This window comes from Roseomonas mucosa ATCC BAA-692 (assembly GCF_000622225.1).
Classification (GTDB): Bacteria; Pseudomonadota; Alphaproteobacteria; order Acetobacterales; family Acetobacteraceae; genus Roseomonas; species Roseomonas mucosa.
Genome location: NZ_JHWD01000008.1, coordinates 1 through 57,671, shown reverse-complemented (window position 1 = coordinate 57,671; position 57,671 = coordinate 1). Strand labels below are relative to the sequence as shown.

47 protein-coding genes and 1 riboswitch (1 of these 48 running past the window's edge) are annotated in these 57,671 nt (G+C 68.2%); of the genes, 29 read left to right on the top strand and 18 right to left on the bottom strand.

Features of this window, described 5'->3' with window-relative positions; translation table 11 throughout:
• The 12 genes from BT98_RS0110165 to BT98_RS0110110 form a co-directional block, all read left to right on the top strand.
• Window positions 1–770, top strand: partial view of a M16 family metallopeptidase gene (locus tag BT98_RS0110165; protein ID WP_019460861.1) — the 3' portion only. It extends 550 nt beyond the left edge of the window; the window shows 770 of its 1,320 coding nt (coding positions 551–1,320); its start codon lies beyond the left edge, outside the window; its stop codon occupies window positions 768–770.
• 143 nt (window positions 771–913) lie between these two features.
• Window positions 914–2,554, top strand: a complete 1,641-nt coding sequence (gene pgi, locus BT98_RS0110160; protein WP_019460862.1) for a glucose-6-phosphate isomerase — start codon at window positions 914–916, stop codon at window positions 2,552–2,554.
• A 47-nt stretch (window positions 2,555–2,601) separates the two neighbouring features.
• Window positions 2,602–3,609 (top strand): Gfo/Idh/MocA family protein, encoded by a 1,008-nt coding sequence (locus BT98_RS0110155; protein WP_027297207.1) that lies wholly within the window; start codon window positions 2,602–2,604, stop codon window positions 3,607–3,609.
• 108 nt (window positions 3,610–3,717) lie between these two features.
• On the top strand, window positions 3,718–4,884 hold the full coding sequence (locus BT98_RS0110150; RefSeq protein ID WP_019460864.1) for an amidohydrolase/deacetylase family metallohydrolase: 1,167 nt from the start codon (window positions 3,718–3,720) through the stop codon (window positions 4,882–4,884).
• A gap of 301 nt (window positions 4,885–5,185) precedes the next feature.
• A complete protein-coding gene (gene zapE, locus BT98_RS0110145; RefSeq protein ID WP_026033136.1) occupies window positions 5,186–6,379 on the top strand; it encodes a cell division protein ZapE in 1,194 nt (397 codons plus the stop codon).
• 18 nt (window positions 6,380–6,397) lie between these two features.
• Window positions 6,398–6,946: a hypothetical protein gene (locus BT98_RS0110140; protein WP_126281893.1), complete on the top strand. Its 549-nt coding sequence runs from the start codon at window positions 6,398–6,400 to the stop codon at window positions 6,944–6,946.
• A gap of 317 nt (window positions 6,947–7,263) precedes the next feature.
• Window positions 7,264–8,217: a malate dehydrogenase gene (gene mdh, locus BT98_RS0110135; RefSeq protein WP_019460867.1), complete on the top strand. Its 954-nt coding sequence runs from the start codon at window positions 7,264–7,266 to the stop codon at window positions 8,215–8,217.
• 57 nt (window positions 8,218–8,274) lie between these two features.
• The gene (sucC, locus tag BT98_RS0110130; protein ID WP_019460868.1) at window positions 8,275–9,468 is read left to right on the top strand and encodes an ADP-forming succinate--CoA ligase subunit beta; all 1,194 of its coding nucleotides are present in this window, start codon (window positions 8,275–8,277) and stop codon (window positions 9,466–9,468) included.
• Between the two features lie 3 nt (window positions 9,469–9,471).
• Window positions 9,472–10,362, top strand: a complete 891-nt coding sequence (gene sucD, locus BT98_RS0110125; RefSeq protein WP_019460869.1) for a succinate--CoA ligase subunit alpha — start codon at window positions 9,472–9,474, stop codon at window positions 10,360–10,362.
• A gap of 237 nt (window positions 10,363–10,599) precedes the next feature.
• Window positions 10,600–13,482, top strand: a complete 2,883-nt coding sequence (locus BT98_RS0110120; RefSeq protein WP_019460870.1) for a 2-oxoglutarate dehydrogenase E1 component — start codon at window positions 10,600–10,602, stop codon at window positions 13,480–13,482.
• Between the two features lie 22 nt (window positions 13,483–13,504).
• A complete protein-coding gene (gene odhB, locus BT98_RS0110115) occupies window positions 13,505–14,752 on the top strand; it encodes a 2-oxoglutarate dehydrogenase complex dihydrolipoyllysine-residue succinyltransferase (protein WP_019460871.1) in 1,248 nt (415 codons plus the stop codon).
• Window positions 14,753–14,946: 194 nt separating this feature from the next.
• The gene (locus BT98_RS0110110; protein ID WP_037250408.1) at window positions 14,947–16,269 is read left to right on the top strand and encodes an LLM class flavin-dependent oxidoreductase; all 1,323 of its coding nucleotides are present in this window, start codon (window positions 14,947–14,949) and stop codon (window positions 16,267–16,269) included.
• 399 nt (window positions 16,270–16,668) lie between these two features.
• Here BT98_RS0110110 and BT98_RS0110105 read toward each other — a convergent pair whose 3' ends face one another.
• From BT98_RS0110105 to BT98_RS0110075, 7 genes are all read right to left on the bottom strand, one after another.
• Window positions 16,669–17,646 carry an ABC transporter ATP-binding protein gene (locus BT98_RS0110105; RefSeq protein WP_019460873.1) on the bottom strand — a complete coding sequence of 326 codons (978 nt, stop codon included), beginning with the start codon at window positions 17,644–17,646 and terminating at the stop codon, window positions 16,669–16,671.
• Complete coding sequence (locus BT98_RS0110100; protein ID WP_019460874.1) at window positions 17,643–18,677, bottom strand: ABC transporter ATP-binding protein; 1,035 nt, start codon at window positions 18,675–18,677, stop codon at window positions 17,643–17,645. The genes BT98_RS0110105 and BT98_RS0110100 overlap by 4 nt, the downstream gene beginning before the upstream one ends.
• Window positions 18,674–19,468 (bottom strand): ABC transporter permease, encoded by a 795-nt coding sequence (locus tag BT98_RS0110095; protein ID WP_019460875.1) that lies wholly within the window; start codon window positions 19,466–19,468, stop codon window positions 18,674–18,676. Before BT98_RS0110095 ends, BT98_RS0110100 begins: the two co-directional genes overlap by 4 nt.
• Window positions 19,465–20,409 (bottom strand): ABC transporter permease, encoded by a 945-nt coding sequence (locus tag BT98_RS0110090; protein WP_019460876.1) that lies wholly within the window; start codon window positions 20,407–20,409, stop codon window positions 19,465–19,467. Before BT98_RS0110090 ends, BT98_RS0110095 begins: the two co-directional genes overlap by 4 nt.
• A 7-nt stretch (window positions 20,410–20,416) precedes the next feature.
• A complete protein-coding gene (locus BT98_RS0110085) occupies window positions 20,417–22,051 on the bottom strand; it encodes an ABC transporter substrate-binding protein (RefSeq protein ID WP_019460877.1) in 1,635 nt (544 codons plus the stop codon).
• 145 nt (window positions 22,052–22,196) lie between these two features.
• The gene (locus tag BT98_RS0110080; protein ID WP_037250407.1) at window positions 22,197–23,504 is read right to left on the bottom strand and encodes an MFS family transporter; all 1,308 of its coding nucleotides are present in this window, start codon (window positions 23,502–23,504) and stop codon (window positions 22,197–22,199) included.
• A 180-nt stretch (window positions 23,505–23,684) separates the two neighbouring features.
• On the bottom strand, window positions 23,685–24,623 hold the full coding sequence (locus BT98_RS0110075) for a metal ABC transporter substrate-binding protein (protein WP_019460879.1): 939 nt from the start codon (window positions 24,621–24,623) through the stop codon (window positions 23,685–23,687).
• A 360-nt stretch (window positions 24,624–24,983) separates the two neighbouring features.
• On the opposite strand from BT98_RS0110075, the gene lpdA reads away from it, so the two are divergent.
• The 11 genes from lpdA (at window position 24,984) to BT98_RS27210 (ending at window position 38,199) form a co-directional block, all read left to right on the top strand.
• Window positions 24,984–26,375 (top strand): dihydrolipoyl dehydrogenase, encoded by a 1,392-nt coding sequence (lpdA, locus tag BT98_RS0110070; protein WP_019460880.1) that lies wholly within the window; start codon window positions 24,984–24,986, stop codon window positions 26,373–26,375.
• A 164-nt stretch (window positions 26,376–26,539) separates the two neighbouring features.
• Window positions 26,540–27,874, top strand: coding sequence for a DUF1800 domain-containing protein (locus BT98_RS0110065; RefSeq protein WP_019460881.1), 1,335 nt, complete (start codon window positions 26,540–26,542; stop codon window positions 27,872–27,874).
• Window positions 27,871–29,082: a DUF1501 domain-containing protein gene (locus tag BT98_RS0110060; protein WP_019460882.1), complete on the top strand. Its 1,212-nt coding sequence runs from the start codon at window positions 27,871–27,873 to the stop codon at window positions 29,080–29,082. The genes BT98_RS0110065 and BT98_RS0110060 overlap by 4 nt, the downstream gene beginning before the upstream one ends.
• Before the next feature lie 103 nt (window positions 29,083–29,185).
• Window positions 29,186–30,289, top strand: a complete 1,104-nt coding sequence (locus BT98_RS27225; protein ID WP_147292461.1) for a hypothetical protein — start codon at window positions 29,186–29,188, stop codon at window positions 30,287–30,289.
• Between the two features lie 124 nt (window positions 30,290–30,413).
• Complete coding sequence (locus BT98_RS0110055) at window positions 30,414–31,760, top strand: IS5 family transposase (protein WP_037250405.1); 1,347 nt, start codon at window positions 30,414–30,416, stop codon at window positions 31,758–31,760.
• A 103-nt stretch (window positions 31,761–31,863) separates the two neighbouring features.
• A complete protein-coding gene (locus tag BT98_RS27220) occupies window positions 31,864–32,106 on the top strand; it encodes a hypothetical protein (protein ID WP_147292487.1) in 243 nt (80 codons plus the stop codon).
• A 67-nt stretch (window positions 32,107–32,173) separates the two neighbouring features.
• Window positions 32,174–32,587: a helix-turn-helix domain-containing protein gene (locus tag BT98_RS26575; RefSeq protein WP_081798568.1), complete on the top strand. Its 414-nt coding sequence runs from the start codon at window positions 32,174–32,176 to the stop codon at window positions 32,585–32,587.
• Window positions 32,577–33,971 carry a phage terminase large subunit gene (locus BT98_RS0110050; RefSeq protein WP_081798567.1) on the top strand — a complete coding sequence of 465 codons (1,395 nt, stop codon included), beginning with the start codon at window positions 32,577–32,579 and terminating at the stop codon, window positions 33,969–33,971. Before BT98_RS26575 ends, BT98_RS0110050 begins: the two co-directional genes overlap by 11 nt.
• Before the next feature lie 1,207 nt (window positions 33,972–35,178).
• Entirely contained in the window at window positions 35,179–37,233 is a 2,055-nt protein-coding gene (locus tag BT98_RS26570; protein ID WP_081798566.1) for an AAA family ATPase, read from the top strand.
• Between the two features lie 7 nt (window positions 37,234–37,240).
• Window positions 37,241–37,528, top strand: coding sequence for a hypothetical protein (locus BT98_RS27215; RefSeq protein WP_147292486.1), 288 nt, complete (start codon window positions 37,241–37,243; stop codon window positions 37,526–37,528).
• Between the two features lie 17 nt (window positions 37,529–37,545).
• Window positions 37,546–38,199 carry a coiled-coil domain-containing protein gene (locus tag BT98_RS27210; RefSeq protein ID WP_147292485.1) on the top strand — a complete coding sequence of 218 codons (654 nt, stop codon included), beginning with the start codon at window positions 37,546–37,548 and terminating at the stop codon, window positions 38,197–38,199.
• Window positions 38,200–38,265: 66 nt separating this feature from the next.
• Here the strand turns inward: BT98_RS27210 and BT98_RS23950 are convergent, their stop codons facing one another.
• From BT98_RS23950 to BT98_RS0110025, 4 genes are all read right to left on the bottom strand, one after another.
• On the bottom strand, window positions 38,266–39,555 hold the full coding sequence (locus BT98_RS23950) for a tyrosine-type recombinase/integrase (protein ID WP_037250403.1): 1,290 nt from the start codon (window positions 39,553–39,555) through the stop codon (window positions 38,266–38,268).
• Window positions 39,556–39,995: 440 nt separating this feature from the next.
• Complete coding sequence (locus BT98_RS0110035) at window positions 39,996–41,159, bottom strand: 5-methyltetrahydropteroyltriglutamate--homocysteine S-methyltransferase (protein ID WP_019460136.1); 1,164 nt, start codon at window positions 41,157–41,159, stop codon at window positions 39,996–39,998.
• Between the two features lie 115 nt (window positions 41,160–41,274).
• A riboswitch (cobalamin riboswitch) is annotated at window positions 41,275–41,454 on the bottom strand.
• 129 nt (window positions 41,455–41,583) lie between these two features.
• Window positions 41,584–42,114: a carboxymuconolactone decarboxylase family protein gene (locus BT98_RS0110030; RefSeq protein ID WP_019460137.1), complete on the bottom strand. Its 531-nt coding sequence runs from the start codon at window positions 42,112–42,114 to the stop codon at window positions 41,584–41,586.
• A gap of 210 nt (window positions 42,115–42,324) precedes the next feature.
• Entirely contained in the window at window positions 42,325–42,879 is a 555-nt protein-coding gene (locus BT98_RS0110025) for a peroxiredoxin (protein ID WP_019460138.1), read from the bottom strand.
• A 172-nt stretch (window positions 42,880–43,051) separates the two neighbouring features.
• Here BT98_RS0110025 and BT98_RS0110020 point away from each other — a divergent pair, with 172 nt between their 5' ends.
• The gene (locus BT98_RS0110020; RefSeq protein ID WP_019460139.1) at window positions 43,052–44,020 is read left to right on the top strand and encodes a LysR substrate-binding domain-containing protein; all 969 of its coding nucleotides are present in this window, start codon (window positions 43,052–43,054) and stop codon (window positions 44,018–44,020) included.
• Here the strand turns inward: BT98_RS0110020 and BT98_RS0110015 are convergent.
• Together BT98_RS0110015 and BT98_RS23945 are read right to left on the bottom strand one after the other, a co-directional pair.
• Window positions 43,968–44,642 carry a class I SAM-dependent DNA methyltransferase gene (locus tag BT98_RS0110015; protein ID WP_115359352.1) on the bottom strand — a complete coding sequence of 225 codons (675 nt, stop codon included), beginning with the start codon at window positions 44,640–44,642 and terminating at the stop codon, window positions 43,968–43,970. The genes BT98_RS0110020 and BT98_RS0110015 overlap by 53 nt on opposite strands.
• Before the next feature lie 198 nt (window positions 44,643–44,840).
• The gene (locus BT98_RS23945) at window positions 44,841–45,560 is read right to left on the bottom strand and encodes a DUF1028 domain-containing protein (protein ID WP_019460141.1); all 720 of its coding nucleotides are present in this window, start codon (window positions 45,558–45,560) and stop codon (window positions 44,841–44,843) included.
• A gap of 369 nt (window positions 45,561–45,929) precedes the next feature.
• Between BT98_RS23945 and BT98_RS0110005 the strand changes: the two genes are divergently transcribed.
• From BT98_RS0110005 to BT98_RS0109995, 3 genes are all read left to right on the top strand, one after another.
• On the top strand, window positions 45,930–46,109 hold the full coding sequence (locus BT98_RS0110005; RefSeq protein ID WP_019460142.1) for a hypothetical protein: 180 nt from the start codon (window positions 45,930–45,932) through the stop codon (window positions 46,107–46,109).
• 199 nt (window positions 46,110–46,308) lie between these two features.
• On the top strand, window positions 46,309–47,823 hold the full coding sequence (locus BT98_RS23940) for a L,D-transpeptidase family protein (RefSeq protein WP_019460143.1): 1,515 nt from the start codon (window positions 46,309–46,311) through the stop codon (window positions 47,821–47,823).
• Complete coding sequence (locus BT98_RS0109995; RefSeq protein WP_019460144.1) at window positions 47,820–48,416, top strand: YcbK family protein; 597 nt, start codon at window positions 47,820–47,822, stop codon at window positions 48,414–48,416. Before BT98_RS23940 ends, BT98_RS0109995 begins: the two co-directional genes overlap by 4 nt.
• Before the next feature lie 523 nt (window positions 48,417–48,939).
• On the opposite strand, the gene BT98_RS0109990 is transcribed toward BT98_RS0109995, so the two are convergent.
• The 5 genes from BT98_RS0109990 to BT98_RS23930 form a co-directional block, all read right to left on the bottom strand.
• The gene (locus BT98_RS0109990; protein WP_139341753.1) at window positions 48,940–49,473 is read right to left on the bottom strand and encodes a hypothetical protein; all 534 of its coding nucleotides are present in this window, start codon (window positions 49,471–49,473) and stop codon (window positions 48,940–48,942) included.
• A 28-nt stretch (window positions 49,474–49,501) separates the two neighbouring features.
• Window positions 49,502–52,717 (bottom strand): error-prone DNA polymerase, encoded by a 3,216-nt coding sequence (locus BT98_RS0109985; RefSeq protein WP_019460146.1) that lies wholly within the window; start codon window positions 52,715–52,717, stop codon window positions 49,502–49,504.
• The gene (locus tag BT98_RS28030) at window positions 52,714–54,324 is read right to left on the bottom strand and encodes a Y-family DNA polymerase (RefSeq protein ID WP_019460147.1); all 1,611 of its coding nucleotides are present in this window, start codon (window positions 54,322–54,324) and stop codon (window positions 52,714–52,716) included. Before BT98_RS28030 ends, BT98_RS0109985 begins: the two co-directional genes overlap by 4 nt.
• Window positions 54,291–55,037 (bottom strand): ImuA family protein, encoded by a 747-nt coding sequence (locus tag BT98_RS23935; RefSeq protein ID WP_019460148.1) that lies wholly within the window; start codon window positions 55,035–55,037, stop codon window positions 54,291–54,293. The genes BT98_RS28030 and BT98_RS23935 overlap by 34 nt, the downstream gene beginning before the upstream one ends.
• Window positions 55,038–55,187: 150 nt before the next feature.
• Complete coding sequence (locus BT98_RS23930; protein WP_019460149.1) at window positions 55,188–55,457, bottom strand: DUF1127 domain-containing protein; 270 nt, start codon at window positions 55,455–55,457, stop codon at window positions 55,188–55,190.
• 98 nt (window positions 55,458–55,555) lie between these two features.
• On the opposite strand from BT98_RS23930, the gene BT98_RS0109965 reads away from it, so the two are divergent.
• Complete coding sequence (locus tag BT98_RS0109965) at window positions 55,556–56,446, top strand: LysR substrate-binding domain-containing protein (RefSeq protein ID WP_037250426.1); 891 nt, start codon at window positions 55,556–55,558, stop codon at window positions 56,444–56,446.
• Window positions 56,447–56,528: 82 nt separating this feature from the next.
• Window positions 56,529–57,131, top strand: a complete 603-nt coding sequence (locus BT98_RS0109960; RefSeq protein WP_026033026.1) for a D-sedoheptulose-7-phosphate isomerase — start codon at window positions 56,529–56,531, stop codon at window positions 57,129–57,131.
• Window positions 57,132–57,671 lie beyond the last annotated feature (540 nt).

Below are 57,671 nucleotides of genomic sequence, written 5' to 3'. Positions count from 1 at the left end.
CCCTGCCCGTGGAGGCGATCCGTGCCGCGGCCGCGCGGCACCTGCGCCGGGACGGGCTGGTGATCGCCGCCGCCGGGGCGATCGCTCCTGAAGCCTTCTCCGCCCTGCTGGCCGAGGTCTTTGGCGGGCTGCCGGAAGGTGGGGCGCCCGAGGCGCCGCCGCTGCCGGACTTCGTCCTGCCGGCCCTGGCCGGGCCGGCGCCAGGAGGGGGGGCGGTGGTGGTGCCGGTGGATGCGCCGCAATGCGCCGTGCTGTTCGGCCAGCCTGGACTGCCGGTGCGCGACCCGGACTGGGAGGCGGCGCAGGTGGCGCTGCGCGTGCTGGGCGGGGGTGGCTTCTCCTCCCGCCTGATGCAGGAGGTGCGGGTCAAGCGTGGCCTGTCCTATGGCATCGGGGCCGGGCTGGACGTGATCGCGGGGCAGGGCCTCGTGACCGGCTCCGTGGCCACGGAGAATGCCCGCGTCACCGAGACGCTGAACGTGCTGCGCGCCGAATGGGCGCATATGGCGGCGGAGGGGCCGACGCAGGCGGAGCTGGAGGAGGCCGTGTCCTACCTCACCGGCAGCCTGCCGCTGCAGTTCACCGACAGCCGCCGCACCGCCTCCATCCTGATGGGCCAGCGCCGCAACGGCCGCCCGGCGGACTGGCTGGCGAAGCGGCCGGAACGGCTGGCGGCGATGACCCGCGATGGCGTGGCCAGGGTGGCGGCGCGCGTGCTGCAGCCCGGCCGCCTGGGCGCCGTGGTGGCGGGGAAGCCGGAAGGGATCTGATCCGCGCGGGGCGGGGCCGGGCGGGGCTGTGGCCGCCGCCAGGCACAGGCATGCAACGCCCGCGCCCGCTCCCGCGCTGGGTCAGGCGAGATTGCCCGTGCGGAGCGGGCCTGACGGACCGGAAGTGAGGGAAAGGGAATCGCATGCCGCAGGATGCCGACGCCACCGCGAAGTGGACGGAGATCGCATCCCTGGCGCGGGCGCCGGGGGCTTCGGCGATCCGGCCGCTCTTTGCCGCCGATCCGGGCCGGGCGGAGCGGTTCACCTTCCATGCCGATGGGGTGACGCTGGACCTGTCGAAGACCTCGCTGAGCCCGGAGGTGCTGCGGGCGCTGCTCGGCCTGGCGGGCATGCGCGACGTGGCGGGGCGGCGCCGGGCCATGGCGTCGGGGGAGCGGATCAACGCGACCGAGGACCGCGCCGTGCTGCACATGGCGCTGCGGGCACCGCGCGGCACCTTCCGGGCGCTGGAGCGGGACGGGGCGGAGGATGCCTCGGCCAGCGTGAACGACACGCTGGAGGCGATGCGGGCCTTCACCCTGCGGACCCATGCGGACCAGCCCTATACGGATGTGCTGAACATCGGCATCGGCGGCTCCGACCTCGGACCGCAGATGGTGGTGCGGGCGCTGCACCGGCATGACAGCCCGATGCGGGCGCACTGGCTCTCCAACGCCGACGGCCATGCCTGGGAGGCGCTGCGCCACCAGCTCGACCCGGCGCGGACGCTGGTGCTGGTGGCCTCCAAGACCTTCACCACCGCCGAGACCATGTCCAACGCGCATCTGGTGCGGGACTGGCTGCGCGCCGCGCTGGGGGAGGCGGGCGATCGGCATCTCGTGGCGCTGTCCACCAACCGGAAGGCCACGGCGGCATTCGGCGTGCCGGAGGACCAGGTCTTCGGCTTCCGCGACTGGGTGGGCGGGCGGTTCAGCCTGTGGTCGGCGGTGGGGCTGTCGATCGCGCTGTCCTGCGGCTGGCGGGCCTTCGAGCGGCTCCTGGCCGGGGCGCGGGCGATGGACGAGCATTTCCTCGCCGCGCCGGATGCGGAGAACCTGCCGCTGCTGATGGCGCTGGCCGAGGTCTGGCATGTGGACGGGCTGGGTTACGGCACCCGCGCGGTGCTGCCCTATGACGAGCGGCTGGCGCGCTTCCCGGCGCATCTGCAGCAGCTGGAGATGGAGTCCCTCGGCAAGCGCGTGACGATGGAGGGGCTGCCGGTGGCGCACAACACCGGGGCGGTGGTCTTCGGCGAGCCGGGGACCAACGCGCAGCATTCCTTCATGCAGCTGCTGCACCAGGGCACCACGCCGGTGCCGGCGGATATCGTGCTGGTGGCGCGGCCGGACCACCATTTCCCGGCCAGCCACCGGCTGCTGCTGGCCAACGGGCTGGCCCAGGCCGAGGCGCTGCTGCGCGGCCGCGACGCCGAGGAGGTGCGGGCGGAGATGCTGAAATCCGGCAGGTCCGCGGCGGAGGTCGAGGCGCTGCTGCCGCACCGGCTCTTCCCCGGCGACCGGCCGAGCACGACCATCCTGATCCCGGAGCTGACGCCCTTCACCCTGGGACAGCTCGTGGCGCTGTACGAGCACAAGGTCTTCTGCCTCGGGGCGCTGTGGGACGTGAACGCCTTCGACCAGTGGGGCGTGGAACTGGGCAAGCAACTGGCCAGTGCGATCCTGCCGGAGCTTTCGGGGCCGGTGGGGCCGGGGCATGACGGTTCCACCGCCGCGCTGATCGGCGCGCTGAAGCGGCTCTGGCCGGAAGGAACGGGCCAGGGATAGGCTTTTCCCCGGGGTGCCCGGCCGTGGCACCGGGAGGGGAGGGCATCATGGAACGGATCGGCGTCGCGATGGTGGGGCTGGGCCCCGCCGCCCAACCACATGCGCGCAGCCTGCTGGACCTGTCGGACCGGGCCGAGGTCGTCTGGGCCGCCAGCCGGACGGAGGAGCGGGCGGCGGCTTTCGCGCGGGACTTCCCTTTTCCGGTCACGACGGATATCGGGGCCGCCATCGCCGATCCGCGCGTGCGGGTGGTGCTGGTGCTCACCCCGCCGGCGGCGCATCTGGAGGTGGCGCGGCGCTGCCTCGATGCCGGCAGGCATGTGCTGGTGGAGAAGCCGCTGGAACTGGATGCGGCCAGGGGCGCGACCCTGGTCGAGGCCGCGCGGCGGGCCGGGCTCTGCCTCGGCGTGATGCTGCAGCACCGTTTCCGTCCGGCCAGCCTGCGGCTGCGCGCCGTGCTGGAGAGTGGGGCTCTGGGTGCTGTGCAGGCGGCCTCGATGGCCGTGCCCTGGTGGCGGCCGCAGAGCTATTACGACGAACCGGGGCGCGGCACCCTGGCGCGCGATGGCGGCGGCGTGCTGCTGACCCAGGCGATCCACACGCTGGACCTGTTCCGCTCCCTGGTCGGGATCGGCGCGGTCACGGCAGCGGAGGCGCGCACCACGGCGCTGCACCGGATGGAGGCGGAGGACTATGTCGCCGCGCTGCTGCGGCTGGGCAATGGCGCGCCGGGGGTGCTGACGGCCACCACCGCCTTTCCGCCGGGGCAGCCGGAGCGGATCGAGGTGATCGGCGCCGCGGGCTCGGCCAGCCTGGTCGGCGGGGCGCTGGACCTCGCCTGGGCGGATGGGCGGCGGGAGCGGGTGGAGGCCGAGGGCAGCACCGGCAGCGGGGCGAACATCATGGACTTCCCGCATGATGCCCACCGGGCGCTGATCGCCGACTTCCTGGAGGCCTGCCGCATGGGGCGCCCACCCGCCGTTTCCGGGGAGGAGGCGCTGGAATCGCAGCGCTGGGTGGAGCGGATCCTGGCCCGGGCGGCGGAGAGCGGGTGACGGAATCGCCCCGGGACGCATTTGCAGCCCTGGCGAAGGGTTCTACGGTCCGCAGCCGCCTGCGGGCCGCCCTTTGCCGCGGCCGCTGTTCCTGGGAGTCCTCTGTCCATGTCCTATGACCTCATCCTCACCGGCGGGCGGGTGATCGACCCGTCGCAGAAGATCGACGGTGTCATGGATGTCGGCTTCTCCGGCGGCAAGGTCGCGAAGCTGGGCAAGGGGCTGGAGGCCGGGCCGGAAACGGATGTGCGCGACGTATCGGGGTATATCGTCTCGCCCGGGCTGATCGACCTGCACACCCATGTCTATGACGGCGGCACCTCGCTCGGCATCAATGCGGAGCATTTCGCGCGAATCTCCGGCGTCACCACCGCCGTGGACACGGGCAGCGCCGGGCCGGGCAACTGGCCGGGCTTCCGCCACCATGTGATCGAGCGCAGCCAGGTGCGCATCCTGGCCTATCTCCATGTCTCCCATGCCGGCATCTACGGCTTCTCCAAGCGCGTGATGGTGGGCGAGAGCGGTGACCTGCGCATGATGAACCCGATCGAGGCGGTACAGGTGGCCGATGCCAACCGCGACCTGATCGTGGGCATCAAGGTACGGGTCGGTCTGCATGCCTCGGGCAATTCCGGCACGGTGCCGCTCGACATCGCGTTGCAGGTGGCCGACGAGACCGGCCTGCCGCTCATGGCGCATATCGACCATCCGCCGCCGAGCTACGAGGAGGTGGTGGAGCGGCTGCGGCCCGGCGACATCCTGACGCATTGCTTCCGGCCCTTCCCCAATGCGCCGATCACCGCCCAGGGCCGGGTGAAGCCGGTGGTGCTGGCGGCGCGCGAGCGGGGGGTGATCTTCGACATCGGGCATGGCCAGGGCAGCTTCGCCTTCAGGACGGCGCGCGCCATGCTGGCCAACGGCTTCCCGCCGGACACCATCTCCTCCGACGTGCATGCGCTCTGCATCGACGGCCCGGCCTTCGACCAGGTGACCACCCTGTCGAAGTTCCTTTGCCTCGGCATGCCGCTGGACGAGGTGATCGCCCGTTCCACCGTTGAGCCGGCCAGGGCGCTGAAGCGGCCCGAGCTCGGTTCGCTGAAGCCGGGCAGCGCGGGCGACGCCACCATCCTCTCGGTGAAGGAGGGGAGTTTCGACTACGTGGACGTGACCGGCGAGGTGCTGAACGGCGACCGCCGCATCCTGTCCGAGGGCGTGGTGATCGGCGGGCGCTGGTGGCACCCCCAGGAGGCCGGCGCCTTCAGGCGCGCCGCCTGATCCGGACAACGGGATTCGCCGCGGCGTTGCACCGTCCCAGGTGAAAGGCGCCGCCTTTCACCTGGGACCCCCTATCCGCCAGGACCCTGCGGGCCACCAGGAAGCGCAACGCTGAGCGGGACCCGCCACCGGCGTTCCACGGGGAACAGGATGCGCCTCTGGCGGGCAGGTCAAAGGCAGGGCAACGAAATTCGCGCTGAAACACGGGGTTGAGGCGTTTTCTTCAACTGTCGTGAAAGTTACGGCCGTCCGTCATCACGCGGTTGCGATAAACGGTTCGGCGGTCTAGGACACTGTTCCGATGGACGGATCGTTGTCGGGCAGTCTCGCTGACGCCCCGGCTCCCCAGGGGGAAGGGCCGCTTCCCGCTTACCGGAACAGGGTGGCGGCGGGCAATCTGCGCCCCGATCCGGCGCAGGAAAAGGCGGCGGAGCGGCTTCAGGACCTGTGGCAGCGCATCCGGGGCTACGATCCGAAGCCCCTGGCCGGGCCGCCGGCCGAGGGTGGCGGGCTGTTGGGCCGGCTGTTCCGGCGCAGGCCCGCGGCCGAGACGCTGCCGGAGGCGCCGAAGGGCCTGTACCTCGTGGGCGAGGTCGGGCGGGGCAAGTCCATGCTGATGGACCTGTTCTTCGACACGGCCCAGGTGGCACGCAAGCAGCGCATCCATTTCCACCAGTTCATGCAGGACAGCCACCGGCGCATCCATCTGTGGAAGCGGGAGAATCCGGGCGGCGACGACCCGATTCCGCCGCTCGCCGACAGCATCGCCGCCAAGGCCGCGCTGCTCTGCTTCGACGAGTTCCAGGTGCATGACATCACCGACGCCATGATCCTGGGGCGGCTGTTCGGGGCGCTTTTCGCGCGTGGGGTGGTGGTGGTCGCGACATCCAACACGGCGCCGGAGGATCTGTTCAAGGGCAAGCCGGGCCGGGACGCCTTTCTGCCCTTCATCGCCCTGATCCAGGCGCGGACCGAGCTCCTGTTCCTGGATTCGCGGCAGGACTACCGGCGCGACCGGGGGCGATCCCTGACCACCACCTGGCACAGCCCGGATGATGGGCGGGCGGAACGCGCGCTGGACGCGGCCTTCCGAGAGCTGACCGGGCGGGACCATGGGGAGCCCGCGCGGATCGAGATGCCGGGCCGCAGCTTCACCGTCCCGCAGGCGCATGGGGGCGTCGCGCGGGCCGGTTTCGACGAGCTCTGCGGGGTCTTCCTGGGGCCGGGGGACTACCTGGCGCTGGCGAAGCGCTTCCATGCCCTGGTCCTGGACGGGGTGCCGCGGCTCGGACCGGAGAATTACGACAAGGCGCGTCGCTTCATCACGCTGATCGACGCCCTGTACGAGCACCGCTGCAAGCTGGTGGCCAGTGCCGCCGCGCAGCCGGACACTCTCTATGAGCGGGGGGAGAACGCGCAGATGTTCCAGCGCACCGCCTCCCGCCTCATGGAGATGCAGAGCCGGGAATACCTGGCGCTGCCGCATCTCAACTGACGCATGAAGGGGGAAGACATGCGCCGTAGATCCGTTTGGGGGAAGTTTCTGTTCGTGCTGGCGGGCTGTGGCCTGGCGGCGGTGCTCGGCGCGGGGAATGCCGATGCCGCCCGCAAGGGCAGCGACAGCCATCGTGGCACGCAGGTGACGCGGAGCGTCAAGGCGAAGCCGGCGACCGGCCGGCGGGTGGCCAGCGCCGCGCCGTCGTTGCGCCGCGTGTCCGCCGGCACCGCCACCGGGCGTGGCAAGGCGACCGCCAGCCGCTCCGCGCGCGGCTCGGCCAAGGCCGGGGGCGGCGGGCGCCAGGTGGTGGCGGGCAGGCAGATGAGCCGTTCCGAGATGAAGGCCGTGGCCTCCGGCACCTGCCTGCGGCGGGATGCGCGGGGCAACTGCACGGGCGCGCGGCTGGCCAGCTTCGCCTCCTCCGCCCGGGCGGCGACGCCGCGCCGCAGCGTCTGGCACGCCGGCCTGCCGGCGCCGGATGCCGAGCAGATGGCCTGCCCCGAGGGCACGCTGGCCACGCTGGCCCGGGGCCATACCGACACGATCCGCTGCATGCCGCTCTGACCGGCAAAGGGCCGGAAAGGGGGAGGGGGTTCCTCCTTTCTGGCCCGGATGGACGGAACCAAGCGGCTTTTCGCCTTGATTGCAGTAGGTTACGGCCCGCTCCCGGCATTCCGGGAGCGGGCCGTTCCGATTCCGGCAAGCGGTTCCATGGGCGGTTGAGGGGCGGGGGATGGGCGGAGGTTGCCTCCGTGCCCGGACAATCCTCTGTTGCATTTGCGAAGAGGCTGGCGGCGACGCCTTGTCGGGCCGTGTCCACGGGTCTAATCGGTCCGGCGGCCTTTCCACATACGGACGGTCCTTTTTCATAAGGAAACCCCATGGCCCGCAAGAAGATCGCGCTGATCGGCGCCGGCAACATCGGTGGCACCCTCGCCCACCTTATCGGTCTCAAGGAACTCGGTGACGTCGTCATGTTCGACGTCTTCGGTGGCGTGGCGGCCGGCAAGGCCCTGGACATCATGCAGTCCAGCCCGGTGGACGGCTTCGACAGCGCCATGTCGGGCGGGTCCGACTATGCGGCCATCGCGGGCGCGGACGTCGTCATCGTCACCGCCGGCTTCCCCCGCCAGCCGGGCATGAGCCGCGACGACCTGCTCACCAAGAACGCCGGCGTGATGGGCCAGGTGGCCGAGGGCATCAAGCAGTATGCTCCGGACGCCTTCGTGATCTGCATCACCAACCCGCTGGATGTGATGGTCTGGGCGCTGCAGCAGAAGTCCGGCCTGCCGGCGCACAAGGTGGTGGGCATGGCGGGCGTGCTCGACAGCTCCCGCTTCCGCCTCTTCCTGGCCGAGGAGTTCAAGGTCTCGATCGAGGACGTGACCGCCTTCGTGCTGGGCGGCCATGGCGACACGATGGTGCCGCTGACCCGCTACTCCACCGTGGCGGGCATCCCGGTGCCCGACCTGGTGAAGATGGGCTGGACCACCCAGGAGAAGATCGACGCGATCGTGGCCCGCACCGCCAATGGCGGCGGCGAGATCGTGAAACTGCTGGAGAAGGGCTCCGCCTTCTACGCCCCGGCGGCTTCCGCCGTGGCCATGGCCGAGGCCTACCTGAAGGACAAGAAGCGCGTCCTGCCCTGCGCCGTCATGCTGAACGGCGAGTACGGGCTGAAGGACTTCTACGTGGGCGTGCCGGTGGTGATCGGCGAGGGCGGCGTGGAGCGGATCGTCGAGGTCCAGTTCACCCCGGAGGAAAAGGCGGCCTTCGACAAGTCCTGCGACGCGGTGAAGAAGCTGGTCGAGGACTTCAAGAAGCTCGGCGTCTGAGAAACCTGGGCCGGGGCGATCCCGGCCCTTTCCGCATCCAGAGAGCGGGGATTCCGTATGAACATCCATGAGTACCAGGGCAAGGAGCTGCTGCGCCGCTACGGCGTCGCGGTGCTCGACGGCTACGTCGCCAGGACCCCGGAGGAGGCCGAGGCCGCGGCGAAGAAGCTGCCGGGCCCCGTGGTGGTGGTGAAGTCGCAGATCCATGCCGGCGGGCGCGGCGCGGGCCGCTTCAAGGACGACCCGAACGGCAAGGGCGGCGTGCGCGTCGTCAAGCCGGAGGCCGCCAAGGAAGCCGCCGCCGCCATGATCGGCCATACGCTGGTCACCAAGCAGACCGGCGCCGAGGGCAAGGTCGTCAACCAGGTCTATGTGGAGGCCGGCTGCGACATCAAGCGCGAGCTGTACCTCTCCATCCTGCTGGACCGCGAGACCTCGCGCATCACCGTGATGGCCTCGACCGAGGGCGGCATGGAGATCGAGGAGGTCGCCGAGCACCAGCCGGAGAAGATCCTCAAGGTCGCCGTCGATCCGGCCACCGGCATCCAGGGCTGGCACGCGCGCAAGCTCGCCTTCGGCCTCGGGCTGGAGGGCAAGCAGGTCGGCGTCTTCACGAAGTTCGTGACGGCCATGTACCAGGCCTATACCGACCTCGACATGGCGATCGTCGAGATCAACCCGCTGGTGGTGACCGGCGCGGGCGAGGTCGTGGCGCTCGACGCCAAGGTCTCCTTCGACGACAACGCGCTGTTCCGGCACAAGGACCTGGAGGCCCTCCGCGACGAGACGGAGATGGACCCCAAGGAGCTGGACGCCGCCAAGAACGACCTGAACTACGTCGCGCTGGATGGCGAGATCGGCTGCATGGTGAACGGCGCCGGCCTGGCGATGGCCACCATGGACATCATCAAGCTCTATGGCTCCTCGCCCGCGAACTTCCTCGACGTCGGCGGCACCGCGACGGCCGACCGCGTGACCGAGGCGTTCCGGATCATCACCTCGGACAGCAACGTCAAGGGCATCCTGGTCAACATCTTCGGCGGCATCGCCAAGTGCGACATGATCGCCTCGGGCATCGTGCAGGCCGCCAAGAACCTGACCCTGAAGGTGCCGCTGGTGGTGCGCCTGGAGGGTACGAACGTGGACCTCGGCAAGAAGATCCTGGCCGAATCGGGGCTTGCCATCATCCCCGCGGACAACCTCGCCGACGCCGCCCAGAAGGTGGTGGACGCCGTGAAGAAGGCGGCCTGAACCATGGCTATCCTCGTCGACAAGCACACCAAGGTGATGACCCAGGGGTTCACCGGGTCGCAGGGCACCTTCCACGCCGAGCAGGGCATCGCCTACGGCACCAACTACGTGGGCGGCGTGACCCCGGGCAAGGGCGGGCAGACCCATATCGGCCTGCCCGTCTTCAACACGGTGGCCGAGTGCGTGGAGAAGACGGGCGCCGATGCCTCCGTCATCTACGTGCCGCCGCCGTTTGCCGCCGACTCGATCCTGGAGGCCATCGCCGCCGAGGTCCCGCTGATCGTCTGCATCACCGAGGGCATCCCGGTGCTGGACATGGTCAAGGTCAAGCGCGCCCTGGACGGTTCCAAGTCCCGCCTGATCGGGCCGAACTGCCCGGGCGTGATCACCCCGGAAGCCTGCAAGATCGGCATCATGCCGGGCTACATCCACAAGCGCGGCTCGGTGGGCGTGGTCTCCCGCTCCGGCACCCTGACCTATGAGGCGGTGGCGCAGACCACGGCCGCGGGCCTCGGCCAGTCCACCTGCGTGGGCATCGGCGGCGACCCGGTGAAGGGCACGGACTTCCTGGACGTTCTCCAGATGTTCCTGGCGGACCCCGAGACCAAGCAGATCGTGATGATCGGCGAGATCGGCGGCCAGTCGGAGATCATCGCGGCCGAGTTCCTGGGCCAGGAGAACAAGCCCGGCTCCAGCAACTACAAGCCGGTCGTGGGCTTCATCGCCGGCGCCACGGCGCCTCCGGGCCGCCGCATGGGCCATGCCGGCGCGGTGATCTCGGGCGGCAAGGACACCGCCGAGGCCAAGATGGATGCCATGCGTTCCGCCGGCATCTTCGTGGCCGACAGCCCGGCCGCGCTGGGCTCGACCATGATGAAGGCCATCAAGGGCTGAACCGTCCGGCCTGAACCGCTCCGGGGCCCGGCCCCGGGGCACTTCCCCTTTCGGGGAACCCCCGCGGCCGGGGGGCGGGACCTTCTTCCGCAACGCGGGCCTGATCCGCCTGTCGCGGGTGCCATCCTCCGGCCATGGTCACTATGTTTACGGACGTCGCCGCAGTATAGCGGCGGCGTTCTTGCATGTCGTCAGCCGGCTGGCCCGACGGAGGGTCGGCTCGCAGGAGGAAGACCGATGCCTGGTGTGGACATCCTCGCGACCGCGATGACGGGGGCGAATGCCGCCTTCCTCGCGGATCTCTACGCGCGTTGGGTGGAGAAGCCCGACAGCGTCGATCCGTCCTTCCAGGAGCTCTTCGCGGCCCTGAACGACGATGCCCGCGCCGTGCTGGAGGATGCCTCCGGCGCCTCCTGGGCCCCGCGCCCGCGCGGCGGCTTCGCCCCGGAGGAGCCCGCCCCGGCCCCGGCGAAGGGCGGCAAGGGTGCCGCCCCGGCGGCGGCCCCGGGCGCCAGCCGCCAGGAAGTGCTCGATTCGCTGCGCGCCCTGATGCTGATCCGCGTCTATCGCGTGCGCGGCCATCTGGAGGCCGACCTCGATCCGCTGGGCCTTCAGAAGAAGAAGGCTCATGCCGAACTCGACCCGGCGAGCTACGGCTTCACCGAGGCCGACTACGACCGCCCGATCTTCATCAACGGCGCGCTGGGCCGCGAGACCGCCACGCTGCGCGAGATCATGGCGACCCTCCGCGCCTCATACTGCGGTTCGATCGGCACCGAGTTCATGCACATCCAGGACCCGGACCAGAAGGCCTGGATCCAGAGCCGCATCGAGGGCGCGCCCTGGAAGGCCAGGGATGCCTTCAGCAAGGCCGAGAAGGCCGCGATCCTGGAGGACCTGACCGAGGCCGAGGGCTGGGAAGCCTTCTGCGCCAAGAAGTATGTCGGCACCAAGCGCTTCGGCCTGGAGGGTGGCGAGGCCACCATCCCGGCGGTGCAGGCGGTGATCGAGACAGGCGCCAAGGACGGCGTCAACGAGGTGGTGATCGGCATGGCCCATCGCGGCCGCCTGAACACGCTCGTGAACGTGGTGCGCAAGCCCTACGTCCAGCTCTTCTCCGAGTTCAAGGGCGGCTCCGCCAACCCGGACTCGGTGCAGGGTTCGGGCGACGTGAAGTACCACCTGGGCACCTCCACCGACATCGAGATCGAGGGCCGCAAGGTCCATCTCTCGCTGCAGCCGAACCCCTCCCACCTGGAATGCGTCGATCCGGTCGTGGCCGGCAAGGTGCGGGCGCGCCAGGACATGGCGGGCGACACCAAGAGCCGGAAGTCCGTGATGGGCATCCTGCTGCACGGCGACGCGGCCTTCGCCGGCCAGGGCGTGGTCTATGAGACCCTGGCGATGAGCCAGCTCATCGGCTACCGCACCGGCGGCACGGTGCATGTCGTGACCAACAACCAGATCGGCTTCACCACCACCCCGGCGCATGCCTATTCCGGCCTCTACTGCACGGACGTGGCCAAGTCGGTGCAGGCGCCGATCCTGCACGTGAACGGCGACGATGCCGAGGCCGTGGTCTTCGCCGCGCGCCTCTGCACCGAGTTCCGCCAGCAGTTCGCGGTGGATGTGGTGCTCGACATCGTCTGCTATCGCCGCCATGGCCACAACGAGACGGACGAGCCGGCCTTCACCCAGCCGCTGATGTATGCCCGCATCAAGGAAACCCCGACGGCGCGCGCCAAGTACGCGAAGCAGCTCGTCGAGGAGGGCTCGCTGGCCGAGGCCGACGTGCAGGGCATGCTCGACGCCTACAACGCCAAGCTGGAGGACGCCTTCCAGGCCTCGGCGAGCTTCAAGCCGAACAAGGCCGACTGGCTGGAAGGCCACTGGGCCGGGCTGAAGGCCCCGACCGACGAGACCGCCGATTCCGAGTACGAGACCGCGGTGTCCCTCGACACGCTGCGCGAGGTGGGCGGCGCCCTGGCCCGGGTGCCGGCCGAATTCAACGTGAACCCGAAGATCGCCCGCCAGCTCGAGGCCAAGAAGAACGCCATCGAGACCGGCGAGGGCATCGACTGGGCAACCGGCGAGGCCCTGGCCTTCGGCAGCCTGCTGCTGGACGGACACCGTGTGCGCCTGTCCGGCGAGGATGTGCAGCGCGGCACCTTCTCGCAGCGGCATTGCGTGCTGATCGACCAGAAGGACCAGTCCGAATACGTCCCGCTGAACAACATCCGCGAGGGTCAGCCACGTTTCGACGCCTTCAACTCGCTGCTCTCCGAGTTCGGCGTGATGGGCTTCGACTACGGCTACTCGCTGGCCGACCCGCAGACGCTGGTGCTCTGGGAGGGCCAGTTCGGCGACTTCGCCAATGGCGCGCAGGTGATCATCGACCAGTTCATCGCCTCGGCCGAAACGAAGTGGCTGCGCATGTCCGGCCTCGTGCTGCTGCTGCCGCACGGCTATGAGGGCCAGGGTCCGGAGCATTCCTCCGCCCGGCTGGAGCGCTACCTGCAGCTCTGCGCCGAGAACAACATGCGCGTGGTGAACATCACCACCCCGGCCAACTATTTCCATGCCCTGCGCCGGCAGATGAAGGCCAACTACCGCAAGCCGCTGGTGCAGATGACGCCGAAGTCGCTGCTGCGCCACAAGCTGGCGGTGAGCAGCCTGAGCGAGTTCGGCCCCGGCACCGGCTTCCGCGCCGTGATCCCCGAGATCGACGCGATCGCGCCGGAGGAGGAGGTCAAGCGCGTCGTGCTCTGCACGGGCAAGGTCTATTACGACCTGCTGCAGGCGCGCCGCGACGCCGGGGCGAAGGATGTCGCCATCGTCCGGGTGGAGCAGATGTATCCCTTCCCGGCGAAGGCCCTGGCCACCGTCCTCGCGCCCTACAAGAAGGCCGAGGTGATCTGGTGCCAGGAGGAGCCGGAGAACATGGGAGCCTGGACCTTCATGGACCGGCGCCTGGAGAAGGTGCTGAAGGGCCTGGACATCGCGGCCAAGCGGCCGGACTACGTGGGCCGTGCCATCGCGGCGAGCCCGGCCACCGGCCTGGCGAAGACGCATGCGGAGCAGCAGCAGGCCCTGGTGGGGCAGGCTCTCGCCCTTTCCTGACGAGACGGAACGAGAAGAATCCATGAGCGATATCCTGGTCCCCACCCTGGGCGAGAGCGTCAGCACCGCGACCGTGGCGCGCTGGCTGAAGAAGGCCGGCGAGGCGGTGAAGGCTGACGAGCCGCTGGTGGAGCTGGAGACCGACAAGGTCACGGTCGAGGTCAACGCGCCGGAAGCCGGCGTGCTGGAGGCGATCGCCGCCGACGAGGGCGCCGAGGTCGAGGTCGGCGCGCTGCTGGGCTCCATCGCCGCGGGCTCCGGCGCCGCGGCCGCCAAGCCGGCGGCCGCCTCCACCGCCGCGCCGGCGGCCCCGAAGGTCGAGGAGCCGCGCCCGGCTTCCGGCCCCGTGTCCCGCCCGGGCGGTGTCGAGACGCCGACCAAGGGGGGCGAGCACGCGCCGCTGCCGGCCGCCGCCAAGATGATGGCGGAGAAGGGCGTCTCCGCCGAGCAGATCGGCGCCGGCTCGGCCAAGGACGGCCGTATCGCGAAGGGCGACGTGCAGGCCTTCCTGAACCGTCCGGCCTCCGAGCCGGCGAAGCCCGCCGCGCCGAAGGCGCCGCGCGCGCCGCAGGCGGGCGAGGAGCGGGTGAAGATGACCCGCCTGCGCAAGACCATCGCCAACCGGCTGAAGGAGGCGCAGAACACCGCCGCCATGCTGACCACCTTCAACGAGGTGGACATGTCGGCCGTGATGGCGCTGCGCGCCGAGTACAAGGACGCCTTCGAGAAGAAGCAGGGCACCAAGCTCGGCTTCATGTCCTTCTTCGTGAAGGCCTGTGTCGCCGCCCTTCAGGAATGGCCGGCGGTGAACGCGGAGATCGACGGCGACGACGTCGTCTACAAGAACTTCGTGAACATGGGCATCGCGGTCGGCGGGCCGAACGGCCTCGTCGTGCCGGTGCTGCGCAACGCGCAGGAGCTGTCCTTCGCGGAGATCGAGAAGGCGATCTCCGGCTTCGGCAAGCGTGCCCGTGACGGCCAGCTGAAGCTGGAGGAGCTGGCCGGCGGCTCCTTCACCATCACCAATGGCGGCATCTACGGCTCGCTGATGAGCACGCCGATCCTGAACCCGCCGCAGTCGGGCATTCTGGGCATGCACAAGATCCAGGAGCGCCCGATGGCGGTGGGCGGCAAGATCGAGATCCGTCCGATGATGTACCTGGCGCTGAGCTACGACCACCGGATCGTGGACGGCAAGGAGGCGGTGAGCTTCCTGGTCCGCGTGAAGGAAGGCATCGAGGACCCGCGCCGCCTGATGCTGGGCCTCTGAGGCCGACGCCGCCGGGGCAATGCCCCGGTGGATGCGAGGAAGGAGGGCGGGAGCTTCGGCTCCCGCCCTTTTTTCATGGCTGGCGCCGCCGCGCGGGGCTCCGGCGGCGCCATGGCTGGAAAGACGGTGGGCACGTCTCCAGATCCCCGGGGAACCGACCGGCAATCCCGCCGGATCGGGCGGGGGAATCCTCAATGGCCCGACAGTTGCACCTGGGCGCCTTCATGCGCCCCGTGGCCATCCACACCGGTGCCTGGCGCTATCCTGGCGCCTGGCCGGACGCGAACTTCAACTTCGCGCATCTGCGCCATCTCGCGCGCCGGCTGGAGGAGGCGAAGTTCGACGCCTTCTTCATGGCGGATCATCTGGCCGTGCTGGACATGCCGGTGGATGCGCTGAAGCGCAGCCACACCGTCACCTCCTTCGAGCCCTTCACGCTGCTGTCCGCCCTGGCGGGCGCGACGGAGCGGATCGGGCTGGTGGCGACCGCCTCGACCACCTTCGACGAGCCCTATCACATCGCCCGGCGCTTCGCCTCGCTCGACCATCTCAGCGGCGGCAGGGCGGGGTGGAACATCGTCACCACCGCGAATCCAGATGCGGCGCTGAATTTCGGTCAGGACACGCAGATGGAGCACGATGCGCGCTATGACCGTGCGCGCGAGTTCTACGATGTGGTCACCGGCCTCTGGGACAGTTTCGCCGACGATGCCTTCCTCCGCGATGCGGAAAGCGGGATCTATTTCGACCCGGCACGGATGCATGTGCTGAACCATCACGGACCCCATCTGAATGTACGCGGGCCGTTGAACATCGCGCGGCCGGTGCAGGGCTGGCCGGTCATCGTGCAGGCGGGCGCTTCCGAGGCGGGGCGGCAGCTTGCGGCCGAGACGGCGGAGGTGGTGTTCGGGGCCTCGCCGAATCTGGAAGCCGGCAAGAGCTTCTACCGCGACGTGAAGGGCCGCATGGAGGCACTGGGGCGCGACCCGGACCACCTGAAGATCCTTCCCGCGGCCTTCCTCGTCGTGGCCGACAGCATCGAGGAGGCGCAGGAGGAGCGTCGCCGGCTGGATTCCCTGGTGCATTACGACAGCGGCATCGCCTCGCTGAACGGGATGCTGGGCCATGACGTTTCCGGCTACGACCCGGACGGGCCGCTGCCCGAGATCCCCGAGACCAATGCCAGCCGCAGCGCGCGGGAGCGGATGGTCGAGCTGGCGCGGCGGGAGAACCTCACGATCCGGCAGCTCGCCCAGCGGGCCGGCAGCTATGCGGGGCTCGCCTTCGTCGGCACGCCGCGCAGCGTCGCGGACGAGATGGAGCAGTGGCTCGTGGAGCGTGGCTCCGACGGGTTCAACGTCATGTTCTCCTGGCTGCCCGGCGGGCTGGAGGCGGTGGTGCGGAAGCTGGTGCCGGAACTGCAGCGGCGCGGAATCTTCCGGCGCGACTATGCGGGGCAGACGTTGCGCGAGCATCTGGGCCTGCCACGGCCGGGGAACCGGTTCTTTCCGGGTTGAGTGGCCGGGTTCCGGCGGGAATGCGCGATTCGGCGCCGTGCTGCCGGGCTGGCCCCGGGGAAGAGGCTCCGCCTCTCCGCCCGGCCCCCCCCTCTCCGCTGGGGACATGAGCATGTCCCCAGACCCCGGCTTGAGTTGGCGCCGGTGGTGGCCGTCAGTTCCAAGGGACGAGCCGGCAGGGCTGGCGGACACAGTGGGGTGCCGGAAACGGCACCGGGTGGCACCCGCAGTTGCCGGAGAGCCATGCTCTCCGGCGCGATCTGGCGGCAGTGCGAGCCAACTGACGGCAGGTCCAGGAGCCACCGGCTCCTGGCGGATGGGGGTTACGGGGGAAGGCGGAGCCTTTACCCCGGGCCAGAGGCACAACGGCGGCCCATTCCGGCACGAGCTGCGGCGGCTCTATCCCGGGAAGTGGCAGGCCACCGGCCAGGGCCCCTGGCGGACGGTCAGCTCCGGCACATCCGCCGAGCAGCGCGGGAACTGAGCGATCGGGCAGCGGGTGTGGAAGGCGCAGCCGGAGGGCGGGGCGAGGGGGCTCGGCACCTCGCCCGAGATCGGCGCCGGGCGCGGGGCGGCGGAGGGGTCGAGGCGGGGCACGGCGGACAGCAGGGCGCGGGTATAGGGATGGCGGGGCGCAGCGAAGAGGCGGCGGGTCGGGCCTTCCTCCACCACCTTGCCCAGGTACATCACCACCACGCGCTCGGAGAGGTGGCGCACCAGCCGCAGGTCATGGGTGATGAAGACCAGGGTAAGGCCCAGCCGCTCGCGCAGCTCGGCGAAGAGGTTCACCACGCCGGCCTGCACGGAAACGTCGAGGGCCGAGACCGGCTCGTCGGCCACGATCATCTCCGGCTCCACCGCCAGGGCGCGGGCGATGCCGATGCGCTGCCGCTGGCCGCCGGAGAATTCGTGCGGCCGGCGCGAGGCGGCCTCGGGCGGCAGGTTCACCGAGGCCAGGAGCTCCGCCACCCGCCCGGCGATCTGCGGGACCGGCACGATGCCGTGGACGCGCAGCGCCTCGCCCAGCGTCTCGCCCACGGTCAGGCGCGGGTTCAGGGAGGTGTGCGGATCCTGGAACACCATCTGCGCGCGGCGGTGGAAGCGTCGGCGGGTGGCTCCGCGCAGGGCGGCCAGATCGTCGCCGCCAAAGCTCACCTGCCCGCCATCGGGAGAATCCAGCCCGACCAGCAGGCGGGCCAGGGTGGACTTGCCGCAGCCGGATTCGCCGACGATGCCCAGCACCTCGCCCCGACGCACCGCGAGCGACACGCCGCGCAGCGCCTGCACGCGCCCGCCCCGTGGTGCCCTGAAGCTGCGCGTCGCCTCGCTGACGCGGAGCAGCACCTCCGGCGGCGTGAACTGGAGGACGGCGCTCATCGTTCCTGCTCCATCCATCGCGGCGGCAGGAGATCGGCGGCGAGGCAGGCGGCCAGATGGTCCGGCTCCACCGATTCCAGCGCCGGCACGCCGGCCTCGCAGCCCGCCATCCGCCAGGTGCAGCGGGGGGCGAAGGCGCAGCCCGGCGGCATCCGCAGCGGCGAGGGTGGCGTGCCGGGCACGGGGCTGAGGCGGCCGCCCTCGTTTTCCTCGCCCGGCATGGCACCGAGCAGGGCGGCGGTGTAGGCGTGGCGCGGATGGGCGAAGAGGCCGGCGGCGGGGCCGCTTTCCACCACCCGCCCGGCATACATCACCGAGACCCGGTCGCAGGTTTCGGCCACCACGCCCAGGTCGTGCGTGACCAGGATCATGGCCATGCGGTGCTCCTCCACCAGGCGGCGCAGCAGGCGCAGGATGCCGTCCTGCACCGTGACGTCGAGCGCCGTGGTGGGCTCGTCGGCCAGCAGCAGCCGGGGGCCGGGGGCCAGGGCGATGGCGATCATCGCGCGCTGGCGCATGCCGCCGGAGAATTCATGCGGGTAGGAGCCCAGGCGCTCGCGCGGGCTGGGGATGCCGACCTCGGCCAGGAGCTGCTCCGCCCGCTCCCGCCGCGCCGCGCGGCCGAGGCGCGGGAAATGCGCCTGCAGGCTTTCGTCGATCTGCGCGCCCACGGTCATCACCGGGTTCAGTGCCAGTCCGGGCTCCTGGAAGATCATCGCGACCTCCCGCCCCCGCACCTGCTGCAAGGCGCGGGGCGGCAGGGCCAGGAGGTTCCGGCCATTCCACAGCACCTCGCCGGCGATGCGGGCCTTGGGCGGCAGCAGGCCGGGGATGGCGCGCAGGGACACGCTCTTGCCGCTGCCGCTCTCGCCCACCAGCCCCAGGATCTCGCCCGGCGCCACGGCGAGGTCGACGCCGTGCACGATCGGCAGCGGCCCCATGGCGACGCGCAGGCCGCGCACCCGCAGCCCCTCGCCGGTGGCGGGCGCGGCGGCGGATGCGGGCGGCGTCAGGGTTCCCGCCGCCGTCAACGCCGGATGTCCATGCGGTCCGCTAGCCCATCGCCCAGGAGCGAGAAGCCGAGGCCGCAGATCACCACGGCGACGCCGGGGAAGATCGCGATCCAGGGCGCCTGGGTCAGGAAGTTCTTGCCGTCCGCCACCAGCACGCCCCATTCGGCCTCCGGCGGCTGTGCGCCCAGGCCGAGATAGCCGAGCGAGGAACCGAGCAGGATGGCCAGCGCCATGTCGGAGACGGCATAGGCGAGGACCGGCCGCACCGCATTGGGCAGGACGTGGCGGCCCAGGATGCGCGCGGTGCCGTAGCCCAGGCCGCGCGCCGCCGAGATGTGGTCGGTGGCGGCGACCACCGCGACCTCGCCCCGCATCAGGCGGGCATAGGGGACCCAGCCGGCGATGGCGATGGCGATGTACATGTTGGTCAGGCCCGGGCCGAGTACCGCGACGATGGCGATCACCAGCACCAGGAAGGGAAAGGTGACCACGAGGTCCATGGCGCGGCCCAGCAGCGTGTCGGCGATGCCGCCGAGATAGCCCGCCATCAGGCCCAGGAAGCCGCCGACGACCATCGGTCCGGCCACGGCGAGCACGGCGATCTCCAGGTCCACCCGCGCGGCCCAGACGGTGCGGGACAGCACGTCGCGGCCGAACTGGTCGGTGCCGAAGGGGTGCTCCCAGGAGGGCGGGGCCATCAGCGCGTTGTAGTCGAAGAAGAGCGGGTCGAAGGGGGCGATGAGCTGCGGCACCAGGGCGCAGAGCACCACGATGCCGAGGATCGCGCCGCCGAGGGCCAGCGCCCTCATGAGCGCCTCCGCTGCGTGGCGCGCGGATCGAGCCAGGCGACGGTGAGGTCGGTCGCCAGGAAGGTCAGCGAGACCAGCACCGCCAGCACCAGGGTCAGCCCCTGCACCACCGGGTAGTCGCGGGCGAAGATGCTGTCCACCATCAGCCGCCCCACGCCTGGGATGGCGAAGACGCTTTCGGTGATCACCGCGCCGCCCAGCAGCCCGCCGATCTGCAAGCCGACCAGGGAGACCGTGGCCGCCGCCGCGGGACGCAGGACATGGGAGCGCATCACCACGGATTCCGGCAGGCCCTTGGAGCGGGCGAAGGCCACATGCTCCGCCCGCAGCGTGCCCAGCAGCGAGGCGCGCAGCGAGCGCGTCGCCACGGCGGTGAAGGAAAGGGCCAGCGTCAGGGCGGGGAGGAAGAGGTGGTAGATGTGTTCCAGCGGCGTGTCGCCATAGCCGCCCACCGGGAAGATCCGCCACTGCGCCGCGAAGAGGGTGAGCAGCAGCAGGCCCAGGAAGAAGATCGGCGCGCTGAGGCCGACCTGGAGGCCGCTGCGCACCGCCACATCCTCCCACCGCCCGGCGCGCAGCGCGGCGATGAAGGCGAGCGGCAGGCTGAGCAGCAGCGACAGGATGATCGCCATCAGTGTCAGCAGCAGCGTGGCCGGCAGGCGCTCCGCCACCAGTTGCAGCACCGGCACGCGGGCGCCGATCGACATGCCCAGGTTGCCTTGCGCCAGCAGCGTCACATAGGACCAGAACTGTTCCGGCACCGAGCGGTCCAGCCCCAGCTCGGCGGTGAGGCGCGCCACGGCCTCGTCGGTGCCGCGTTCCCCCAGCATGGCCGAGACGGCGTCGCCCGGCATGGCGCGCGCCAGGAAGAAGACCGCGACCACCGCCAAAGCGAGGGTCGGCAGCATCTGGCCGATGCGGCGCAGGGCATAGCGCAGCACCGGCGGCTCAGCGCTGAACCGCGGCTTCCGCGAAAAGGTTGTTGCCCAGCGGGATCTGCACGAAGCCGGTGGCCTGCTTGCGGAAGGCGACCGGATAGGGCGTCTCGTAGAGGAAGAGGATCGGCGCGGCCTCGGCGTAGGTCTTCTGGATCTCCTGGTACATCGCGGTGCGCTTCTCCAGGTCCGTCTCCTTGCTGCTGGCGAGGTAGAGCTCGTCCAGCTTCGGGTTCTGGTAGCCGGAGCGCACATTCTCCACATTCGGGTAGTAGGCGAAGTAGGAGGTGATCTGCGCCGGGTCGGCGATGTCGTTGGTCCAGAGCGCGGTGCGGAGCTGGAAGTCGCCGGCGCGGTAGCGGGCGACCTTGGTGGCGTTGTCGAGCTGCTCGATCGTCACCTTGATCCGGATCGCGGCCAGCATCTGCTGGATCGCGGTCAGGTCGTTCACGTCGTCCTGGTTGCCGGAGATGGTCTGGCAGGTCACCTCGAAGCCCTCGGCATAGCCCGCCTCGGCCATCAGCGCCTTGGCCTTGGCGAGGTCGTAGGGGTAGAGGGCGCCCGAGGCCGGGCCGCTGAACAGCGGCGTGGTGGAGGACATGAAGGAGCGCATGGGCTTGCCCAGCCCCTGCGTGGTGATCGCGATGATCGCGTCCTTGTTCACCGCGTGGTTGATGGCCTGGCGCACCCGCACATCGGCCATCGGGTTCTTCCGGCCCTTGTATTCCGGGCGGCAGTTGAGCCCGACATAGCGCACGCGGGTCGAGGGCCAGAGCTCCATCCGCATGGCCGGGTCGGCCTGCAGCTCCTTCACCCGGGCATAGGGGACGAATTCCGTGCCATCCAGCTCGCCGGCCTTCAGCTTCAGCAGGCGGGTGGCGTCGTCGGGCACGATGTCGAAGCGGAGCTCATCCAGATAGGGCAGCGGCTTGCCGTCCGCGGCCACGCGCCAGTGATGCGGGTTGCGCTTCAGCAGCATGGTCTGGCCACGCTGCCAGGAGGCCAGCACGAAGGGGCCGGTGCCGACAGGCTTCTCGGCGAAGGCCTTCATCTTGTCTTCCACCGTGGCGCCGGGCGCGGCCTCGACCAGCTTCTGCGGCATGATGCCCGTGTTGAAGGTGGCGAGTGCCGCCAGCAGCGTGGCGTCGGGGTGGCCGAGGCGGATCGTGACCTTTCCTTCGCCCGGCTCCACGGCCTTGATCGAGCCGATCAGGTCCTTCCAGGCGCCGGTGCCGCGGGCGCGGTCGAGCGACCAGGCCACATCCGCCGGGGTCAGGTCGCTGCCATCGGCGAACTTCACGCCGGGGCGGAGCGTCAGCTCCAGGGCGAGCCTGTCGTCGCTCCATTTCCATTCCGTGGCCAGGCCGGGCTGCAGCCCCTTGCCGTCCGGGGTGGGGGAGAGGAGCGTGTCGAAGAGGTTGGTGAGGACCCAGATGTCGGCATTCAGCTCGGTGGTCACCGGGTCCAGGAACTGGCTGTCGGTGTAGCGGCCGAAGGCCATGCGGCCGCCGCGGATGGCCGAGGAAGGCGCCCCGGGTCCCCCCGCCGCCTGGGCCAGGGCCTGTCCCGGAAGGGCCGGGGCGGCCACGGCCAGCGTCGCGAAGCCGGCCAGGAGGGAGCGTCGGGTCAGTTCGAGGGCGTCGGTCATCCGGGGGCTTTCCTGGGTTGCCCCTAGGCTGTCCCCCGGATGGCGCGGGTGTCAACGCGCCGCGCCGCCTCGTTTCCCAAGGGTTTTCAAGGTGCCCGGCCCAGGCTGCACAGGATCTGTGCAGCCCGGCCCCAGGCATTGGCAGTCAGCGGCCGGCTTCGTCCCGCATGAAGCCCTTCTTCTGCATGTCGGGCATCAGGATCACCGAGACCAGGGCGACCACGAGCATGATGGTGACGTACCAGCCGAAATAGCTCTCCACCCCGGCATTCTTGAAGCTGAGGGCGACGTATTCCGCCGAGCCGCCGAAGATCGCGTTGCCGATGGCATAGGAGAGGCCGACGCCCAGCGCCCGGACCTCGGCGGGAAAGAGTTCTGCCTTCAGCACGCCGCTGATGGAGGTGTAGCAGCTGATGACGGCCAGGGCGATCAGCAGCAGGCCCAGCGCGACGAGGGGAGAGGAAGCGGTGCCCAGGGCGTTCAGCAGCGGGATGGTGGTGAGGATGCCCGCCACGCCATAGACCAGCAGCAGGTTCTTGCGGCCGAAACGGTCCGAGATGGCACCGAAGATCGGCTGCATGCACATGTAGAGGAAGAGCGCCGCCGTCATCACGAGGCTCACGGTCTTCACCGGGAAGCCGGTCGTGTTGACCAGGTATTTCTGCATGTAGGTGGTGAAGGTGTAGAAGGGCAGGCTGCCGCCGGCGGTGAGGCCCAGCACCGTCAGGAAGGAGCGCGGGTGGGCGAGCAGCGCGCGCAGCGTGCCGGCGCCCTTGGCGCTGCGCGTCTTCTCCGTCGAGGTCTCGTGCAGCGAGCGGCGCAGGTAGAGGGCGATCACCGCCGTGGCGGCGCCGATCAGGAAGGGGACGCGCCAGCCCCAGGCGCGCATCTGGTCGGCCGTGATCAGCATCTCCAGGATCACCACCACCAGCACGGCGAGGAGCTGGCCGCCGATCAGCGTCACGTACTGGAAGGAGGAATAGAAGCCGCGGTTCTTCGAGGTCGCGACCTCGCTCATATAGGTCGCGACGGTGCCGTATTCGCCGCCCACGGAGAGGCCCTGGGTCATGCGGGCGAGCAGCAGCAGGAGAGGCGCCGCGATGCCGATGCTGTCATAGGTCGGCAGGATCGCGATCACCAGCGAGCCGCCGCACATCATGAGCACGGAGACCAGCATCGAGAACTTCCGCCCCTTGCGGTCGCCGAGGCGGCCGAAGAACCAGCCGCCGATCGGGCGCATCAGGAAGCCGATGGCGAAGACGGCGGCCGCCTGGAGCAGCGCCACCGTCTGGTTGCCGCTGGGAAAGAAGGCATGCGCGAAGTACAGCGCGGTGAAGGCGTAGGTGTAGAAGTCGTACCACTCGACCAGGTTGCCGGAGGATGCGCCGACGATGGCCATGACGCGTTTGCGGACCTCATGAGGCTCGCCGACAACGATTCCGCTGCTATCCATCCGATCTCTCCTGTTCGAGCCAGGCCGTTTCTCTAGCGCGGATGCCGGGAGGGCCATAGGGCCGCGGCGGCAGGTCTATCTGATGAATGGGCAAGGCAGGCCGTCGCTTTCATGGATGCTCGTCCATGAAAGCGGCCCTTGCTTCGCCGGGGCCCGGCCCGTCGGGGACGTGTTCCGGCCTCAGGCGCCGCGCATCGCGGGCACCAGCAGGCCGACATTGTGCCGGAACATGGCCTCGTAGGTCGCGGCCGGGCCGTCCGGCGGCGAAAGGGAGTCGGAGAACAGCTCGCCTTGCACCTTGGCCCCGGCATCCCGGGCCAGGCGTTCCAGGAGCGCCGGGTTGGTCATGTTCTCGATGAAGACGGCGGTGACGTGCTTTGCCCGCACCTGCCGGATCAGCGCGGCAACCTGGGCGGCGGAGGGTTCGCTTTCCGTGCTCATGCCCTGGGGCGCCTCGAAGCGCACGCCATAGGCCGCGCCGAAATAGCCGAAGGCGTCATGGCTGGTCACGACGATGCGGCGCGCCTCCGGCACGGTCGCGACCTGTTCCCGCACCCAGGCATCCAGGCTGGCGAGGCGTTCCCGGAAGGCCGCGGCGTTGCGGCGGTAGAGATCGGCGCCCTCGGGGTCCGCCGCGGCGAGGGCTTCCGCGATGTTGCCGGCATAGGCCTGGCCGTTCCGGAGGTCCTGCCAGGCATGGGGATCGGTTGCCTCGTGGCTGTGGCCATGGCCTTCCTCCACCATCTTCCGCGGGGTCACGCCCTGGCTGGCCGTCGCGATCCGGGCCTTGGTGGCGGAGGAGCGGATCAGCCGGTCGAGCCACGGCTCGAAGCCGAGGCCGTTGCGGACCACGAGCCCGGCGGAGCGGATCGCCGCCGCATCGGAGGGGCGGGGCTGGTAGGTGTGGGAGTCGCCGCCGGGGCCGACCAGGGTATGGATGGCCACCCGGTCGCCGCCGACCTGACGCACCATGTCGCCCAGGATGGAGAAGGAGGCGACGACATCCAGCCGTGGCGCGCCGGACGGGGCGGCGGCCTGTGCCCGGGCGGAGCCGGGGGCGAGGAGGTTGCCCAGGGAAAGCAGGGCGGGGGCCAGGAGCAGGGTGGAGCGGCGTCGCATGGCGTGGCTTTCAAAACGTTATAACATCTCATAGCGCCGGCCTGTCCGAGGGGGCAAGGTGGGCGATCACGTCCCGGCCATCATGATCACGGGGCTGGTCCAGCTCCGCTCCGGCTGCCCGGGCACCGCCCTGGGTTCCGCCTTGCCGAGCGGGGGGGGGGGGCGATGCCGCTGGCCGCCGGACCCGTGCCCGGTGCATCCCTGGCTCCCGCCCACGGGCGCGGCGCCGGGCTGTCACGGCCCCCATCTGGCAGGATAAGCGGGGTCATGGCGTGTTCCTGGCGGGGCGCCCTTCAAGCCCGGCGCCAGCCCTGCTACGCCTGCCCGCAACGTCCACCTGACAGGATTGCAGCACCCATCATGTCTGAGAGCTTCGACGTTATCGTCATCGGCGCCGGTCCCGGCGGCTATGTCTGTGCCATCCGCGCCGCGCAGCTCGGCATGAAGGTGGCCTGTGTGGAGAAGCGGGCCACGCTGGGCGGCACCTGCCTGAACATCGGCTGCATCCCCTCCAAGGCGCTGCTGCAGTCCTCCGAGAACTACGAGGAGGCGGCGCACCACTTCGCCGACCACGGCATCGGCGTGGGGCAGCTCACGCTCGACCTCGCCCGCATGCAGGCCCGCAAGGGCGAGGTGGTCGGTGCCAACGTCAAGGGCGTCGAGTTCCTGTTCAAGAAGAACAAGGTCACCTGGCTGAAGGGCGCGGGCAGGATCACCGCCCCGGGCAAGGTCGAGGTCGAGGGCGCGACCTACGAGACGAAGAACATCATCATCGCCACCGGCTCCGACAGCGCACCCCTGAAGGGTGTCGAGGTGGACGAGAAGCAGATCGTCACCTCCACCGGTGCGCTGGAGCTGGAGAAGGTGCCGGGCCATCTCGTCGTCATCGGCGGCGGCGTGATCGGGCTGGAGCTGGGCTCCGTCTGGCGCCGCCTGGGCGCCGAGGTGACGGTGATCGAGTTCCTCGACCGCCTCGTGCCCGGCATGGATGGCGAGATCGCCAAGCAGTTCGAGCGCGTGCTGTCCAAGCAGGGCATCAAGTTCAAGCTGAAGAGCAAGGTGACCGGCGCCACCAAGGGCAAGGACGGCGTGACGCTGGCCGTGGAGCCTGCCGCCGGCGGCACCGCCGAGGAGATCAAGGCCGACGTCGTGCTGCTGGCCATCGGCCGCCGCCCCTATGTCGAGGGGCTGGGACTCGATGCCGCGGGCGTGGCGCTGGATGAACGGGGCCGGGTGAAGGTGGACGGGCATTTCGCCACCAACGTGCCCGGCATCTATGCCATCGGCGACGTGATCGCCGGCCCGATGCTGGCGCACAAGGCCGAGGAGGAGGGCGTCGCTGTCGCCGAGATCCTGGCCGGGCAGCATGGCCATGTGAACTACGCCGCCATTCCGGGCGTGGTCTATACCTGGCCGGAGGTGGCCTCGGTGGGCGAGACCGAGGAGACGCTGAAGGAGGCCGGGACGGCCTACAAGGTCGGCAAGTTCCCCTTCACCGCCAATGGCCGCGCCCGCGCCATGGGCACCACGGACGGGTTCGTGAAGATCCTGGCCGACAAGGAGACCGACCGCGTGCTCGGCGCCCATATCCTGGGGCCGGATGCGGGCACGCTGATCGCCGAGCTGGTGATGGCGATCGAGTTCGGCGCCTCGGCCGAGGATGTGGCGCGCATCTGCCACGCGCATCCTTCGCTGAACGAGGCGGTGAAGGAGGCGGCGCTGGCCGTCGATGGGCGGGCGCTGCATATCTGAGGCGCCCCTCGGCTCTCCGGGCGGGAGGATTCCCGCCCGGGATCATGCGGCATTCCATAGGTGCGTCGGCGCGCCCATGGAATGCACGTAAAGAGTGTATTAACACGCGGTCAGTTACTCTTTGTGGTTGCGCAGCGCAGCAAGCGCTGTGACATCATGCGGGCATGAGTGCCCGATCCATCCAGGCGGCGATCCGTTTCGGCCTGGGGCCGCGGCCGGACCAGCCGGTTCCCCCCGATGCCGAGGCCTGGCTCCTCGCCCAGATCGACCAGCCTGCCCCGCATCCTCCGCCACCGGTAGGGTTCGACCACGTGCCGACCGTGGCGGACGGCTTCCGCGTCTGGCGGGAGCGCGATGCGGCGGGACCGGTGCAGCCGGGCCAGGTCACGCCGGTCGAGACCTATGTGATGGCCGAGAGCGTCGCCGCCTGCGCCTGGCGGATCGACACGCCGGCCCCCTTCCGCGAGCGGCTGGTCGATTTCTGGTCCAACCACTTCACCATCAGCCGCCGCGCCAGCACCCAGGCCAATGTGACGGTGCCCTCCTTCATCCAGGACGTGATCCGGCCGCATGTGACCGGGCGCTTCGCGGACATGCTGATCGCCTCCACCACCCATCCGGCCATGCTCGGCTATCTCGATCAGGCGGCCTCGGTCGGACCGGACAGCCCGATCGGCCGCAAGACGGGGCGCGGGCTGAACGAGAACCTGGCGCGCGAGGTGATGGAGCTGCACAGCGTCTCGCCCGCCGCCGGCTATACCCAGCGCGACGTGACGGAATTCGCGCGGCTCCTCACCGGCTGGCGCTATGAGCGGGACCGCGAGCCCTATGGCACCGTGTTCCGCGACCCGGCGCATGAGCCGGGCGTGAAGACCATCCTCGGCCAGCGCTTCGGCGGCGGCCTGATGGTGGATGGGCGGGCGGAGACGGAGGCGGCGCTGCGCTTCCTGGCCGCCCACCCCGCCACGCACCGGCACCTCGCCACCAAGCTGGCCCGGCATTTCGTAGCCGATGACCCGCCGCCCGCCGCGGTGGCGAAGCTGGAGGCGGTGCTGCGGGACACGGATGGCGACCTGGGCGCCGTGTCCCGTGCCCTGGTGCGGCTGCCGGAAGCCTGGAACCCGCCGCTCACCAAGCTGCGTGGCCCGCTGGACTATGTCACCGCCGTCTATCGCGCCTTCGGCTGCGACGGGGCGCAGTTCGGGGAGATGGCCTTCAAGAGCGCCTTCGGCCTCGGCCAGCAGATCTGGGGCGCCGCGCAGCCCAATGGCTGGCCCGACCGGGGCAAGGACTGGCTGGGCCCCGAGGCCGCGATGCAGCGGGTGGACTGGTCCTTCCAGCAGGCCGGACGCTTCGCCCGCAAGGATCCCATGGCGGTGACGGAGGTGGCGCTCGGCCCCCTGGCCTCCGCCGAGACGCGCGGGGCGATCCGTGGCGCGGGATCGCCGCAGGAGGCCCTGACCCTGCTGTTCAGCAGCCCGGAGTTCCAACGCCGATGAGCCATCTTCCCCCCATCGGGCGGCGCGGCCTGCTGCTGGGCCTCGCCGCCACGGCGGTCGCCGCGCGCTCCCGCCTCGCCTTCGCCGCCATGCCGGCCGGGGTGCTGCCGGGCGAGAACCGGCTGGTCGTCGTCATCCTGCGCGGCGCCATGGACGGGATGGCCGCCCTGGCGCCCTATGGCGACGCGAACTACCGCGCGCTGCGCGGGTCGCTCGCCTTGCCGGAGCCGGGGCAGGAGGGCGGGCTGCTCGATTGCGGCGGCTTCTTCGGGCTGAACCCCAGCCTGGGCGCGCTGCACGGCATGTTCCGCGCCGGGGAGATGCTGCCCATCCATGCCGTCGCCGGCCCCTATCGCAACCGCAGCCATTTCGAGGCGCAGGACATGCTGGAGAGCGGCGCCGTGGAGCGCGGCGGGCTGACCTCCGGCTGGCTCAACCGCGCCCTGTCCGGCTTTGCGGCGCGGCCGAAGGGGGAATCGGATCTCGGGCTGGCGGTCGGGCTGTCGCTGCCGCTGCTGATGCGCGGGCCGCAGCATGTGGGGATGTGGGCACCGCCCCGGCCCGTGCGGCCGGCGCCGGACCTTTATGCCCGCGTGGCCGACCTGGTGCATGCCGACCCTCTGCTCGGCCCCGCGGTGCAGGACGGGCTGCGCGGCCGGGGCTTCGCCAGCGAGGTGCTGGGGGAGGAGCGGGGCGTGCGCGGCGGTTTCCTGGCCCTGGCCGGGATCGCGGGGAAGCTGATGGCGGCGCCGGACGGGCCGCGCGTGGCGGCGCTGGAGATCGGCGGCTGGGACACCCATGCCGACCAGACGCGGCGGCTGAACCCCGTGCTGTCGCAGCTGGATGGCGGGATGAACGCGCTGAAGGCGCAGCTCGGCCCCGCCTGGAAGCACACCGCCGTGCTGGTGATGACCGAGTTCGGCCGCACCGCGCGGGTGAACGGCAACAACGGGACGGACCATGGCACCGGGGGCGTGGCCTTCGTCCTCGGCGGGGCGGTGGCGGGCGGGCGGGTGCTGGCGGACTGGCCGGGGTTGCGCGACGGGCAGTTGTTCGAGAACCGGGACCTGGCGCCGACGCGGGACCTGCGGGCGGTGGCCAAGGGGCTGTTGCGGGATCACCTGCGGCTGCCGCCGCAGGCGGTGGCGGCGGCGTTTCCAAAGGGGGAAAATTTACTGCCTGAAGGCGGTTTAGTCGTAAGCCGCTGATGTTTTATCGCTATCTCGCATCATGATTGTCAAACTCAGGTTATAACAATATCTTGCCTCGGAGCTCATCTGAGCGCTGTAATATAAGAGGTAAGCTGCCGCTATGCGATCCATGGCAATATGCATTTCTGGGCAAGCGCGTCGCTGGGAATCCTGCGCAACCCGGCTGCTAGAGTTGTTCCCAGATGCTCAGTTTTTTGTTAGCCTTTGGGAGCGGCGCGGGATCAAACGTTTTGGTGCATTAAATCAAGGGCAACTAATCAGACTCTTTGGCCCTGACGCGGCCTTCATATTAAATCCGGATTTTCAAAATGAGTTCTTGCTGCAACGCGTCCCAGCCCTAAAAGATGTCCTTCTGAAAGAAGATGAAAAAGCTGGGATGGTCACATCATCGGAAGTGATGGCCTTAATTCCAAACTCCATTTGCCGTATACAGAAAGATAGTGTGTTGGATTGCCCTCCTGCACTGAGAGACGAAATTTCCGATGGTGGGCACACGGCAGCCTCTGACGGTAATTCTGTGCGTATGGTTTGGAATTGGTGGCAATGCGATTTACTTAGGCGACAGGAAGAATATCTTCGTGGCAAATTATTCGATTTGGTTCTCAGGGTGCGCCCGGATTTGTGGATTGAACATATTAATTTGCCTGCTGATGTACCCCCGAATGTGGTGTGTGTTCCGAATCTGCGCAATGGCGCTGTAGATGATCAATTTGCCATTGCGAACTCTGAGACTATGTCATCCTGGTGCGACGGCCCTAGCTTTTTGCGGCCTTACTTTGGTAGGCAGAATAACTGGCGCAACATTCACCTTGCGTTAGGAAACTATGCGAATAACGCCGGTATAAAATTGACGCGAGCGCCTTGGAAAGGGCGGTTGAATGAGGATTATCTGCCTATATCTACTTTGCGCGCGGCTGCCGAAAATTCTCTTCAGCTGTTGCCCGAAGCACTAAGGCCTGAAACCGGAGTCTTGGCACTGTGTCTCCGATCTTTGGAGGAGGCAGATGAATTAAAATCTGAAAATTACTTAAAGGAGGCAGAAACGTTGAATCCGATTAGCCCATCAATTTACCTAACAAGAGCGCTGCTCTACCGCCGCCAAAAAGACGAAAGGTCATTCCGAGAGGCGGTAGGTGCTGCTGCTAGTCGATTTTCTGACAAGCTACATTTAAGGTCTGATATCCAAGCCATCCTAAATGCGTAAGCTAGTTAGTCGGTCTTGAACATCTCATAGTTCACTGATTTATCTGAAATGTTTGCTGGATCGGGCGCTCTGAATTTGCAGAGTGCGATTGTTTTCGACGACAAACGCTGCGATTCTGGTGGGCATGAAGCACCGCCCGCGCCCGCCGGAACAGGCTGATCTGCTGCGGCCGCGGCTGGTCGACATGATCGACGGGCGGCACGAACTGGTGCGGCTGGCGGCGCTGATCGACTGGTCCTGGTTCGAGCGGGAATGGGCCGGCTTCTTCCCCGCCGCTGAGGGACGGCCGGCCACCCATCCTCGCCTGGTCGCCGGGCTGATGTACCTTCAGCACGCCCATGGCCTCTCCGACGAGGCGGTGCTCGCGCGCTGGGTGGAGAACCCCTACTTCCAGCACTTCACCGGCGAGACCTTCTTCCAGCATCGCCCGCCCATTCACCCGTCCTCTCTCAGCCGCTGGCGCGTCCGCATCGGTGAGGAGGGCGTGGAGTGGCTGCTGACCAAGACCATCGAGGCGGGCCGTGCCTCGGGTGCCGTATCGGAACGCAGCCTGGCCGAGATCGCGGTGGACACCACCGTGATGGAGAAGGCCATCACCCATCCGACCGACAGCCGGCTGTACGAGAAGGCCCGTCGCTCCCTGGTGGCGCTGGCAGGCAAGGCCGGGATCAGCCTGCGGCAGAACTACAACCGTCTGGCCCCGCGTCTGGCCATCAAGGCAGGGCGGCACGCCCATGCCCGACAGTTCCGGCGCATGCGCAAGGTGCTGCGGACCTTGAAGGGCTACACGGGCCGCGTCCTGCGCGACATCGGCCGCAAGCTTGGCGCTGTTCCTAAGGGGCCGCTGCGGGCACGGATCGAGCAGCGCCTCGCGCTCGTCACTCGCCTGCTGCGGCAGACACCCAAGAGCGCGGGCAAGATCTACGCCCTGCACGAGCCCGAGGTGGACTGCATCGCCAAGGGCAAGGCGCGGGTGCGCTACGAGTTCGGCGCCAAGGTCAGCGTCGCCACCACGATCGAGGGCGGCTTTGTCGTCGGCATGCGCAGCCAGCCCGGCAACCCCTACGACGGCCACACCCTCGCCGACGCCCTGCAGCAGGTCGAGACCCTCACCGGTCAGCGTCCCAGCCTTGCCGTGGTCGACCGCGGCTACCGCGTCCATGGCGTCACGGCAACCAGGGTGCTCATCAGCGGCACCAGCCGCGGCCTCACGCCCCGCCTGCGCCGGCTGCTCCGCCGCCGCAGCGCCATCGAGCCCGAGATCGGCCACATGAAGGCCGACGGCCGCCTCGCCCGCTGCGCCCTCAAGGGCACCATCGGTGATGCCCTCCACGCCGTCCTCTGCGGCTGCGGCCACAACATCCGCAAGATCCTCGCCCACCTCAGGGCCCTTTTGACGGCTCTCCTCGCCGCTCTTCGCGGAGCCATCCAGCCGGCAGACCGTCGCCCGCTCGCCGCCTCGGCAGCCTGAAGCAGTTATTCAAACCCGACTCGTTATCGTTGATGACGGTCTTCCGAATGATGGGACCAAGTTCACCACGATCCTCGCCGGTAGTGGTGCGCTGAGTTACGGCATGACGGCGCCGAATGTTGCCAAGGGAACGGAAATCGAGAGTGTTCCGGCGGCAGGTAATGGCGGCGGCATGGAAGTTCTGCACTCGCGGAATAACTGCGCGGTGCATCCTAGCGGCTTCGATTGGATCGAAGGCACTCTTGCCGACGAAAGCCCGTCGATTGCCGATCTTCGCGACGGTTCGCATTGGAACCGGGTTGTTGAGCGCAAGGCGATCCCGCTTGCTTTCCTCTTGAGCAAGTGAAGCGAAAACCCTCTCCGGGGCTAGAGCCCCGGAGACTGCCGCCTCGATAACCGAATAGGTGCCGACAATGGCCAAAGATCTAACTCATCCGCTGCGGAAGAATCCGCCGGAAGACGCGCTTGAGCGCATTTCCGATATGGCTGCAAATGGTTGGAGTAAAGCGGGAATTGCACGAAAGCTTGGCGTTTCAGTAACGACGTTTGATCGTTGGCTTGAAGAAGACGAAGAGCTTCAACGCGCCTTCGATATGGGACGCGATGCCGAGCATAATACGCTCTTCAATTCCCTCTTCAAAGCAGCGACCGAAAAGGGCAATGCAACTGCGGCAATGTTCTTGCTCAAGGCGCGGCATGGCTACCGTGAAGGCGATCAAAGCGACATTGCGAACCGCGTTTCTATCACTTTCGCACTTCCTGGTGCCGAAAAGCTTGAAGCCGTGGTGAAGCAAGACAAGAAGAAGATTATTGACCATGAGCGGTGAAGCAATCGAGCTTAATAGCTTTCAGCAACGTGTTTTCGCTGTTCCGGAAGAAGTTGATCTTTTTCTTGGCGGCGGTCGCGGTGGCGGCAAGTCGTGGTGCATCGCGCTCCTAATCCTGCGGCATGTGGAGCAATACGGCAGCAAGTCGCGCATTCTCTACATTCGCAAGAGCTATAAGGGCCTTGCCGACTTCGAGAATACTTTACGCGAAGTCTTCGGAATGGTTTACGGCACGGCAGCGCGGTATAATGCGGCGGAACATGTCTGGCGTATGCCGAACGGCGCTTATGTTGAGCTTGGACAGCTAGAAAGCGCGTCGGATTACACGAAGTATCAGGGCCGCAGTTTCAATCTTCTCGTTGTGGATGAAGCTGGGCAGTTTGCCGATCCGTATTTGCTGGACATGCTGCGTTCGAACCTTCGTGGTCCGAAGGATATGCCGGTTCGGATGATCGTCGCGGCGAACCCGGCTGGCGTGGGGCATCAATGGCTCGCGAAGCGTTACGTCTTCAACGGCGCGGAACCTTGGGAAGTCTTCACCGAAGAGAAGAGCAAGCGCCTCTTCATGCACTGCCCTTCGACCTTCGCCGGGAACGTCTTCATCGACCGCGAGACGTATGCCGATCAGCTAACGTCCTCCTGCCCCGACGATCCGGAGCTTCTTCGCGCATGGACCGATGGCGATTGGGCTGTCTCCCGTGGCGCCATGTTCGCGACCGTGCTTGACGAGAAGCGCGTTGCGATCCCGAACTTCACCGCAAGCGATCTTGGCGCCGATTGGGATTCGGAGTTCTACCTAAGCCACGATTGGGGATCGGCAGCGCCAAGCGTGACGCTGCTTCTCGCTACCTCACCCGGTGCCTACATCCGCGATCAATGGCTCGCTCGCGATAGCGTTCTTGTGCTGGATGAAGTCGCGACGAACCGGCCGGGCAATTACAACGCGGGTCTTTGCCTGACCGTGCCGGAAGTCTCGGAGCGCATCCTTGCCATGTGCAAGCGGTGGCACGCGAAGCCCTTTGGCGTGGCGGATGATGCTTGCTTCGCACGAACCGGGCATTCAACCGGCAGCATCGCGAAAGAGTTCGAAACGGCTGGCGTTTACTTCGAACCGGCTGTTAAGGGCGACCGTCTTTCCGGTCTTGAGATGATGCGGACCATGTTTCGCGATGCTGGGAAGCCTGACAAGCCCGGTCTCTACATCGCCCGACGCTGCGAATATCTATGGTCAACTCTTCCCTATCTCGCTCGCGATGAACGGAAGCCGGAAGACATTGATAGCAGCCAGGCCGATCACGGTTATGACGCGCTCCGCTATGGCTTGCGGCGCTTCCAACTGGCGCGCTTCGTTGACATTCAAATGCCAATCTCTTCTTCGCGGTAATTGGAACTGAACCTATCGGGGGCAAAGCCCCCGATACTGCCGCCCTGATCTGACCGCGCATCCTTTAGTGGCGCCCAAATGGCCCTTGTAGTGGCGCGCGTCAGGGGCCTTGCGAGGCTTCCGGGCAGGGTGATGGCTCCTACGCGCCCAAGGCCAGCCAGCGCCGATCCTCTTGGGCAGGATTGGGGCCTTTGCCGAGGGCCAGGGGAAGCGCCAGGGCGGCAGCCGTGCCCGTTGGGCACGGGGGATCGAGGATAGCCCTTAAAGCTCGCGGCAATTCCCTTTCAAACATCGCGATAATCAAACTCCAAATAATCGCGATGATTAAAGCGGCTCTAGTTCCAAATGCTGAACTAAATGGAAGGAAAAGTAATTGCTTTTCGTGAGAAAATGGGGAACTGGCCAAAATAGGGCTTGCGGGCAATAGAAGAGCCAGCAATTATGCCGTCACCGGGCCGAAACAGCCCGTCCCGAAAAGCGAAAAGGATTTAACGTCATGGTTCCGACGAACGCCGATGCTTTGCTTGTTCGTAAGGATGCTGCCGCCGCGTTGACCGAAGCGGGATATCCGATCAGCCCAAAGACCCTTGAAATGTATGCGGTTCGCGGTTGCGGTCCGACTTATAGCCGGTTTGGAACTCGCACGATCTATCGTTGGGCCGATTTGCTTGATTGGGCAAAGGCTAGGGTTCAGCCGCCGCGAAATCGAGCCGCATAAAAGAAAAGCCCGACACCGCTAGGGCATCGGGCTTGAGTTTTCATGCTTAAGAAAGGGGACTAGTAATGTCAGACTATATACGCAACCATCCTGCCGTAATCAATAGGTGGAATTGGATTTTGGAGCAGGCGGAAAATTTGCCCAAGGTCACTCATCGAATTCCAAATAACATTTGGTCCGACAAGCGCGATAGCCACACGACAATTGCCGTAAGCATTCCTCGCGAACGCTCTTATGATCCTCAACTAATTGGCGGATACACCAAAGTCGGATCGTATCATCAGCGGACCTTTGTCAGCGTATCATTCCTTTGGCGTTGCAATGGAATGAAAGAGCGGTCTTGCCCTGGATTAGATGCGATCATCTACACTCCGGACCGGGATATAATTTTGGAATGGACGTTTGATCGTTGGATTTCGAATCTCATGTTCGAAACACGAGGCAAGTTAGATCGGCTTGATTATATGACTAGGAATTGGGAGCGTCCTAATGTCCGCAAGTGAAGTTCCGGCCTTTCTACAGACGCCGGCTAATAAGTTCGATATCGCTATTGCTCAATCAACCCTCGACTTCTTCGAACCGAATGCGAAGTGGAATCTTCGCACGTTCGATGATAACAAGTCGCGCAACAAAAAGAACCTCATTCGCACGAAGTCGAATGTGCGGCCTTCCGATTGTGAGCGCGAACTTGTCGGACTCAATAATAGCGGTGCGGGCATCTTCTTTGTGGTGAACGAAGGTGGCCACAAGGACGAAGATATTACCCGTATTCGGTCGGTGTTCATTGACATAGATCAGGTTGTTGAAAATGAGCAGAAGTTTTTCGAGTATTTTACTGATATCGAGAAGATCGGTGTTGTTCCCCATCTCATCGTTCGAAGTTCGCCGGGAAAATTCCACGTCTATTGGAAAGTCTCCGATCTTCCGGTTGCTGAGTTCAGTGCGATGCAACAGCGTCTTGTCGCGTATTTTGAAAGCGATAAGACAGTTATTAATCCAAGTCGTGTAATGAGGCTTCCGGGCTTCGCTTGGAATAAGAACACGCCAGGATTCTTTTCGGAAGTTGCGTTCAAGCGCGATGGCGAGCCATTCACGGCGGATCAGCTTCGCGCGGCTTTCCCGGAGCGGCAGCCCGTGGCTGTCGCCACGGGGGCGGGTTCCCTGCCCGAAGGGCAGGCTGCCGCCCCGGCGCCGGGCAATGTCCTGCCGTTCCCCGCTCCTGCGGCCAGCCCTAGCGGCGGCGTGGCGTTCAGGTTCGATGCGACGGCCTATGCCCCAGCAGGATCGGCGGGCAACAGCACGCGGCTAGCCGAGGCCGAAGCGGCGCTATGGGCCATCCCACCGACGAAGGGCGGCTTCTGGCGCCATGCCATGATCGCGCTCAAGGCTGAGGGTGAAAGCGGATGGCCGGTGTTTGATCGATGGAGCGCCGCCGCAAATGACGGTTCTTACGATCAGCGCAAGAATCGCGAGCTTTGGGATGCTGCCACCGCTGCCGATGGCGGTTTGAATTTGATCTTCACCGAAGCGCAGAAGCGCGGCTGGATCAACCCGAATAGCAATGCCGCGAAGCCTGTTCAGCAAGCGCCGCAATCGAACGCTTGGCAGCCGCCAAAGGCTGACAAGTTGAAGTTGGAGTTTAAAATGGCAAAGGATATTGAGGACAACAAAGAAGAATGGCTTATCGAGAAGGTTCTTGAAGTTGACTCTATAACGAGCGTTATCGCAGCTTCGCGCGTTGGTAAATCTTTCTATGCCCTCGCAATGGCATGTAGCGTTGCAACCGGGATAGATTTTCTTGGTGATAAAGTTATGCGCCGGTCGCCGGTGTTTTATCTTGCCGGTGAAGGGAAGGCGGGATTGGCAAAGCGGATTAGAGCTTGGGCGAACTATCATGATGTCTCGATGGATGACATTCCGCTATTCGTCGCGAACCGTCTCCCTGCCATGACCGAACAAAAGAATGTGGATGAGACCATTGAGGTTATTGAATCGCTAGTTGAAGCTCATGGTTTACCTTCGCTAATCGTGATTGATACCCTGGCAAGAGCATTTGGCGTGGGTGACGAGAATTCATCAAAAGACGTTGGTATTTTTACTAGCGGAATGGACAAAATCAAGGCCATCTTTCCCGGATGCTCTGTCTTGGTCCTACATCATACCGGGCATTTCAATAAAGACCGCGCTCGAGGAAGTTCGTCCATTGTGAGCAATTTTGATGGCGAGATTTTCCTCGATAGGGATATTGAAAAGACTAAGAAAATTGATTTAACCATCAAGAAGCTGAAAGATCAAGAAGGCGGGCGAAAGATGAAGCTTATTTTGAAGGAGCAAGAAATACCGGAGTGGAACAAAAAGTCGCTCGTAGTGGATTTGGATAGAGACATTGATCGCGAAACGCAAATCAATATGGCGGTATCATCTGGCCTTCCGCTTCGTCAGTGCGTCGAAAACCTAAAGCGGGATGGGATTAGCATTGGCATCAATACAATTATGGAGCGACGCAGGGAATATGAAGCGCAGCGGAACCTCAATGGAGTTTGAATGACAAATGCTCGAATATAAGTTGTTCCCGGCGGTTGGAACGATCATTGAGTGCGAAGAGAACTTATTCAAGTGCATTGAAGTGAATGAAGGAATTGTCGGTTGGAAAACTAATTGCGAATGCTGCGGATCGGCTTTCGTATTCAGTATGACCAACGGTAATTTTCGCCCGAAGAAGCTTTGCCAGAAGCATAACCGGGTTGAAGTGACTTCCAAGATGTTCCGCAATGCGCCGCTCAATCCGATTGTTGGACGGCAGGTTGTTGAGTTCCGTAACGGCAAGCGAATTGGTTAACAGGAAAGGATTTTAAAATGGCTGATACCATTGAACAGGCGAATGCTCGCATCGCTGAACTTGAGGCCGAAATTATCGCAGTTAAGGGCAACCGGGAAGCGATCCTTGCCGAGAAGCGGGAAGCTGTTGAAGCTTTGAAGACCGCGAAGGCCGAGTTGGAGACTGCCAAGACCGAAGGCGCGGCGACACTTGCCGAGATGCAGGGCAAGCTTGAAGAGGCAAATAAGCAGATTGCGAATTACACGCTGAATTGGCCGGTTGAGAACTTCGTCAACGAAGTTGCCGTTGAAGCTGACACATTCAATATTTTGTTCGGCACGCTTTACGAATGGCGGTTGCACGAAGGCAAGCCCGCTGTATTCGTGAAGGGTTCGGAAGAGCCGGTTCGCGTTGCTGGCAAGGATGGCGAGCCAAGCGTGCTTGGTTGCGACAGCCATCATAGGCTCTATGACTTCCTTACCGCAGATCGCGCCGCACCGCATGAGAGTTCGCCGAAGGGACGACTTGTCGATATTTTCTATTGGTCTTTGAAAAATCCCAGCAAGGCTTCTGGAAGCGGGGCTTCCGGTGGCAGTTCCAACGGTGGGCGGCGAGCGAGCGAGGATCAGGGCCAGGGGCCTAGCCAGGGCGGCAGGGGGGCTACGCCCCCGGTGGCCTTCGGCCTCCGCTAAGCGGCGCCAGCGGCCAGCCTAGGGCCAGGATCAGGGCGGCAGGGGCAGAAGCCTTTGCCGCCCTTCTTATGCCGCCTCGCTGACTGCTTCCGGCTTCTTCTCGCTCATGAGTTCGAGCGTCTTGTTAGCCACGGCATCGGCAGCGGCGAGCAACACGGCATCTGACCGATGGATATAGCGGCGAGTGATACCGGCGCCGTTGCGATGGCCGATCAGTTCACCAATCGTGCTATCTGAGTAGCCAAGATCAGCCGCAAGGCTTGCGAAGCTATGCCGCAGAACATGCGCGGTAATGTCTTCCGGTAGGTTGCCAGCCTTCACGATGCGAGCGAGCGCCTTGGGGAAGCCCGTCATCGTGGCTTCTTCGCCTCCTTTGGCGGGCATGAAGACGATTTCGCGGCCCTCAATGCGAGGCTGTTCCGTAATGATCTTGCAAGCCGCTTCGGAGAGAGGCCGAACGCTGCGACCGGTCTTGCTATCCGTCAGCGTCGCGATCCGCTTCGCGATATCGACTTCACCCCATGTCAGTTTCAAAGCCTCGCCCATGCGCCAGCCTGTCAGGGCCAGGAAACGGGCGAGGGCGAGGGCAGGGGCCGGAACTGGCTTCTGATCCCCGCCCGGTAGGGCGGCTGCCGTCAGCCCATAGGCCAGGGCGGCATATTCCTTGTCCCCTAGCCGCCGCTGCCTCACGCCGTCAGCGGGCTTGCGGATGCCTTGGCATGGGTTGTCGGCTCGAATGCCCTCGGACACGGCCCAGGAGAAGATGCCGCCCAGGAAGCTCATGGTCCGCGCCGCAGCGCCATTGCCGCCCCTGATGTTCGATACGGCACGGGGCTTGTCCAGCTTGGTCCGCTTCTTGATCTTGCCTTCCATGATCGCCGTCATGAACTCGCGAATGTCCTTCTGAGTGACGGCATTCGCTTTCAAATGGCCGATCAGCGGAACGATGTTGGCATTGATCCGGCTATGGTCGCGGCTGAGTGTCGTGGCCTTCTTCGCTTGGCCTTGCCGATTCAGGATTAAGCCTTTCTCGGCAGCCTTCATGTAAGCTTCGCAAAGCTCGGCAACGCTCATGGAGCTACGCGCTTCCTGCTTCGCTTCGGCAGGGTCATTGCCCTTGGCGACTTCCGCTAGAAGCCGCTGCGCTTCCTTGCGTGCCTCTTCGGGCTTCCAGGGCGATTCGAAGCGGCCAATCGTGAAGCGGCGTTGGCGCCCGTCCTTGGTGCGGTAGAGCAGGACGAAGCTAACCGCGTCGCTTTGCTGGCGACGGATGCCGAAGCCCTTCACGACGCTATCCCAAAGCTCTTCGCCTTGGCCGAGAGAGCGGCACTCTTTCAGGGTGATCTTCGCGGCCATTCTCTCTTCAACCCTCGCGGTGAACTAGGTAACATCTAGGTAGCACAAGAGGGCAAAGAGTCGCAAACGCAATCAAGCCTAATAGGGTCTTTTAGCAAGTTAATTCAGACACTTGATGGGATAGATCAGGAGGTTTGGGAGGCTTTGGGGCGATAGGTTTCCCCCTGACACGGGGAAGGTCACAGGTTCAATCCCTGTCGCGCCCACCACGAACCTCCTGAAAACCTGTCGTTCCGGCGCAACGCGGCCATTCTGCCCGCGCCATCGCCGCTCCCCATGTCCGGAAGGCATGGGGCCACGAAAGGCCGCGCGCCAGCCACACCTGCTCCCGCGCTTGCCGCGGGGCTGGCATGGCCAGCGGTGCCCCCGCCGTTACCCTTCCGGCCATGCCTCCGGGAAAGCGGGGCGGACGCGCCGCCCCGATCCCGGTGATCCCGGCCTCAGCGCCCCCAGATCTCCTCGGCCAGTTCGGCGCAGAGCCGCAGCTTGGCCCATTGCTGCTCCTCGGAGAGCTTGTTCCCCTCCTGGGTGCTGGCGAAGCCACATTGCGGGCTGATGGCGAGCTGTTCCAGCGGCAGGAACTTCGCCGCCTCGTCGATGCGGCGCTTCAGCTCGTCCTTGCTTTCCAGCGTGCCGTTTTTGCTGGTGACGATGCCCAGCACGACGACCTTCTTTCCGCGCGGCACGAAGCGCAGCGGCTCGAAGCCGCCCGAGCGCTCGTCGTCGAACTCCATGAAGTAGGCGTCGATGTCGATGGCGTTGAACAGCACCTCGGCCACCGGCTCGTAGCCGCCGGAGGCGACGAAGGTGGATTGGAAATTCCCCCGGCAGAGATGCATGCTCATCGCCATGCCGGGCGGCCGCGCCCGGGTCGCGCGATTGATCATGCCGGCATAGATGTCGAGCAGCCCCTCCACATGCTCGCCGCGCCGCTTCAGCCCTTCGATCTGCTCCGGATCGCAGAGATAGGCGATGTTGACCTCGTCGAGCTGGAGATAGCGGCAGCCGGCGGCATGGAAGGCCTTCACCGCATCCTCGTAGGTCCGCCCGAGATCGTCGAAGAACCCGTCCATGTCCGGATAGACGTCGCGTGCGATCGCCTCCCGCCCGCCGCGGAAATGCACCACGCTGGGGGAGGGGATGGTCTGCTTGGCGATGGCGTGGCAGGTGCAGCCGGCGGTGAAGCGGAAATCCTCGATCATGCTGGGCTTCCAGCCGATCCGCCCGTTCACCCGCAGCTTGTGGCCGAGCGTCGCGCCCTTGAACTGGACCTTGTCCTCGGGCTCGTAGATCTCGATCCCGTCCAGCCCGCCCAGGAAGTCGTAATGCCAGTAGGCACGGCGGTACTCGCCATCCGTGGCGGCACGCAGGCCGACCGATTCCTGCTTCGCCACCACCCGGGCGATCTGCTCGTCCTCCACCTGGCGCAGCGCCTCGGCGGAGAGCTTCCCTTCGGCGCGGGCCTGGCGGGCCTCACGCAGCGCGGCGGGGCGCAGCAGGCTGCCGACATGGTCGGCGCGGAAGGAAGGAAAGGCGGGCGGCTGGCAGGGCTTGCCATCGGCCCCCGTGCGGGTGGCCTCGCGGGCGGCTGTGCTGGCGGACATGGGGTTTTCTCCTGACGTCTTCTGTCATCGCGGCCCGGTCTCCCGGCCCCGCATCCCGTCTCCGGGCGGGCCTTCGTCCCTTCTTTCCCGCCGGAACACCCCGTCCGGCGTGGCCGCGCTGACGTCAACGATGGCAGGTCTCCTGGCTCGCGCGTCATCACCATCCGCCGCCTTCCCGGGGGCGAACCCGGTGGCCCTTGGCGGTGGCTCGGCGCTGACAGTTGCGGGGGCAGCCATGGCTTCGCACCATGTTCCCGTTTTAATCCGCGAGGGAACCATCGCCCTCCGGTGTAGGGGAGGCACGGCCTTCCCGGAAGGGGTGGCAGGCCACGCGGGCGCCGGAACGGAAAAGGGCCGGTGCCCTTGTCCGGCACCGGCCCTTCCCGATCCTTGGCCATCCACCCCCGGGGGGCGGGGAGGGGCCTCAGCCCGCCAGCGCGGCCTCGCCGTCCAGCACCGCCGCCACGGCATGCACCACCGAGGCGATGCGCACGGCAGCCTGCACCTGCTCCTGCGTCATCCCATGCTGGCGCACCACCTTCTCGTGGCTCTCCATGCACATGCCGCAGCCGTTGATGGCGGAAACGGCGAGCGACCAGAGCTCGAAATCCACCTTCTCCACGCCCGGCCGCGCCATGACGTTCATGCGCAGCTTGGCCGGCATGGTGGCGTAGTCGCCATGCACCAGATGCGTGAAGCGGTAATAGACGTTGTTCATGCCCATGATCGCCGCCGACGCCTTGGCCGCGTTCAGCGCCTCGGCCGAGAGCTTCGGGCCGAACTCGGCGACGATGTTCTTCGTCACCACGATATTGCGCGAGGCAAGCGCGCTGGCGATGAAGGTGCCGGCCAGCTGCTGCTCCGTCAGGAGCGTCTCGGCGGCGAGCGAGCCGAGGTTCAGCTTCAGGTCCTTGGCGTATTCGGGCAGCATGTTGCGCAGGGCGTCGAGCGACATCCTGTGAACTCCTCTCCGGTTGTGTTCGGTGGGCGGAACCGGCCCTCGGGGGCGCCCATGCGCCCGGTGCCCGCGGCTTTCGCGGAACGGTTCCTCCCGGGCCAGGGGAAGGGCCAGGGGAACGGGACGAGGGAACGGGGCGGCCGGCTCGGCACACCGTCCCCGGGGGCGCGAAACCCCCGGAGCGCGGTCAATCCGTGGAAGCTGGCCTCAGGCGGCCGGCTTCAGGACCTCTTCGCCCTGCTTCCAGTTGCAGGGGCACAGCTCGTCCGTCTGCAGCGCATCGAGGACGCGCAGCACTTCCTGCGGGTTGCGGCCGACGTTCAGGTCGTTGACGGAGGCGAAGCGGATGATCCCCTCCGGGTCCACGATGAAGGTCGCGCGCAGCGCCACGCCGGCGTTCTTGTCGAGGATGCCGCAGGCCGTGGACAGCTCGCGCTTGATGTCGGCGAGCATGGCGAAGGGCAGGTCCTTCAGGTCGGCATGGTGCGTGCGCCAGTTCATGTGCACGAACTCGCTGTCGATCGACACGCCATAGACGACGGCGTCACGGTCGCTGAAATCCGTGTTCAGCTTGCCGAAGGCCACGATCTCGGTCGGGCAGACGAAGGTGAAGTCCTTCGGCCAGAAGAAGACGATCTTCCACTTGCCGGCATCCGAGGCGTCGGAGACCTCGGTGAAGGCGGTGTTCATGTTCAGCCCCTCGGGGCCACCCTTCACGGCGGTGAGCTGGAAGGACGGGAACTTGTCGCCGACGGTCAGCATGCAGTGATCCTCTTCCCAAAAGAATTCGGTCGCTTCCGGACGGCGCCGCGATGGTGACCCCCGGGCCCGTCCGGCCGGAGGCTGATTCCCGCCCCCGCGCCGTGGCCGGGTATGACGCAGGTGCAGCACGGGTTCAAATGAATAGTTTTCGTCCTTATGATCGGCTGCACCGATGACCGCCTATCCCAGCCCGCAACAGCTCCGCTACCTCGTCGCCCTGGCGGATCACGGCCATTTCGGCCGGGCCGCCACCGCCTGCGCCGTCAGCCAGTCCACCCTTTCGGCCGGGATCATCGCCCTGGAGCGGCAGCTCGCCACGGCGATCCTGGACCGTGGCCCCTCCAAGCGGCCCGCCTTCACCCAGGTGGGACTCGAGATCGTGCAGCGGGCGCGCGACGCGCTCGCCACGCTCTCGGCGGTGGCGGAAACGGCGGCCACGGCGCATGACCCGCTGAGCGGCCCGCTGCGCTTCGGGCTGATCCCCACCGTGGGCCCCTTCCTGCTGCCACGCCTGATGCCCGCCCTGCGCGGCGCCTTCCCGCGCCTGCGGCTCTGGCTGAGGGAGGACCTGACGCAGAACCTGGTGGCCGACCTGGAGGGCGGCCGACTCGACCTGCTGCTCCTGGCACTGCCCGTGGCCTCGGCCGACCGGCTGGACGTGATGCCGCTGGCGGAGGACCCGTTCCTGGCGGCCCTGCCGCCCGGGCACCGGCTGGCCGCGCGCAACATCCTGCCGGCCTCGGCCCTGTCCGGCGAGCGGCTGCTGCTGCTGGAGGACGGCCACTGCCTGCGGGAACACGCCCTGGCCGCCTGCAACCTGCCGGGGCCGACCGGCGGCGACAGCTTCGCCGCCACCACGCTGCACACGCTGGTGCAGATGGTGGCCGGCGGCCTCGGCGTCACGCTGCTCCCCCGGCTGGCGGTGGAGGGGGGCGTGCTGGCCGGGGCGAATGTGGAGCTGCGCCCGGTGGAGGACACGCCCGGCCGGATGCTGGGCCTCGCTTGGCGGGCCCGCTCCCCGCGCGCCAGCGAGTTCAAGGACCTGGCCGCCACGATCCGGGACATGCTGGAGGCGGGCGCCAGAGGGGTCAGCGGCCCAGGCGGAACTCCACCAGCAGCGGGTGGTCCGGCCCCCGCTTGAGCACCCGCTCCGGCAACGCGCCGCCGAAGTCGCGCGGCCGCCATTCCCGGCAGGCGAGGAGGCGTAGCTCCAGCGCCGCGAAGCCGTTGAGGTAGTCGGCGAAGCCATGCGCCACCGTCGGCATGCGGATCTCCCGCCCGCCGGCCTGGAAATGCGCCCCCGTCCCGCCGAGCGACAGGAAAGGGTGGATCTCGACGATCCGGACCTCCCCCCGCGGGCGCAGCAGGCGGCGCGCCTCCCGCAAGGGCGGCAGCAGGTCGGCCATGTGTTCCAGCGAAAGGCAGAACAGGGCCAGATCCGCCGAGGCATCCGGCAGCGCCACCGGCTGGCTCATGTCATGGCGCAGCAGGTGGAAATCCGGGCCGCGCCGCCGCGCCTGGTCCAGCATCCCGGCGGACAGGTCGAGTCCGGTGAGGCTCGCCGCGCCCCCGGCCCGCAGCCGGGCGAGGTTGCGTCCGGTGCCGCAACCGAATTCCACCACGTCGCGGCCCCGGACCTCCCCGGCCAGCCCCTCCACGATCCGGCTCGCCCCGAAGACCATCGGGTTGTCCTGCGTGTCATAGGTGCCGGCCCAGAGGTCATAGGCCTCGGCCACCGGAAGAAAGGAGGAATGTTCCGTCATCTGCATCGCCCCGAAGGAAAAGGCAGGCGCATCCCGGGGGCTGTCGGCGCGCCGGGCCTGCGCGGTGCCTCATGGCGGGGAGCCGCCCCGTCCCGGGGCAAGTAGTTTTCCGGGCCGGCACCCGTTCAGCTCCGCCAGAGCGGAGGCGAATCTAGAGCCGGAAGCGGCCTCGGGCAACGTCCGGTTCGCGCCGGCGGCTCAGCGCGGAAAGCGCAGGTCCAGCCCGCGTTCGATCCACCGGGCCTCGATCGTGTCGAGATCGGTCAGGCCGGCGGGGTCGGCCCTGCGCGGCGCCTCGGCGAGGCCGGGCTCGCGCTGGCGCTCCCAGAGGCCGAGCAGCCGCCGCAGCTCCGGCAGCGGCTCCACATGATCGTCCACCCGCAGGTCCAGGTCAGGAAAATCCTCGGTGGACACCATCACCAGGGCGGCGGACTGGCGGCCGCGCCGGTCGCCGCCCGCCGCCTCCCCTGCCATCAGGGCCTGCACCAGCCGGCGGGGCAGGGACAGGCCGCCATGCACGGCGAAGGCGGCCTCGGTATCCTGCAGCACGGCCGGCCCCGACAGCATGTTGCCGGCGAAGGAGACATGGGGCGCCCCGCTATGCCCCGCCCAGGCGACGCAGTGCCGCCCGGTCCAGGCGGCCACGCGCCCCTGGCGGTCCACCGCATGGACCTGGCGCAGCTCGCGCCCATCATCGCCGGCCAGCGCCTGTTCGATGGCGGCGGCCGGATGCAGCCCGGCCCCGATCCCGTCCAGCACGGCGGGGCCGAGATAGCGGTTGGTGAAGGATTGCGTGGGCACCGCCCCGACCCCCGCCCGCACGAAGGGGCAGGAGGCCCCCACGGCGAGATTGCAGGTGGTCACGGCGACGGCGAAGGTCTCGCGATGCGGGTCGTGCGCGACGATGGACCAGGTCACGGCGCAATCTCGCTCCCTGCGAAGGGAGGAATCCTTCCGCAGCACAGCGAAATCTATTCCGCCCGCTCCCATGGGCGCCAGCGCCGCCGGGGATCGGGCATGGGAAATTTTCCGGCGCGCGAGGCGAGCGCGAGGTAAGTTTCCCCTCCAGATTGCATTAACCTATTCAACCCGTATCAATAATTTAGCTATCCGCCCGATAGATAATGATCGAGCGAAAAACCTGTGCCAAAATCCCCCGCCGGCTCGCTCAGAGTGAGGATCGGGCCAGATCGGGGGATCAGGACGGTGAGCGACACGCTCTCACACAAAGACGGCCTACCATCGCCCGGCCGGCCTGACCTGGATGCCTCCGGTACTCCCGTTGGGATGACGGGGGCCGAAGCCACGGCCCGGCCAGCCGATCCGCTGACGCCGCGGCCTTCCTATCACCCGGAGGAAGGGGCGCCGGACCCGCGCAGCGAATGGTTCGGCATCGCCCGGGCCCTGCTTTACGCCCTGCTGGTGACGGCCTTCCTGACCTGGCTGATCTTCCTCTGGGTCGGCTGACCCCGGATCGGCCGCCCCCGGGCCGCCGCGGAACGGCCCGCCCGATGCGAGGCGGCCGCTAGGGCGACCGGCAGCACGCGATGCGGCGGGGCGGGAGGACACCCGGCCGTCCTTGCCCATGTTGCGTCATGTTTCCGCTACGCCGCCGCGGAAGTCTGCGGCTTGGCAGCCCTGGCCCGGCCCGGCTATCCCGTCACCCATGCGCCGACGCGATTTCTCCCTGGCTCTCATGGGCAGTGCCATGCCGTTGCTGGCCCCTGGGGGAAAGCCGGGCGGATATCCGGCCGCGGCCGCCACGGCCCATGCCCAGCCCGCCGCGCTGCAACGCCTGGCGGAGCGCCTGCACCGGCTGGAGGAGGACGGGCTCAGCCCCGCCGACTACGCCATTCCCGCCGAGGCCGCCGTCGCCGCCGATCCCGCCGCCCATGCGGCAGGGCTCATGCGGGCCGCCTCGGCGGCACTGTCCGACCTGCTGCTGGGCGGTCTGCGCCTGCCCGCCAACCGCCCCGACATCCTGCGCGACCCCGCCGCCATCCCGATGCCGCGCTGGCAGCTCGACCTGCTGGGCGCCGCCGACCCGGCCTCGGTGATCGACCGGGCGGCCCTCGCGCCCCCCGATGCCGCGCTCCTGAAGGCGGAGCTCGCCAAGGCACGCGCCATCGTCGCGGCGGGCGGCTGGCCCCGCGTCCCGGGCGGCGGCACGCTCGACCCCGGCGCCAGCGACGCGCAGCGCGTGCCGGTCCTGCGCGCGCGGCTCGCCGTGGTGGACCCGGCGCTGGCCGCGGCGCCGGTGGAAGGAACGGGCGAGACCTATGACGGGGCGCTGGCCGCCGCCCTGCGCCGCTGGCAGGAGGAACAGGGGCTGGAGGCCGATGGCCGCCTCGGCCCGATCACCCTGGCGCAGCTCAACCGCCCGGCCTCGCAGCGGGTGGACCAGCTCCGCGTCGCGCTGGACATGCGCCGCGCCACGCCGCGCCCGCCCGCAGGCCGCCGGATCGAGGTGAACATCCCCGATTTCCGGCTTTTCGCGCTGGAGGGGAGCCGCACCCTGCTGCGCATGAACGTGGTGGTCGGCCGTCCCGACCGCGCCACGCCGCTGCTGCGGGTCGCGATGACCACGGTGCAGTTCAACCCGCCCTGGGGCGTGCCCGCCCGCAACGCGCGCGAGGACCTGCTGCCGAAGTTCCGGCGCGACCCGAGGGCGATGGTGGCCAAGGGCTTCCGCCTCTTCGCCACGATCGACGGGGAGCGCGTGGAGGTCGATCCGACCACGGTGGACTGGGCCCGGATACGGCCCGACAACTTTCCCTATGCGGTGCGCCAGGATGCCGGGGATTCCAGCGCGCTCGGACGGCTGAAGTTCATCATGCCCAACAACGAAGACATCTACCTGCACGACACGCCGGACCGCTGGGCCTTCAACCGGCCCGACCGCGCCTTCTCGTCCGGCTGTATCCGACTGGAGCGACCCATGGAACTTCTCGACCTTGCCATGGATGGCATGGGCTGGGACCGGGAGCGCATGCAGCGCACCTTCGACACCCGGCAGACGATCAACGTGCCGCTGAAGCGGCCGATCCCGGTGCGGCTGATCTACAGCACCGCCGTGGTGGAGGAGGGGCGCCTGCGCCTGCGGCCCGACATCTACGGCCTCGACGCCGCCTATGCGCGGGAGATGGACCGCAGCGCCCCGCGCGTGGCGGCCGCCCGATGAGCCACCGTTCCCGCCTCGACTGCCCCTGCTGCGCGGACGCGGCCCGCAGCCCCGCCTTCCGCCGGCGGGAGGTGATCCGCGCCGCCCTGGGCGGCCTCGCCTGCGCCGCCGCCGCCACCCCCGTGCTGGCCGATTCCGGCCCCCCGCGCGTGCTGCGCATCCAGCGCGCCTATGCCGAAACGGACGACCAGTTCGAGGGCGTGTACTGGGAGAACGGCCGCTACGTCCGCACCGCGCTGCAGAAGCTGGACTACGTGCTGCGCGACCTGCCGACCGAGGAGGTGACGCCGATGGACCCGCGCCTCTTCGACGTGCTGCACGCCGTGGCGCAGCAGATGGATTCCGGCGAGCCCTTCCAGGTGATCAGCGGCTACCGCGCGCCGGAGCGCAACGCCAACCTGGCGCGGCAGTCGCGGCGCGTGTCCACCGCCTCGCTGCACATGTCCGGCATGGCGGCGGATGTGCGCCTGCCGGACCGCGATTCCTATGCCATGGCGCGGCTCGCGGCGGAGATGCAGATGGGCGGCGTCGGCCTGTACCGCCGCGACGGCTTCGTGCACCTGGATTGCGGCCAGCCCCGCCGCTGGGGCTGAGACGAAGGGCACACTGGCCACCCCCGGGGGAGAGGCCTCGCCTCTCGTCCCAGAACCCCCTCTCCGCCAGGACTCTTCGAGCCCTGGCCTCCGGGAGCCGGCGCCGGTCTCCCCCGGCCCGCGGGTTCCATCCCGCGGAACTGGCGGAAACAGCGGGCACCAGGGAAGAAGACAGAGACCCTGTCCGCGCTTGTGGCACCCGCGGTCGCCGGAAAGCGAGGCTCTCCGGCGCGAACTCCCTTGCTTGCCCGCCGATCACAGTCTATAGGAATAAAATCAACAGACCATCCCCGTTCCACTGCCGCCATGCGAGCCACGGCGCCGCTCACCCCTGGCGCGGTTCTCAGGCAAGATCTGCCTGCCCCGTAGGGCGGAGTCTGCATCCGGCTGGGCGGATAAAAGACTAAAAGCCTAAAACTGCTAAAGCCCTAAAGTGACACGCACGGAGGTTCTGTCCAACCCTGGGCAGCCAGGCCGGACCCCCGCGCGTCCAGGCGCGATCCGCCCGTGGGGTGCGCCCGCCTCAGCCCATCCGGCCGCGCCCGGCATGGCCCGCCGTCGCGCGCCGCATCGGATGCGTCAGGCGCAGCCCGGCATGGCGCAGGGTCTGTCCGAGCGCCACGGCGGCGGCCAGGGCCGCGCCGGCCCGGGGCGTCGGCGCCAGCCGCAGGAAGATCGCCAGCGCCTCCCGCCGCGAGCCGCGCTGCGCCAGGGCAAGGGCCAGCAGCAGCGTTGCCTCGCCCGGCAGGACCCGGGGGCTGAGCAGGCAGCCCATCCCGCACGGGGCGCCGAGCTGTCGCAGCGCCTTGTCCAGATCGTCCCTGGCTTCGCCGATCCCCAGCGTCGCCAGCGGCGCCTGCATCGCCATGGCCGGGGAGCCGCCCTTCCGGGCCGCCTCCGACCAGCGCCGTATGGCCTCCAGCAGCACCGCCTCCGGTTCCGGCAATTCCTCCGGCGTGATTCCGAGCCAGGGCCAGCTGGGCAGTCCTTGAGTCGCCATCTCGGCCTCCTGCGCGTCGCGAAAGGACAGCTTGGGGCAGATGAGAACCGATCTCAAACAGCTTTCGGGGTTCGCGCCCGGTTTTTCAGTGGAAATCCCGCGATCGGCCCAACCGGGGAATGGCCCGGGGGATGGAAGACCGTGGCGAACCGCCCCGCCCGATCTCATCCGCCCGGGCAAGCTGGGTCTCCGCCGGAAAGGCGCCACCGGGCAGGTCGAGCCGGTGCAGGCCGTCCAGAATCGCCGAATGGTCCTCCAGCCGCCGCGCGATCAGGTGCAGGATCGGCACGGCGCCGCTGTCCTCGCGCTCCAGCCGCCCTTCCGCCACCAGCAGCCGCGCGCCCAGCACGGCGGGCCGGTGCGCCGCCACCACATCCGGATAGAGCACGAGGTTGGCGGTGCCATGCTCGTCCTCCACGGTGAAGAAGACCACGCCCTTCGAGGAGCCGGGACGCTGCCGCACCAGCACCAGCCCGGGCAGGCGGATGCGGGCGCCGCGTGGGGCATGGAGCAGGCTGCGCGTGTTCACCGGGCCGAGCCAGGGGCGCAGCAGGGCCAGCGGATGCGCGCGCAGGCTGAGCCCGGTGGCGCCCCAGTCCAGCGCCAGCCTCTCGCCATCGGTGAGCGGCGGCAGGGTGGGGGCGGCCTCGGCCGCGGCGGCGAAGAGCGGCAGCTCGTCCGGCGGCGGGGCGGGCTCGGCCGCCCTGGCGGCCCAGAGCGCGGCGCGGCTGTCCAGGCCCAGGCTCCGGAAGGCATCCGCCCGGGCCAGCGCCGCCACGGAATCGCGCGGCAGGGCGGCGCGGCGCACGGCATCGCCCATGTCGCGGAAGGGGCGCGTGGCCAGCAGCCGCCCGGCGGCCTCCGCGTTCAGCCCCTGCACCAGGCGGAGCCCCAGCCGCAGCGCAAGGCCGCCGGCGCTGCCGGGATCGGGCTCCAGCGCGCAATCCCAGCCGCTGTGATGCACATCCACCGGCCGCACGCGCACGCCATGCTCCCGCGCATCGCGGACAAGCTGCGCCGGGGCGTAGAAGCCCATGGGCTGGCTGTTCAGCAGGGAACAGGCGAAGGCCGCCGGATGGTGCCGCTTGATCCAGGCGGAGGTATAGACGAGCTGGGCGAAGGAGGCGGCATGGCTTTCCGGAAAGCCATAGGAGCCGAAACCCTCGATCTGCCGGAAGCAGCGCTCGGCGAAATCACGCTCGTAGCCACGCGCAACCATGCCCTCGGTGAACTCGGCGCGGAACTGCTCCACCTGTCCCTGGCCCTTGAAGGTGCCCATGGCGCGGCGGAGCTGGTCGGCCCTGGCCTCGCTGAACCCGGCGGCGGTGATGGCGAGCTGCATCGCCTGTTCCTGGAAAAGCGGCACGCCGAGGGTCTTGTGCAGGACGCCCCTCAGCTCCTCGGAGGGATAGGTCACGTTCTGCGGGTTGGCGCGGCGGTGCAGATAGGGATGCACCATGTCGCCCTGGATCGGGCCGGGCCGCACGATCGCCACCTCGATCACCAGGTCGTAGAACTCCCTGGGGCGCAGGCGCGGCAGCATGTTCATCTGCGCCCGGCTTTCCACCTGGAAGACGCCGACGGAATCCGCCCGGGACAGCATCGCATAGGTCTCGGCGCAGTCCTGCGGCACGTGTTTCAGGTCCAGCCTCGGCCCGCCGCCCGCCTCGATCAGCGCGAAGGCGCGGCGCAGGCAGGACAGCATCCCCAGGCCCAGCACATCCACCTTCAGGATGCGCAGCACCTCGATGTCGTCCTTGTCCCATTCCAGCGTGGTGCGCCCCTCCATGGCGGCGCGCGTCACCACGGCGAGCTCGGTCAGCGGCCCCTTCGTGATGACGAAGCCGCCGACATGGGTGGAGAGATGCCGCGGGAAGCCGACCAGCTCCCCGGCCAGTTGCAGCGCCCAGGCCAGGCGGCGGTCGGCCTCCGGCTCCAGCCCCTGCTCGCGCGCGATCTCGGCGAAGCTCGCCTGTTCCAACCCCCAGGCCCCCTTCGCCAGCCGCGCGGTGATGTCCTCGCTGAGCCCCATCGCCTTGCCCGCCTCGCGGATCGCGCCGCGCGCGCGGAAGCGGCTGAGCGTGGCGGCGATGGCGGCGCGGTCGCGGCCATAGCGGTCGTAGATGTGCTGGATCACCTCCTCGCGCCGCTCATGCTCGAAATCCACGTCGATATCGGGCGGCTCGTCGCGGGCCTCGGACAGGAAGCGTGCGAAGAGCAGGTCGTGCTTGTCCGGCGGCACGGCGGTGATGCCCAGCACGTAGCAAACGGCGGAATTCGCCGCCGAGCCGCGTCCCTGGCAGAGGATGCCCCGCCCGTTGGCGAAGCGGACGATCTCGTCCACGGTAAGGAAATAAGGGGCGTAGTCCTTGGCCGCGATCAGCCGCATCTCGGCCTCGATCTGCCGCGCCACCTTCTGCGGCACGCCTCCCGGCCAGTGCGTGCGGCAGGCTTCGGCGACGCGCCGCTCCAGCGTCTGCTGCGCGGTGAGGCCAGGCTCCAGGATCTCCTCGGGATATTCGTAGCGCAGTTCGCGCAGCGAGAAGCGGCAGGCATCGAGCACGCGGGCGGTGTTCGCCACCGCCTCCGGCCAGCGGCCGAAGAGGCGCCGCATCTCGGCCGGCGGCTTCAGATGCGCCTCGGCATTGGCCAGGGCGTGCTCGCCGAGCCGGTCCACCGTCACGCCAAGGCGGATCGCGGTCAGCAGGTCGGCGAGCGGCCGGCGCCCCGGCCGGTGGAAGCGTACCCCGCCCGCCGCCAGCAGCGGCTGCCCCATTGCCGCCAATGCGTCGAGCCGCTTCGCGTCATCGCCGCCATGGCGGTGGATGGCGGCGCAGAAGAGCGGCATGGCGAGGCGCCGCAGGGCGCGCGCGTCCTGCCTCAGGCGCCCGGCGAAAGCCGCATCGGGCTGGTCGGGCGGGATCAGCGCCATGACCCAGCCCTCGGCGGATTCGATCATCTCCTGGCGGGACAGGTGGCACTCGCCCTTGGGCGCGCGCATCCGCCCATGGCTCAGCAGCGTGGCGAGGCGGCCATAGCCGGCGCGGTCCGTGGGCCAGACGAGATACTCGGTGCCGTCCGGCAGGCAGAGGCGGCAACCGGGCACGAAGCGGAGCCGGATCTTCTCGTGCTCCGCGGCCGCCAGGCCGCGCACGAGGCCGGCCAGGGAATTGCGGTCGGCGATGCCGAAGGCGGCATGGCCCAGGGCCTTGGCGGTGAGGGCCAGCTCGTGCGGGTGGGAGGCGCCCTCCAGGAAGGTGAAGTTCGAGAGGGCACCCAGCTCGGCATAGGCTTCGGTCACGCGAAATAGCCGTGCAGGAACCAGCGCGCCGGGGCGTCCGGCGCATCCAGCCCGGCGCGGCAGACCCAGAGCCGGTCGCCCATCTCCGTTTCCAGCCGGTAGTAGTCGCGCAGGGCCCGGGCCGGGTCGTCCCGCCACCATTCCGGCAGGAGGCGTTCCGGCCCCTCGGCCCGGCGGATGCGGAGCTGGCGTCCGTGTAGGGTCAGCCGGGCGGGTGCGCCGTCCGGCAGGGCGGCCACGGCGCTCACCGGCTCGGGGCGGGGAAGGAGACGCACCGGGCGCGGGCGGTCCCGCCAGGCGCGTGGCTGCTCCGGTACGAGCGGGGTGAGCGGCGGCACGCGGCGCATGGCGCGTTCCGGCAGATGCGAGGCCTGGGGCTCCAGCCGCCAGACCGGCAGGCGCGTTTCCAGCCGGTCGAGGAGCTGCGCCAGGAGAAGCTGGTGCCGCGCCGAATCGGCCTGGCTGCCGGCGAAGCCCTGTTGCGCCGGTGCCAGCGGATCGGTGCGGCCGGCCAGCAGGGCGATCCGGTCGAAGCCGAAGCCCGGCGCCAGCTCCTCCAGCCGGTCGCGGAACAGTCGGGCGAGATGCGCCGGGTCGCGCATCGGCAGGCCGGTACCGACCGCGATCTCCTGCACGCCGTTTTCAGTCCACTGGGCATCGGCGCGATGGGCGCGCAGCAGCAGGTGCCGGGCACCGAGCCCGGCCTCGTCCAGCTTCCGGCAGAGCGCGTCGAGCAGCCCGGCGAAGACGGCGTCGATGGCGGCGCGGGTCACGATGGGCTCCGGCAGGTCTCGCGCCACGCCGAGGTCGGGTGGCGGGCGGACCGGGCGGATCGGGCGGCGGGCGCGGCCCGCGACGCCATCCAGCAGCGCGGTCAGCGCCGGCCCGAAGCGGCGGGCGAGGGGGATGCGCGGCTGGGCCAGGACCTCGCCCACCCGCCAAAGGCCGAGGCGGCGCAGTTCCGTGGCCACCGCTTCCGCGACCGGCAGGGCGGTGAGGGGGAGGGAAGCGGTGGCCTGCCGTTCCCCGCCAGGGGGCACGATGGCGGGGACCCCGGCCCGGGCCAGGGCCAGGGCAGCCTCCGGCGTGCCGGCCACGGCACCGGTGGCGGCGAAGCCCAGCCGGGCGAGGCGCGAGACGGCCTCGTCGCGCAGCCCGGCCTCGCCGCCTGTTCCAGTGCAGCCGGCGATATCGAGGATCAGCGAGTCCGGTTCCTCCGCCGCCGCGAGCGGGGTGAAGCGGAGCGCCCAGAGCGCCAGCCGTTCCAGCATCGCGGGAACGGCACCGGGCGATTCAGCTTCCAGCCGCAGGCCGGGATGCAGGGCCCGTGCATCCGCCAGGGGCTGGCCGGGATACAGGCCCAGCGCCTCGGCCGGAACGCTGGCGGCGATCACGAGGCGGCGCGGCCCGCGCTGGCCCCAGAGGACGACGGGTTCCTCCACTCGCAGCAGATCGGTGGGGAGCCGCGGCAGGTGCAGGGCCAGGAAGCGGCGCTCCCTGGGGCAGGGCGGTTCCCGGCCCCGCGTTTCCGGCGGATCGGCGGAAGGCGGAGGCGGTGCCGCGGCGGCCGGGTTCAGGCGAGGCGGGCGGCAGGCACGTCGTCGCATGCCGCATCCTCCCCGGCGGGGTTCTCGGGGATCAGAGTCTCGCTGGCCGGGCGCCAGGCGACATCCCACCGTGCGGGACGGGCGCTGCGGGCGCGCAACAGTTCCAGGCGCCATTGCGGGTCGCCCAGGTCGTGGCGCGACAGGCCGGTCCCGGCCCGGCCGGACACGCGCCAGCGGGTGAGGGCCACGCCGGCTCCCGCTTCCTCCGTGTCCTCGCGCAGCAGCAGGCCGATGCCGCCGCCAGTCTCGGCCGCGAGCTGCAGGCGGCGGGCGGCGGTGTCGTCCGGCCGATAGCCGGCGAGCAGCACGCCGCCGACGGCCAGGCAGCGCAGGGCTTCCTCGGCGGCCCAGAACGCATCCACCGCCCGCTGTGCCCGCACCAGGATCAGTCGTGCATGAGGCAGGCCGAAGCGGGACAGGCCGGGCGGCCAGGCATCGGGGGAGGGAGCGATCCAGAACACCGTGCCACCGCTGCGCGCCAGCAGCAGGGCGGCGAAGCCGGTGGCGGCACCCGAACTGCTCTGCAGGATCTCGTGCAGCGCGGCGCGGGGCAGGCCGGCGCCGCCGGGCAGGGAGGCATCGATCGCCGGGGTCAGGGGAATGGCATCGCCATTACCGCGATCACGCTGCCGGGCCAGGGCCTCGGCCGCCCCCGCGCGCTCCATGCGCGACACGCGGGCACGCAGGGCGGCGAGGAGGGCGGGCCTGTCCATTGGGGGGCTCATGGACAAGGAGAACCGACTCCGGGGTTGCTTGTTCCCTTTATGTTCGCCCAGGCGGCAGATTCGGGTCAAGCATGACGGAGTCGGGAGCAGATGCCGGAGGAGGGGGCGATCCCGCTCCGGAACGGGATCGCCGGAGGATCAGCCGCGACGGCGCTGCTCCAGATCCCAGGCCGGGCGCGCCGCCTCGGTCAGTGCCTCGCTACGGCTGATGCCGATGTCGGAGAGCATGCGATCATCCATCTCGGCCAGTTGGCGGCGGCTCTCGATGGCGTGATGGACGCGGGCCAGGACGTCCAGGAATTGCCGGATGACACCCGGACGCGCCCCTGGTTGCGCAAAGCCCCGGCCGCGGGCGGCGGCCGTGCAGGCACCGGTGGCGAAGCTGTTGCGAGCGAGGTGGGCGGACATGGGAGTCGTTCCTGTTGTTGGACGACCCCTCTATGTTCCATCCACGCGGTTGAAGGAAACGAGTTGTTTTGACGATCGGCATCAAGGATATTGATGCCATGTTCGGCCTTCCACCTGGGATCGACCCCGACCTGCTGCGCTCCTTCGTGCTGGTGGCCGAAGGCGGCAGCGTCACCCGTGCCGCCCAGTCCGTGGGCCGCACGCAATCCGCCGTCTCCATGCAGATGCGCCGGCTGGAGGAGCTGTTGGGCCAGCCCCTCCTGGCGCGTGGGCCACGCGGCTTCCTGCCGACACAGCACGGCGCCTGGCTGCTGGACCGGGCGCGGCGGCTGCTGGAGCTGAACGACGAGATCGTGGCGGGCTTCCGCACGCCCGAACTGGCCGGGCGGGTGCGGCTGGGCACGCCCGACGACTACGCCCTGATCTGGCTGCCTGAGATCTTGTCGCGCTTCGCCCAGTCGCATCCGGCGGTGGAGATCGAGTTGGTCTGCCTGCCCAGCACCGGCCTGCTGCGCTGCTTCGATGCGGGGGAGCTGGACCTGACGCTCTTCTCCGCCGGCAACGAGGCGCCGGGCGTGCTTTCCGAACGCCTCTGGCGCGGGCCGCTGCACTGGGTGAGCGCCACGGATCAGCCGGTGCACCTTCGCCGGCCCCTGCCGGTGGCGCTGTGCATGGAGGACTGTCCCTGGAGCCGGGCCGCGATCAAGGCACTGAACGATTCGGGGCTGCCCTGGCGTGTGGCCTATCACTCGGCCTCGCAGACCGGCACGCATGCCATCGCCCTCGCGGGCCTCGCGGTGACCATGGGGCTGACGGGGATGCTGCCCGCCGGGCTGCGCGTACTGGGCGAGGAGGATGGGATGCCGCGCCTGCCGGATTTCGAGGTGGCGATGCGGGTGCACCACAATGTGCCACTAGCGGCGCGGCTGGGGCGACACATCTCGGACAGCTTCCGGATGCAGTTGCAGAGCCTGCCCAGCGCCGCCTGAGCGGGATGTTGCGGCGGCTCCGGGCCGGGCCCATAGAGCGCGCCCCGGGATGTGCCATCAGGATGGTGAAGGTGCGGTCAAGGTGAGCGACAGGCAGGCGCGGGAAGCGGCACGCTTCACCGGGATCATGGAGGATGGCGCCCTGCTGCGCCGCCGCGTGGCGGTGGAGATGCGGGACAGCGTACTGGCGGTGGTGGACCGCTGCGAGGCGGCCATGCGGGATGGAGGGAAGCTGTTCTTCTGCGGCAATGGCGGCTCGTCGGCAGATGCGCAGCATCTGGCCTGCGAATGGACGGTGAGGCTGCGTGGCGCTGTCGCCAGGCCCTCCTGGCCGGCGGTCGCCCTGGCGGCGGATTCCGTGACGATGAGTGCCAGTGGCAATGACTTCGGCTTCGCGGAGGTCTTCGCCCGCCCCTTGTCCGGACTGGGGCGTCGGGGGGACGTGCTGTTCGGCCTTACCACCAGCGGCCGGAGCCCGAATGTGGTGCGGGCACTGGAAGTGGGGCGGGAGATGGGGCTGGCCACCGTGGGCCTGCTAGGCGGCGAAGGAGAGCCGGCGAGGGGCTTCTGCGACCACGTCCTGCTGGTTCCCTCGGCGGAAACGGCACGGGTGCAGGAGCTCCATATCACGCTGGGCCACGCCATCCTGGAGCTGCTGGAGGACCGCCTGACGGGCCGGAGATAGGCCAGCCGGAAAAACTGCGGAGAGGGGTATTTACAGGCCTGGAAGCCCCCCATATAAGGCGGCCCACGGACGGCGCGGTTGGTCCTGAGGGGCTGACGGGGCGCTGGGCTGTGATCCCCTGAGGGGTGTTGTTGATTTGTGCTGGATGGCTTTTCCGGGAGGGAGGGCGATCTGGGTGGATTGACGGCGCTGTGAGGCGGGAATTGTTCCTTGAAGGTGTGAATAGGGGTTTTACTGTAGGAAGCCTGGATGTTTTGCTTGAGTGATTTGGCACGAGGTTGCTGGATGACTTGAGTGGGACCGTGGCTGATCTGGCGGTGGACTGGCGGGCCTTGAGAGGCTGGGGGCTGGTGCGTGCTTGAACTGGGGCGGAGGCGTCTGGGCTGTTGTGCCTGGGTGCCGAGGTGCTGGGGAGGGATGCGTGGCTGGCGTCCTGGCGGAGCGGGGAGTGTTGGTTTGCGGCGGGTTGGCTGCTGGTGGACCTGGGGACAGGGCGACATCTGGGTGATGTGAGAGAGTGAGCGGGGGCCGAGGAAGGGT

Bases quoted from the DNA above. Each gene is read 5' to 3' on its own strand.
- BT98_RS0110020 (WP_019460139.1), top strand. From the start codon at position 43,052: ATGACCGCCTATCCCAGCCCGCAACAGCTCCGCTACCTCGTCGCCCTG.
- BT98_RS0110140 (WP_126281893.1), top strand. From the start codon at position 6,398: ATGCGCCGTAGATCCGTTTGGGGGAAGTTTCTGTTCGTGCTGGCGGGC.
- zapE (WP_026033136.1), top strand. From the start codon at position 5,186: ATGGACGGATCGTTGTCGGGCAGTCTCGCTGACGCCCCGGCTCCCCAG.
- BT98_RS0110055 (WP_037250405.1), top strand. From the start codon at position 30,414: ATGAAGCACCGCCCGCGCCCGCCGGAACAGGCTGATCTGCTGCGGCCG.
- BT98_RS0110095 (WP_019460875.1), bottom strand. From the start codon at position 19,468: ATGAGGGCGCTGGCCCTCGGCGGCGCGATCCTCGGCATCGTGGTGCTC.
- BT98_RS0110085 (WP_019460877.1), bottom strand. From the start codon at position 22,051: ATGACCGACGCCCTCGAACTGACCCGACGCTCCCTCCTGGCCGGCTTC.
- sucC (WP_019460868.1), top strand. From the start codon at position 8,275: ATGAACATCCATGAGTACCAGGGCAAGGAGCTGCTGCGCCGCTACGGC.
- pgi (WP_019460862.1), top strand. From the start codon at position 914: ATGCCGCAGGATGCCGACGCCACCGCGAAGTGGACGGAGATCGCATCC.
- mdh (WP_019460867.1), top strand. From the start codon at position 7,264: ATGGCCCGCAAGAAGATCGCGCTGATCGGCGCCGGCAACATCGGTGGC.
- sucD (WP_019460869.1), top strand. From the start codon at position 9,472: ATGGCTATCCTCGTCGACAAGCACACCAAGGTGATGACCCAGGGGTTC.
- odhB (WP_019460871.1), top strand. From the start codon at position 13,505: ATGAGCGATATCCTGGTCCCCACCCTGGGCGAGAGCGTCAGCACCGCG.
- BT98_RS27210 (WP_147292485.1), top strand. From the start codon at position 37,546: ATGGCTGATACCATTGAACAGGCGAATGCTCGCATCGCTGAACTTGAG.
- BT98_RS0109965 (WP_037250426.1), top strand. From the start codon at position 55,556: ATGTTCGGCCTTCCACCTGGGATCGACCCCGACCTGCTGCGCTCCTTC.
- BT98_RS0110025 (WP_019460138.1), bottom strand. From the start codon at position 42,879: ATGCTGACCGTCGGCGACAAGTTCCCGTCCTTCCAGCTCACCGCCGTG.
- BT98_RS0110150 (WP_019460864.1), top strand. From the start codon at position 3,718: ATGTCCTATGACCTCATCCTCACCGGCGGGCGGGTGATCGACCCGTCG.
- BT98_RS0110065 (WP_019460881.1), top strand. From the start codon at position 26,540: ATGAGTGCCCGATCCATCCAGGCGGCGATCCGTTTCGGCCTGGGGCCG.
- BT98_RS0110075 (WP_019460879.1), bottom strand. From the start codon at position 24,623: ATGCGACGCCGCTCCACCCTGCTCCTGGCCCCCGCCCTGCTTTCCCTG.
- BT98_RS23950 (WP_037250403.1), bottom strand. From the start codon at position 39,555: ATGGCCGCGAAGATCACCCTGAAAGAGTGCCGCTCTCTCGGCCAAGGC.
- BT98_RS0110060 (WP_019460882.1), top strand. From the start codon at position 27,871: ATGAGCCATCTTCCCCCCATCGGGCGGCGCGGCCTGCTGCTGGGCCTC.
- BT98_RS27225 (WP_147292461.1), top strand. From the start codon at position 29,186: ATGCGATCCATGGCAATATGCATTTCTGGGCAAGCGCGTCGCTGGGAA.
- BT98_RS0110005 (WP_019460142.1), top strand. From the start codon at position 45,930: ATGACGGGGGCCGAAGCCACGGCCCGGCCAGCCGATCCGCTGACGCCG.
- BT98_RS26575 (WP_081798568.1), top strand. From the start codon at position 32,174: ATGGCCAAAGATCTAACTCATCCGCTGCGGAAGAATCCGCCGGAAGAC.
- BT98_RS28030 (WP_019460147.1), bottom strand. From the start codon at position 54,324: ATGCGACGACGTGCCTGCCGCCCGCCTCGCCTGAACCCGGCCGCCGCG.
- BT98_RS0109995 (WP_019460144.1), top strand. From the start codon at position 47,820: ATGAGCCACCGTTCCCGCCTCGACTGCCCCTGCTGCGCGGACGCGGCC.
- BT98_RS23940 (WP_019460143.1), top strand. From the start codon at position 46,309: ATGCGCCGACGCGATTTCTCCCTGGCTCTCATGGGCAGTGCCATGCCG.
- BT98_RS27220 (WP_147292487.1), top strand. From the start codon at position 31,864: ATGACGGCGCCGAATGTTGCCAAGGGAACGGAAATCGAGAGTGTTCCG.
- lpdA (WP_019460880.1), top strand. From the start codon at position 24,984: ATGTCTGAGAGCTTCGACGTTATCGTCATCGGCGCCGGTCCCGGCGGC.
- BT98_RS23930 (WP_019460149.1), bottom strand. From the start codon at position 55,457: ATGTCCGCCCACCTCGCTCGCAACAGCTTCGCCACCGGTGCCTGCACG.
- BT98_RS26570 (WP_081798566.1), top strand. From the start codon at position 35,179: ATGTCCGCAAGTGAAGTTCCGGCCTTTCTACAGACGCCGGCTAATAAG.
- BT98_RS0110035 (WP_019460136.1), bottom strand. From the start codon at position 41,159: ATGTCCGCCAGCACAGCCGCCCGCGAGGCCACCCGCACGGGGGCCGAT.
- BT98_RS23935 (WP_019460148.1), bottom strand. From the start codon at position 55,037: ATGGACAGGCCCGCCCTCCTCGCCGCCCTGCGTGCCCGCGTGTCGCGC.
- BT98_RS0110105 (WP_019460873.1), bottom strand. From the start codon at position 17,646: ATGAGCGCCGTCCTCCAGTTCACGCCGCCGGAGGTGCTGCTCCGCGTC.
- BT98_RS0110050 (WP_081798567.1), top strand. From the start codon at position 32,577: ATGAGCGGTGAAGCAATCGAGCTTAATAGCTTTCAGCAACGTGTTTTC.
- BT98_RS0110110 (WP_037250408.1), top strand. From the start codon at position 14,947: ATGGCCCGACAGTTGCACCTGGGCGCCTTCATGCGCCCCGTGGCCATC.
- BT98_RS0110030 (WP_019460137.1), bottom strand. From the start codon at position 42,114: ATGTCGCTCGACGCCCTGCGCAACATGCTGCCCGAATACGCCAAGGAC.
- BT98_RS0110015 (WP_115359352.1), bottom strand. From the start codon at position 44,642: ATGACGGAACATTCCTCCTTTCTTCCGGTGGCCGAGGCCTATGACCTC.
- BT98_RS27215 (WP_147292486.1), top strand. From the start codon at position 37,241: ATGCTCGAATATAAGTTGTTCCCGGCGGTTGGAACGATCATTGAGTGC.
- BT98_RS0110080 (WP_037250407.1), bottom strand. From the start codon at position 23,504: ATGGATAGCAGCGGAATCGTTGTCGGCGAGCCTCATGAGGTCCGCAAA.
- BT98_RS0110155 (WP_027297207.1), top strand. From the start codon at position 2,602: ATGGAACGGATCGGCGTCGCGATGGTGGGGCTGGGCCCCGCCGCCCAA.
- BT98_RS0110120 (WP_019460870.1), top strand. From the start codon at position 10,600: ATGCCTGGTGTGGACATCCTCGCGACCGCGATGACGGGGGCGAATGCC.